Below are 57,671 nucleotides of genomic sequence, written 5' to 3'. Positions count from 1 at the left end.
AACGCACGGGCGCGCAAACGTTGTCGTCTGCTCAGCAGCGCTTGTGGTTTCTGGCGCAAATGGAGGGGGGCAACGCGGCGTATCACATGCCGCTGAACCTGCGTTTGCGCGGTTCGCTGGACGTGCCGGCACTCGAACGCAGCTTCAATCAACTGGTGGCGCGCCATGCTGCGCTGCGTACCACGTTCATTGCTGTTGAAGGGGAAGGGCGACAACGGGTTTCGCCGCCGGCGCACAGCATCCGGCTGACGGTGACTGACGTGCAGGGGCACGATGCGCAAGAGCGTCTGACCCGCTTGATCGACGAGGAGGGCGCCAGACCGTTCGACCTGAGCCGCGGCCCGTTGATGCGGGTCAGCCTGCTGCGACTGGCGGCGGATGACCATGTGTTGCTGCTGACCCAGCATCACATCATCTCTGACGGCTGGTCGATGGGCGTGCTCACCCGCGAGCTGGGGCAGCTGTACGCAGCGGCGTTGCTGGATCGCGACGATCCGCTGCCGCCCTTGCCGGTGCAGTACGTGGATTACGCCGTGTGGCAAAAGCAATGGCTGTCCGGCGACGTGCTGGAGCAGCAGAGCCGTTACTGGCGCGAAACCCTCAGCGGCGCGCCGGTGCTGCTGGAATTGCCGACCGACCACAAGCGTCCACCCGTGCAGGATTACCTCGGCGGCTTTGTTCCGTTGGTCTTAGACGCCGCTTTGACCGCACGCCTGAAAGCCCTGGGCATGCAGCAAGGCACCACGCTGTTCATGACTCTGCTGGCCGGTTTTTCACTGCTGCTGTCGCGCCTGTCGGGGCACAGCGATGTGGTGATCGGCGTGCCATCGGCCAACCGTCCACAGCAGGAACTGGAAGGGCTGATCGGTTTCTTCGTCAACACCCTCGCGCTGCGCATGACTCAGTCCGGGACGCCGTCAGTGGCGCAATGGCTGCAACAGGCGCGGCGAGTGGCGCTGGAGGCTCAGGAACATCAGGACCTGCCGTTCGAGCAAGTGGTGGAATTGCTCAACCCGCCGCGCAGCCTGGCCCACAGTCCGCTGTTTCAGGTGTTGTTTGCCTGGGAACAGGATCAGGATTCCGACCTGCTGCTGACCGGGCTGGACGTTACGACGGTCGAGAGCAGTCATCACGTGGCCAAGTTCGATCTGCAACTGGCGCTCAGTGAGCGCGACGGGCAGATCGTCGGTGGTCTGGAATATGCCTCGGGCCTGTTCGAGCGCGACACCGTCGAGCAGTTCGGCGAGTACCTGCGCCGGGTGCTGACGCAGATGGTCGAGGACAGCCAACAGTCGCTGGCGAGGATCAAGCTGCTGAGCGCCGAGCAACACCAGCAGATCGTTCATGACTGGAACCGCACCGCCCGGGATACCGCGTCGTTGCCCGGTTGCGTGGCGCGCTTCGAAGCCCACGCCCGGCAGACGCCCGACGCCGTGGCGCTGCTCGCTGACCGTGAGCAGCTGAGTTACGGCGAGCTGAATCGCGCCGCCAACCGCCTCGCGCATTACCTGATCGAACAAGGCGTCGGCCCCGAGCATCGCGTCGGCTTGTGCCTGGAACGCTCGCCGCAAATGGTCATCGGCCTGCTGGCGATCCTCAAGGCCGGCGCGGCGTACGTACCGTTCGACCCGGCTTATCCGAGCGAGCGGCTGGCGTTCATGTTCAGCGATGCCGCGCCGACCTTGCTGCTGACGCAATCGAGCCTGGTATCCGGGCTGCCGGCCAACGAGGCGAAGATCTGCTGCCTGGACACCGACGCAGCGCAATGGGCGCAACACCCGACGGATGATCCGCAAGTCAATGTGAGCCCGGAAAACCTCGGCTACGTGCTCTACACCTCCGGCTCCACCGGACGCCCGAAAGGCGTGGCCCACAACCGTCGTGCGCTGGACAACCTGATCGCCTGGCAGCTCGATCAAGCCATGGCACCGCAACGCGTGCTGCAATTCGCCTCGCTGAACTTCGACGTCTCGTTCCAGGAAATCTGCAGCACGCTCTGCCAGGGCGGCAGCCTGTTGCTGATGACCGAAGAAAGCCGCAAGGATCTCGCCGCGCTGCGCCCGACCCTGGTGGCCGAAGGCGTGCAGCGGGCGTTCCTGCCGTTCGCCGTGTTGCAGCAACTCGCCGGCCTGACCGAGGCCGGTGTGCCGATGCCGGCCGGCGGCTGCGAAATCATCACCGCCGGTGAAGCCCTGCAAATCAATGACGAGCTGCGCGGCTTTGTCCGTGGGCTCGGCGGCGCGCAACTGCACAACCAGTACGGGCCGACCGAAACCCATGTGGTCAGCCAGTTCAGCCTTGACTGCAACGAGGCCGAATCCTGGCCGGACGCGCCGCCCATTGGCCGTCCCATCGCCAATGCGCGGCTGTACGTGCTGGACGAGCATTTGAATCCGGTCCCGGTCGGCGTGGCGGGCGAGTTGTACATCGCCGGCGCCTGCCTGGCTCGTGGCTATCTGAACCGTCCGGACCTGACCGCTGAACGCTTCCTGCCGGACCCGTTCAGTGGCGAGCCGGGCGCGCGGATGTACCGCAGCGGCGACCTCGCGACATTCCTGGCCGACGGCAACGTGCAATACCTGGGACGCATCGACCAACAGGTGAAACTGCGCGGCTTCCGCATCGAACTCGGTGAGATCGACAGCCTGCTGCATCAACAACCCGGTGTGCAGGAAGCCGCCGTGTTGCTGCGTGAAGACGTGGCCGGGGACAAGCGTCTGGTGGCCTACGTGGTCGGCTCCGCGACCAGCGAATTCTTGCGCGCCGAACTGCAACGCCAGTTGCCCGAACACATGATCCCAAGTGCCTGGGTCCGGCTCTCGCAATTACCGCTGACCCGCAACGGCAAGCTCGACCGCCAGGCGCTGCCGGCACCGGAACGCAGCGCCGGCGCGACTTACGAAGCGCCGCGCAACGACATTGAACGGCAAATGGCCGAGATCTGGGCCGAAGTGCTCAAGTGCGAGCGGGTCGGCATCCACGACAACTTCTTCGACCTCGGCGGCCACTCGCTGCTGGCGACGCGGATGATCTACGCGATCAACCAGCGCATGGGCGCGCAACTGTCCCTGAGCAGCCTGTTCCAGACCCCGGTGTTGCTGGATCTGGCGGCGCAGGTGTCGCGTGAAGAGCAAAGCGTTGAACCGGCGTTCATTCAGATCGAACCGGATCGCGACAATCGACATGAACCGTTCCCTCTGACCGATATCCAGCAAGCCTACTGGTTCGGTCGCGAGGCCACGGTCAGCCTCGGTGGCGTCAGTGCCCACGGTTACGAAGAACTGCGCATTCCCGAGTTCGACGCCGAGCGTTTCGAACAAGCCTTGAACCGCATGATCCTGCGCCACGACATGCTGCGCGTGGTGTTCCTCAGCGACGGCACGCAACAGGTGCTGGCGCAGGTGCCGACCTATCGCATGCCGCGCAGCGATCTGCGCGGTTTGCCCGCCGATGTGGCGCAGCGCACGCTGGAAGCGACCCGCGAACGCCAGTCCCATCAGGTGCTGGACGCCAGTCGCTGGCCGCTGTTCGAGTTCAGCCTGTCGCTACTCGATGACGGCATCACCCATTTGCACATCAGCCTCGACGCGCTGATCGTCGACGCCGCGAGCACGCAGATTCTCGCCCGCGAACTGATGGCGTTCTACGTCGATCCGAACCTGGAACTGGCGGAACCGGGCCTGACTTTCCGCGACTATGTGCTGGCTGAACAGCAACTGCGTAATGGCCGCCGCTACGAGCTAGCGCTGGGCTATTGGCGTGAACGGGTGACCACACTGGCCCCTGCGCCGGACCTGCCGCTGGTACGCCAGCCCGAAAGCATCGCCAACCCGCACTTCACCCGCCGCGACCGCGACATGTCGGCGGCGCAGTGGACGCAGCTCAAAGCCGTGGCCAAACAGTTTGCGGTGACGCCGTCGGTGATGCTGCTGACCGCGTTCAGCGAAGTGCTGGCGCTGTGGAGCCGCACGCCGCGTTTCACCCTGAGCCTGCCGCTGTTCAACCGCATGCCGCTGCACCCCGATGTAGACGAAATCATCGGCGACTTCACCTCGCTGGTGCTGCTGGAAGTCGGCATCGACGGTTCGCAGAGTTTCACCGACAAGGCCCGCGCGGTGCAGGCGCAACTGTGGCGCGACATCGACCATTCGGTGGTCAGCGGCGTGCGGGTGCTGCGCGAATTGTCCCAGGCCCGGGGCGTGCAGCAGACGGCGATGCCGATCGTGTTCAACAGCACACTGTCGGAAGCGGCGCCGGAGTTGGCCGAGTTCAACCTCGCCGACGCGTTGAACGCCAGGCACATGCACAGCATCACCCAGACCCCGCAAGTGTGGCTCGACCACACGTTGCTGGAGCTGGAAGGACGCCTGTTGTTCAACTGGGACAGCATCGACGAACTGTTCCCGCAAGGCATGATCGAGCAGATGTTCGTCGCCTATAACACCCTGCTCGACAGCCTCTGCGAGCCGGCGGCCTGGGGCGCAAACACGCCACAACTGCTGCCGCAGGCGCGATTGCCGGCACCGGTCGACCATCAGCAAACGCTGCCGTTGATGCACGAACTGTTCGACCGTCGGGCCCTAGCCACACCGGACGCACTGGCGGTGATCGGCACGCGACAGCTGACGTACGCCCAGCTTCGCTTTGAGGCCCGACAACTCGGCGCCCGATTGCAAACACAGGGCGTGCTGCCGAACCGCTTGGTCGCGGTGGTGATGGAGCGCGGCTGGGAACAAGTGGTTGCAACGCTGGCGATTCTGTATGCCGGCGGCGCTTACCTGCCGATCGAGCCGACGCAACCGGCGGAACGGCTGCGGCATATTCTGGAGCGGGCCGAGGCGAGTCTGGCCCTGACCCAACCGGCGCTGCTCGACAGGATCGAATGGCCGGCGCAGGTCACGGCCATCGCGGTCACCGATGAAGTCTCGAACGATGAACTGCCACTGCAACCGGTGCAGGTGAACGAAAGCGACCTCGCTTACGTGATCTACACCTCCGGCTCCACCGGTCAGCCGAAAGGCGTGGTGATCGACCATCGCGGCGCGGTCAACACCTTGCTCGACATCAACCGGCGCTTTGCCGTCGGCCCCAACGACCGTGTATTGGCGATCTCGTCGCTGAGCTTCGACCTATCGGTCTATGACTTCTTCGGCACGTTGGCGGTGGGCGCGGCGGTGGTCATCCTCGACCCGCAACTGACCCTCGATCCGGCGCACTGGCTCGAATTGATCAAGCGTCATCACGTCAGCCTGTGGAACTCGGTGCCGGCGCTGCTCGGCATGCTGGTCGAGTACGTGGAGGGCGAGGGCGGCACGTTGCCCGCCAGCCTGCGGGTGGCGATGCTGTCCGGCGACTGGATTCCATTGACCCTGCCCGAGCGGGCCTGGGCCTTGCAGCCGGACTTGCAGTTGATCAGCCTGGGCGGCGCCACCGAGGCGTCGATCTGGTCGATCTATTATCCGGTGAAGCACGTCGACCCGGCCTGGCGGAGCATTCCCTACGGCAAGGCCCTCGATCATCAGCGTTTCTACGTGCTGGATGAAGCGCTGCAAGTGCGCCCGACCTGGGTTGCGGGGCAGTTGTACATCGGCGGCATCGGTCTGGCGAAAGGTTACTGGCGCGATGAAAAACTCAGCGCGGGCAGTTTCTTCAATCATCCACTGACCGGCGAACGGCTGTATCGCACCGGCGACCTGGGCCGTTTGCTGCCCGACGGCAACATCGAATTCCTCGGTCGCGAAGACAATCAGGTCAAGGTCCAGGGTTATCGCATCGAGCTGGGCGAGATCGAAGCCGCGCTCAATCGCCATCCCGGCGTGCAGAGCGCGGTGGTGCGGATTCTTGGCAGCACGCTGGGCGAGAAACGTCTGGCGGGCTACGTGCTCAAGGCCGATCCGGCGTTGCAGGCCAGCGATTTCAGCGCGTACCTGAGCGACAAGCTGCCGGCCTACATGATTCCGCCGTCGTTCACGTTCGTCGAGGCCTGGCCGTTGTCGTCCAACGGCAAGGTCGACAAGAAACGCCTGCCGGAGCCTGAGCAAGTCGAGGAGCAAGGGCCGGCGCTGGAAGTCGACGGCCCGCAGGAACAGCGGCTGGTGGAAATCGTGCAGGGCGTGCTCAAGCGCGAATCCATCGCCGCCAACGCCAACCTGCTGAATCTGGGCGCAACGTCGATCGATATCGTCAGGATCAGCAACGCCTTGTCCGGCGCCTTGCAGTTCCGCCCGCACGTGGCGCAACTGCTGGCCCAGCCGACGTTGCTGCATCTGCTTGGCATGTACCGCCAGAACCGGGCGCGTCAGGATCTGCTCGGCAACGTGCAGCAGGCACCGGAGCCCGTGCAGGACATCATCGAGGATCCACAGCAACGGGCGCAGTTCAAGGCCGAACAACGTGGACGCCGCGACTTCGCTCAAGCCTTGCCGGCAGTGGCACTGGATCTGCCGCAAGACCCGGCCTTCGCCCGGCGTTTGAGCGATTACCGCTCGGTGCGTCAATACGACCTGCAACCGATCGCCGCCCAGGCCTTTGCCCATGTACTGGCGGCGCTGGCTCAAGGACAACTCGACGGCGAAGTGAAATACCAGTTCCCGTCGGCGGGTGGCCTTTACCCGATTCAGGCGTACCTCTACGTCAAGCCGGATCGCGTGCTCGGCGTGCCCGGCGGCGCGTATTACTACGATCCCCGCCAGCATCGTCTGCTGGCGCTCCAGAGCGGAGCGCTCGACCCGGACACCTACGACTATTTCGTCAACCGACCGGTGTACGAGAACGCCGCGTTCTCGCTGTTCTTCATCGCCGACATGGCCGCGATTCGCCCGCTGTATGGCGAGCGCAGCCGCGATTTCTGCCACATCGAAAGCGGGGCGATGGCCCAGTTGCTGAGCATGACCGCCGTCGAGCACGGTCTGGGTCTGTGCGGCACTGGCTCGGTCGAGGAACAACAACTGACGACGCTGTTCGACCTCGGGCCGAGCCATGAATTGATCTATTCGATGATCGGCGGGCTGCGCACGGCCGATGAACAACACCGCGCGCCGGTCGAGGCGTTTGCCATCGAGCCTGTGACCGCAAGCCTGGACGACGAAGACATGGAGGAGTTCGAAGTATGAATGCCGATCAATTGCTGGCGTTGTTCGCTCGCCATGGCGTGGTGCTCGAAGTGGACGGTGACAGGCTGCGCTGCAAGGCGCCGCGCGGGTTTCTCACCGAAGAACTGACCCAGGCGCTCAAGCGTCACAAACAGGAACTGATCGCCTTGCTCGGCGGGCACGATGACGCGGCGATTCCCCGCCGTGCCGGCGCGCACGCGTCCTGGCCGTTGTCGTTCTCGCAGCGGCAACTGTGGTTTCTCGATCAACTGGAACCCGGCAACCCGTTCTACAACGTGCCCACGGCGGTGACGCTCAAGGGACGGCTGGACGTGGCTCAGCTGGAACGAGCGCTGAACGAATTGGTGGCCCGGCACGAAGTCCTGCGCACGACGTTTTGCAGCGTGGACAGTGAACCGCGTCAAGTTGTTCATGCATCGATGCCGCTGTCGTTGTCGGTAACGGATTTGCGCCATTTGTCTGCCGAAGACCGCGAGCAGCACGTGCGATCCGCCGTCGAGCAGGACGCCCGGGCGCCATTCGATCTGGCGAGCGGGCCGTTGCTGCGGGCGTCGTTACTGCGCGTGGCCGACGATGAATACCTGTGGCTGTACAGCGTGCATCACATCATCGCCGACGGCTGGTCGATGGGCGTGATCCTGCACGAAGTCGCCACGTTGTACGGCGATTATCTGCGTGGCGAAACCCCGACGCTTGCGCCGCTGCCGGTGCAATACGCCGACTACGCCTGCTGGCAGCAACAGCGCGTCGGCGGTGCGGTTCTGGACGCTCAGCTCGATTACTGGCGGCGCACCCTGGACGATGCGCCGTTGTTGTCGACCCTGCCCGCCGACCGGCCGCGACCGTTGGTGCAGCGCTATGTCGGGGCCACGTTCAGTTCCTCCGTCGATGGCGGCACCTTGCGTGAACTCACGGCGCTGGCCCGGCAGACCCAAGGCACGCTGTTCAACGTACTGCTCGGTGCTTTGGCTGTGTTGTTGTGGCGACACAGCGGTCAGCAGGATCTGTGCATCGGCACGCCGTTCGCCAACCGTAATCGTCCGGAAGTCGAGCCGCTGATCGGCCATTTCGTCAACACCTTGGTGCTGCGTCAGCGCCTGAATCCGCAGCAAACCTTCGCCGAGCTGCTGCGCGAGGTGCGCGGTCAGATGCTCGACGTCCACGCCCATCAGGACGTGCCGTTCGACCGCGTGGTCGAGGTCGTCAACCCGCAGCGCGATCCCGGCCATTCGCCGTTGTTCCAGGTGATGCTGGTGCTGCAGAACACACCGGGCAACGCGGTGCAGATGCCCGGTCTGGAACTGGCGCCGTACGGCACCAGCAGTGCCACGGCCAAGTTCGATCTGGCGTTCGAATGGGTCGAGCGGGAAGGGCGGCTGGACTTGCTGGTGGAATACAACACCGACCTCTACGACATCGCAACCATCCAACGCCTGAGCGGGCACTACCGTCATTTGCTCGAACAGATCGCTGCTGATGCCAAGCAACCGATCAATGCCTTGCCGTTGATGAACGAGGCTGAGCGTCAGCAGGTACTGGTCGACTTCAACCGCACCGCACCACTGACGCAAGCGGTGCCCTGCGTGCATCAACTGGTTGAAGCGCAGGCCGCGAGCAACCCTCAGGCCTGCGCGGTGGTATTCGAGGGCGAATCCTTGAGCTACGCCGAACTCAATGCCCGGGCCAACCGACTGGCGCGGCATCTGCGCACCTTGGGCGTCGGCCCGGATGTGCGCGTGGCGGTGTGTATCGAGCGTTCGCTGGAATTGCCGGTGGCGCTGCTGGCGGTGCTCAAGGCCGGTGGCGCCTATGTGCCGCTGGATCCGGATTATCCATTGGGACGCCTGAGCCATATGCTCGGCGACAGCACGCCGGCGGTGTTGCTGACCCTTGGCTCGGCGCACGCAATCTTGCGCCAAGCCGTGCAAGGCTCGACCTGGGAAGCGCCGATCCTCGACCTCGAACAAGATGCCGCGAGCTGGGCGTCGTTGCCGGCGGACAATCTCGACCCACGCAATGTCGGCGTCACTCCTGACCATCTCGCCTACGTAATCTACACCTCCGGCACCACCGGCTTGCCCAAGGGCGCAATGGTCGCGCATCGTGGCTTGAGCAATCTGCTGCTGTGGTGTTTGCAGGTCTGCGGCGAGGCGGGGGCGATGTTGCACAAGATCCCGTTCGGTTTCGATGCCTCGGCGTGGGAGACCTTCTGGCCGCTGGCAACCGGCGGACGGCTGGTGATCGCGCGGCCCGGCGGGCATTACGAACCGGCGTATCTGGCCCGCGAGGTGCGCGAGCAGCAGGTCACGGCGCTGGTGTTCGTGCCAGCGATGTTGCAGCTGTTTCTGGAGGTCGACGAGGTCAGCCAGTGTACGTCGCTGACCGATGTGTTCAGCGGCGGCGGTGAACTGCCGCCAGCCCTGGCGCGGCGCTTTCAGGAGCATCTGCCCCATGCACGGCTGCACAACGTTTACGGCCCGACCGAAACCACGGTGATCAATAGCATCTGGACCCTGGAGCCCGGCGCCGAGGTGCCGGCCCGGCAATTGCCGATCGGCCGGCCGATTTCCAACAACCGATTTTATGTTCTTGATGACCGCGATGAGCCGGTGCCGGTGGGCGTGACCGGGCATCTGCACATTGGCGGCGTTGGCGTCGCTCGGGGTTATCTGGGGCTGGCGCAACTGAGTGCCGAGCGCTTTATCGACAACCCGTTTGTGGCGGGAGACCGGCTCTATCGCAGCGGCGATCTGGCGCGTTATCGCCCGGACGGTCAGCTGGAGTTTCTCGGTCGCAACGATTTTCAGGTCAAGTTGCGCGGCGTGCGTCTGGAACTGGGCGAAATCGAAGCCCGGCTCGAAGCGTTTCCGGGTATCCGCAGCGCCGTGGTGCTGATGGTCGGCGAAGCGGCGCAGGATCAGCGGCTGGTGGCTTGTTGCGTGGTGGCAGAGCCCGTGGACGAAGCAGCGGTGCACGCCCATCTGGCGACGACACTGCCCAGGGCGGTGATCCCCGGCAGCTATCTGTGGCTCGACGCCTTGCCGCTGACTGCCAATGGCAAGGTTGATCGCGCCGCGCTGACCGCGTTGGCGGACGAAGAAATGGTCAACCGTCAGGTCAACCTGAGCAGCCCGCGCGACCACATCGAACTGGCGCTGTACCAGATCTGGAAAAGCCTGTTGCTGGCGCCGCAGATCGGCATTCGTGACAACTTCTTCAATGTCGGCGGCACTTCGATCGCCGCGATCAAAATGGCCCATGAAATCAGCCAGCAGTTTGCAGTCGAAGTGCCGGTGCGCGTGGTACTCAGCTACCCGACCATCGAAGCGCTGGGCGGCTGGCTGCGGGTTGGAGCCAATCCGGCGCTGGCCCAGAGCAACCTGATCGAATTCCGTCGCGGCAGCGGCCAGCACAACGTGGTGTGCATTCACCCGGCGGGCGGCACGGCGTTCTGTTACCTGTCGCTGGCCAAAGTCCTGCCGGATGAAACCGGCGTGTACGGGGTGCAATCGCCGGGGCTGAATCCGGGGGAAAGCACCGAACCGACGGTCGAAGCGATGGCCGAGGCTTACTTGTGCCAAATTGAACCGCTGACGCAGCAACCGCTGATTCTTACCGGGCTGTCGTTCGGTGGTCTGGTGGCCTATGAAATGGCGCGGCGATTGACGGCGACCGGGCATCGTCAGGTGACGGTGGTGCTGCTCGACACTCAGGGCAGCGACGATCCGGGTTTCCGCGAGCAGATCGGCACCGTGGACATGGCCGAGTTCCGCGACAAACTGGTGCGCTTCAACGGCATGTACCCCGGCATCGAAGACGCCCAGGTCGAACGCTACTTCAACATCTACAACCACAACCGGCTGGCCATGGCCGCCTATGAGTGCGCGCCGCGCGGCGGTCGCGTGGTGCTGATTCAGGCGCGGGAAGATTTCAGCCGCCATCAGTTGCATGAACTGCGCGCCTTCTGGCGTCGCCGCGCAGGCCGCGGTTATCTGGCGAAACTGGTCAGCGGCGGGCACTGGGACATGCTCGAAAGCGCGGAAATCCATCGGGTCTCGCAAATCATCCGTCGGGAGCTGCAACGCTTCGACGCGCAGGAGGCGAAATGATGAGTGCGTCCAAAGACTTGCCATTGCTTGCGCGTTTTGCCGAGCAAGTGGCGCGTAATCCGCAAGCCCCGGCGGTGATCGATCAGTCGGTTACGCTGACTTACGCCGAACTGGCCAGCGCCAGCGAACGCATTGCCCGAGGGTTGCTGGCGCGCGGTGTCGAACCCGGCCAGTCGCTGGCATTGTGCATGCCGCGTTGCTGGCAATGGTTGGCGGCGATTATCGGCACCCTGGAAGTCGGTGCGGTGGTGGTGCCGCTGGATCGCGCCAGCCCGCGCCAACGTCGGGAGCTAATGCTGGCGGATGCGGCGTGTGTCGGCCTGATTACCCTGGACGAAGAACCGCTGTGGTCGCCTTCACTGTGGCAAACCAGCGTCGAGGCCTTGCTCGATCAGCCGGACGCTCCGCCGCAAACACTGGCCGAAGACTTCGCCGAGGTGATGTTCCTGTTCTACACCTCGGGCACCACCGGCACGCCGAAAGCGGTCGAGGTGGGTGAACGCGGCTTGCTGCGGCTGGCGCACAGCGACGGCTATATCGAGATTCGCCCGACGGACCGGTTTGCCTGCCTGTCCAACCCGGCGTTCGATGCGTGCAGTTTCGAGCTGTGGGCGCCGCTGCTCAACGGCGGTTGCTGCGTGATGATCGCCGACGATGACGTGCTGGATGCGCGTCGACTGGCCGAGGTGCTGGAGCGGACGCAGGTCGACAACCTGTTCATGACGGTGTCGCTGTTCAACACGTTGATTGCAGAGTGGCCGTCGTGTTTTTCCAGCGTGCGTCAGGTGCTGATTGGCGGTGAGCAGATCAGTGCCGCCGCTGTTCGTGGTTGGTATCGGGACAATCCTGAGAGCCGCTGCCGGATTTTCAACGTCTACGGCCCCACCGAATGCACCACATTTGCCCTGTGCTGGCCGATCAGCCGCGACTTTGCCGGCGACTCGGCGCCGATTGGCCGACCGTTGCCGGATACCGGTGTGTTGGTGCTGGATGAGCAGCAACGGCCGGTGCCGCCGGGCGAGGTGGGCGAGCTGTATTTGAGTGGCAGCGGTGTCGCTCGGGGCTATCGCAACCGGCCCGAAGAAACTGCCCGCCAGTTCGTTCGTTTGCCCGACCTCGACGGTGGTGCGCAGGTGCATTACCGCACCGGTGATCTGGTGCGGTGCAATGCCGAAGGCTTGATCGAGTACCTGGGGCGGGTCGACCGGCAAGTGAAGATTCGCGGCTTCCGGATCGAGCCGGGGGAGGTGGAGCAACGGATGCTGGAGTATCCGGGTGTGGCGCAGGTGTACGTCTGCACACGGCGGCAGGCGGCTGAAGATCATCAGTTGCTGGCGTTCATCGTGCCTCGCAGGGATCTGGACTATCACAAATTCGAAAACCATCTGCGAGCGCAACTGGCGCCGTATATGCGGCCGCATCAGTTGTTTCTGCTGGAGCGCCTGCCGCTGACGGCCAATGGCAAAATCGACCGTGATGGCTTGCTGGCCCAAGGGCTGAGTCCGTGGCATCCAGTGATGGATGCCGTTGACGATGGCGCTGCTTCGCCTGCCTTGAACTGGATGCTGAAACAAGCCCGTTCGCTGCTCGGCCAACCGGCCCTGAGTGCGCAGGATGACTGGCTCGGCAGCGGCGGCGATTCGCTCAAGGCCATGCGCCTGCGCTCGGCGATTCGTGTTCGTTGGCAGCGCGAGATCGCTCTCGACACGTTGCTCAACGAGCCTTTCTCGTCACTGGCCGAACAACTGACCGGTGAAACGAACGGCGATTCGATCTACCCACCTGCGCCCCCGATCAGCAGCGCCAAACGCCTGCCGGCCACCGCAGAGCAGCGCCGTTTGTGGCTGTTGCAACAACGCTCGCCGACCTCAACGGCTTATAGCGTGCCGCTGATTCTACAACTGGCGGCGGGTGTCGAAGTCGCCGCACTTTCCGAAGCCGTCGGGCGACTGGTACAGCGTCATCCTGGATTGCGCACGGCTTTTGCACCCGGTAGCGACGGACTCGATCAAGTAATTGCCGAGCAGGGGCCGACCTGTCGAACCTTCGCGGTCGGGCATTTCACCGAGGACAACTGGCAGGCCTTCGCAGAACTGGTGTTCGCCGCGCCGTTCGACCTGACCACGCCCAACCTGTTTCAGGCCTGGCTGTTGCCGTTCGCCGATGGCAGCTGCCGGTTGTTGCTGAACTTGCATCACATCATCGTCGATGGCTGGTCGGTGAACCTGCTGTTCGACGACCTGGCGCAGCTTTACGCCGATGTCCTGCAAGGCCGCGACAGCCCGCAACCGGCCGCCCGGTTGACAACGCTGGAGTTTGGCCAGTGGCAGCGCCAGTGGAGCGTCGATCCGCATTATCGCGACCAGCGCCGCGCCCTCGCCGAATTGCACCGCCGTCAGGAAGAACCATCGTCTGCATTGATGCCAATGCGCGAAATCAGCCCGGACGCCCGGTTGCACCGCGAACCCTTGGGCACTCTCCGTAGCGCTGCCCTCGAACGCTTTTGCACCCAACAACGGCTGACCCGTTTCGAAGTGCTGTTCAGTGTTTTCGCCTGGAGCCTGTACGCCCTGACCGGGTGCGAGCGGCCACGGATCGCCAGCCCGGTGTCCAACCGGCCGCTGGCGGAGTTCGAAGACACCGTCGGCATGTTTGCCAACACCGTGCTGATCCCCACCGCCGTTGAAAACCCATTGCCCCTGAGTGAGCAGTTGCGCAAGCAGACCGCCACTGTGCGCGAAGTGCTGGCGTTGCAGGACGTGGCGCTGGCGGATCTGGTGGAAGACCTGCGGCTGTCGTCGAGCCCCTTGCTGTTCGATTTCATGTTCGTGCTGGAAAACACCGATTACGCCGCGTTGGCCGACTCGAACCTGCGCGCCACGCTGGCATTCAACCAGCAATTGCACGCCAAGTGCCCGCTGACGTTGTTGATGGTGGGCAGCGGTTCGCAACTGGAATGCTGGTGGGAATATCAGTGCAGCTATTTCGATGCCGAACAGATGCGGGCGGTGAACGCATTGTTCCGCCGTGGTCTGGATTTGTTGCTGGAAACTCCGGCGGCCAATCTCAACGATTTGCTCAGTCCGTATCGACGCAACCTGCCACCGGCCAGCGAAGGTCCGCAGATTGCGCTGCCGTTCAACACATTGGCGGATGGGTTCGAGCATCAAGTGCATTGCACGCCTGAGGCGGTTGCGCTTGTTCAGGGACAGCACCGCCTCACCTACAGCGAACTGAATACGCTGGCCGATGCTCTGGCGGCGACTCTGATCGAGCGACATCCATTTCCAGCCGGGAACCCGCCGCTGCATGTCGTGCTGTTCCTCGATGCCTCGGTGGAACATATCGTCGCCTTGCTGGCGCTGGCCAAACTCAACCTGACCGCCGTGCCGCTGGATCCTGCTTATCCGGTGGCGATCCAGCGTCAGGTGCTGGAGCAGGCGCAACCGCACTGTGTGCTGTTCAGCGACACGACGGCGGCCGCACTCGACGACCTGAACGCCGGGCGATTCGCCACGCATCGGATCGATCTTCACGCCGATGCCGAAGCGTTCGAGCGTCCGCGCCACGCCGGCGAGCGGCCGCTGTACACGCTGTTCACCTCCGGATCCACCGGCACGCCCAAAGGTGTGCAAGTGTCCGAGCGCACCCTGTGCAACCTGCTGCAATGGCAGCGCACCGAAGGGCAGTTGCCGGCGAAAGCGGTGACCCTGCAGTTCTCGATGCTGTCGTTCGATGTGTCGTTCCAGGAGATTTTCAGCACCCTGTGCGGCGGCGGTTGTTATCACCTGATCACTCCGCGCTGGCGTCAGGATGCCGAGGCGTTGCTGGATTACATGGTCGAGGCGCGGATCGAGCGCCTGTTCCTGCCATACGTGGCCTTGCAGCATCTGGCGCAAACCGCCTTGAACCGGGGCATTTACCCGTCGGCGTTGCGTGAAGTGATCACGGCCGGCGAGCAACTGCTCTGCACCGACGCGCTGCGCAACTGGTTCGGCGGCATGCCGCAAGCTTCATTGTTCAACCACTATGGCCCGACTGAAACCCACGTGGTCAGCGCCTTGCGCCTCCCGCCCGTGGCGCGGGACTGGCCATTGCGCGCACCGATCGGCCATGCCGTCGGCAATGCGCGGTTGCTGCTGGTGGATGAGCACGACCGCCCGGTGCCGATCGGCAGTCGTGGTTATCTGTTGGTAGCCGGGCCGATGGTTGCCCGCTGCTATCTGGCAGATTCTGCGCTGAACGCCGCGCGGTTTGTCGAGCTGGCAGACGGCTGTTTGTACTATCGCACCGGCGATCTGGCGTGGGCCGATGCCCAAGGCTGCCTGCATTACCTGGGACGTGACGATCAGCAGATCAAACTCAGCGGCCATCGTCTGGAACTGGGGCAGATCGAGGCGGCGCTGATGCAGGTGCCGGAAGTGGTCAACGCGGTGGTAGCGGTTCAGGCCGATCCGCCCCGGCTGATCGCCTGGCTGCAACTCGATGGCCAACCTGCGACGTCGCAAGCGCTGGATCGTCAGGTCGCGCGGTGGCTGCCGGCCCATGTGCGAATCGATGAATACCGACGGATCGACCGCTGGCCACGCACCCCCAGCGGCAAGATCGATCGCAAGGCCTTGCCGAATGTGGGCGAGGCGTTGGAACGGCGCAGCACGCCAGCACCGGTTGTTCAATTGACCGCACTGGAACGGCAACTCAGCGAGTTGTTCCAGGCCGTCATCGGTCGTGACATCGAGCCGGAGCAGACCTTCTTCGAGGCCGGCGCCACCAGCCTCGGCTTGATGCGTTTGCATGGCCGTTATGCCGAAGAGCTGCCGCACAAGGTGACGATGGCCGATCTGTTCGAACACGTCACGGTGCGGCGGCTGGCGGCGCATCTGTCGACCGCGCCTGTGGACGTGGCGGAGCGTGTACGGCAGACCGATGATGGTCATCAGCCGATGGCGATCATCGGCATGTCGGTCAATGTGGCCGGGGCGCAGAACCTGTCCGAGTTCTGGGCGATGGTGCAAGGCAATGGGCTGGGCATCGAGCACTTTGCTGCCGATGACGGGCTGGTCGGCGCCCGCAGTCAGCTGGCGGGCATGCTCGATTTCGATCCCGAGTACTTCGGCATCAGCCGCCAGGAAGCTCGGCTGATGGACCCGCAACAGCGGCATCTGCTGATGGCGTGCGTGCAGGCCCTGCAACACGCGGCCATCGTTCCTTCGACCGGCGGCCCGCGCATCGGCCTGATCGCCAGTTGCGGCGAAACCACCTACTTCCAGCAGATGCTGCGCGAAACCGCCGAAGACGATCTGCCGGACGGTTTTCAACTGGCGCTGCATCACGACAAGGATTTTCTGGCGACCAAAGCCGCGTATCACCTGGACCTCAACGGCCCGGCCCTCAGCGTGCAGGCCGCTTGCGGCAGTTCGCTGATCGCCGTGCACCTGGCCAGTTCGATGCTGCGTCAGGGCGACAGTGACGTGATGCTCGCGGCCGGGGTGCTGATCGACCCGACCCTGACCGAGGGCTACCGGCATCGCTCGCAGCACATCTTTTCCGCCGACGGTCTGTGCCGTCCGTTCAGCGACGATGCCAGCGGCACCCTCGGCGCCAGTGGTTACGGCGTGGTGGTGCTCAAACCGTTGGCCAAGGCGCGGGCCGATGGTGACCGGATCTATGCGTTGGTCGAGGACTCGGCGTTGAACAACGATGGCCGGGCCAAGATGAGTTACACCGCACCGTCGGTGGCCGGGCAGAGCGCGGTCATCCGCGATGCCCTGAGTCGGGCCGGGTTGACCGGTGCCGACATCGGCTACATCGAGGCCCATGGCACCGGCACCTTGCTGGGCGATCCGATCGAGGTTGCGGCGTTGACCAAGGCTTTCGGCGATGCGCCGGTCGGTCATTGCGCGCTGGCTTCGGTGAAAAGCCAGATCGGTCATTTGGGCGCGGCGGCGGGGGTGGTCGGGCTGATTCGCGCCAGCCTTGCGGTGTTCCATGGCGTGCTGCCGCCGAACCTCGGTTTTGGCCGGATCAACCCGCAGATCGATCTGGAACATTCGCCGTTCTACGTGCCGACCACGTCCCGGCCATGGCCGCAAGGGCGGCGGCGACTGGCCGGTGTCAGCAGTTTCGGGATTGGCGGGACCAATGCGCATGTCATCGTCGGTGCTGCGCCCACGGCGCAGGAAAGTGTCGAGGAAACGTTGCCGCTGCTGATGATTTCGGCTCACAGCCGGGCGGAGTTGCTGCGCGATATCGCGGTGATTCGCGAATATCTGCATGCGAACCCGGAACAGCAGACTGCGTTGCTGCGGCACTTGCAGTCAGGTCGCCGGCAGTTGCGCTGGCGCTTCGCAATGGTTTGTGGGACGGGTGAGGCCATTCCATTGCAGCCGACAGCGATCAAGGAAGTCACGGTCTCAAGCGCGCAGGTGATCGCCCGAGATCAATCGCCGCAGGAACTGCTGGGCGCTTGGTACGAAGGCGCGAATATCCAGTGGTCGCAGCGCTCGGCACCGCCGCCCTGGGATTTGCCGCCGTCGTCGTTCGATCTTCAGCCGTATCGTTTCCAAACCGCTGTAGCTGCCGAACCTGATGCGCCAGCCCTTGAGCGACAACCGCTAGCGGACTGGTTTCACCAGCGGCAGTGGGTGCGCACCCGACGTCTGAGCGCGACAGCGACGGCCGGATCCCGTGAGGTGCTGATTCTGTGCAGCCATGAGGCGCCGGAATCGACCTTGCTGGCGAGCCTGAACGCTGTATACCGACGCGTGATTCATGTGCGCGCCGGCAACGGCTTCAAACGCTTGAGCCCGGACCGTTTCGAGCTTGATCCGCTGGACACCGAAGCCCTGAACCGGTTGCTCGCCGAGATCGCAGAACCTGACCTTGGCGAACTCGAATGGCTGCATGCCTTACCGCTGGCGGTGTCGGGCGCGGTCAACGAGCAATCGCTGGATCTGGCGCAGTGGGCCTGTCTGGACACGGTCAGTGCGCTGATGCAGGCCTGGGGGCAAACCCCGCGCACGACACGTCTGCGCTTGTGGTTGATGTCATGGCAGGCGTGTCCGGTGGACGGCGAGGTTCAGCGTCCCGAATTGGCAGCGCTGGCCGGCATCACCGAAGTGGTGCCGCAGGAATACCCGGTGCGTTGCCACTGGCTGGACTGGCCGTCGCCACGTCTCGAAGCGCAGGCCGGCGAGTTGGCAGCGTTGCTTGCCGATCCTTCGTCGTTGCCTCGGCGAATGGCGGTGCGCGACGGTTACCTCTGGCAGCCACGCTTGCTACCTCAGCCGTTGACCGGCCCGGCAACGACGTCACTTTTACCGGAAGATGGAACATTCCTCGTGCTGGGCGGCAGCGGTGGCATCGGCCGGACCTTGTGTGAACACCTGCTACGGGCACCCGCGCGCCGTGTGGTGCTGATCTCGCGCCAAGGGCAATTGCCTGAGTCATTGGCGGCGTACGCGTCGCGGATCGACTGCATCAAAGCAGACATTGCCTACCTGCCACGCTGGCCGCAGATCCTCGATCAACTGGCCGTTCGTTACGGTCGCCTGAGCGGGGTGATTCATGCGGCAGGCGTCGGTGCGGGTAGCCTGATTCGCCACCGTGATGCCCGGCAAATGGCCGAGGCCATGGCCGCTAAGACTCGCGGCATGCTGGCGGTCGAGGGGTTGATCGAGCACCTGAAGCCGGGTTTTGTCCTGTACTGCTCGTCGATGTCGGCGCTGTTCGGCGGCGCGGGGCATCTGGATTACGCGTCGGCCAGCGGGGTGCTCGACGGCTTCACTCACTATCGCCCGAACCCGGCCGACGCTTGCCTGCGTCTGGGGATCAACTGGGACATCTGGCGCGACATCGGCATGGCCACCACCAGCAACGGTGGAGACGCCGCGCATCTGGAGCATCTGACGGTCGGTTTGTCGGCCGAAGAAGGCTGTCGGGTGTTCGATCTGGCGATGGCGACGCAGTTGCCGCAGCTGCTGATCTCCACCACCGGCATCGACACGGCACGGCGGTTTTATCCGGTTCGTCACGGTGCTGTGGCCACCCCGGTTGAGGCGCCGAAGGGCGTGGATCTTTCGACGCGCTTGCGTGAGTGCCTGTGCAAGTGGCTCGGTGTGGCCGAGCTGGAAGATGACGATTCGCTGTACGACCTGGGCGCGGATTCGCTGACGCTGCTCGACCTGATCGACGAACTGCAAGCAGCCACCGGCGAGGTTTTCCAGCTGTCGCAATTCAGCCACAAGGTCAGCCTGAGCGAGGTGCTGGGGCTGGTCTCGACCGCTACGGTTGAAGAGGCTCCCGGCGTAACACTGCAGGGCTGGCACGACGCAGTGCGGATCGATCAATGGCATGCCGGTGACGGCCGTGATTGGCTGTACCTGATCCACCCGGTGGGCGGCGATGTTCAGGCCTATCGGGAACTGGTCTCGGCGCTGCCGGCGGAACTGGGCGTGTGCGTGATCGGCGATCCGGCGCTGCGTCTGCCGCAGTTGCCGAACGTCAGCGTGGAGGAACGTGCACGCTGGTATCTGGAGGCGATCAAGGAGCATCTTCCGCACGGCAGCACTTGGCGTCTGGCCGGCTGGTCATTCGGTGCATGGGTGGCGCAGGCGCTGTGTCATCAGGCCCAAGTCGACGGTTTCCGGCAACCGTTGCTGTACCTGATCGACCCGCCCGCGCCGGATGCCGGTAGCGAACTGGCCGACATCGACGAGCAGACCATCGAGCAGGTGTTCCAGCGCGAGTTTGCCCAACGCTGGCCGGAGGTCGAAGGGCAGGGCATGGCCGAAGAACGCCAGGCGTATCTGCAACGGCTGACGGTGTGCTGCCGCAACAACATGACCAGCATGATCGACTTCCAGCCGCCAGCATTGGCGACCACAGTGGTGCGGCTGTTCAGCGCCGGGCACGCCAATCCTTACGGGCTGGGCAACGACTGGAACCCGGACGACCTGCAACGCAACTGGCAGGCCTTGCTGCGGCAGTTGCGCAGCTGGCAAACCCTGGACACCGATCACTACGGCATCGTGGCGGGCCGCTGGGCGCGGTTGCTGGCCGAAGTCATCGGTACGGATGAGCCATCGCCATGAGTGAACCGATCTCGATGCCGCGATGGCTACTGAATTTAGTGCAAGTACTGTGCGAGACCGGACAGGCCGACGACCTGCGCAAGCGGATAGACAATGGCGAGGGTGCCGTGCCGTTGCGGCTGTTTCATCTCTGGCAGGCCGACGTGGTCATGCCGATGCTCGGCGAAGCCGTGCCGGAACATCAGCAGGCGCTGCTCGCGTTGCAAAGCCTGCATCAGCGGGCGGCGCTCGGCGTGATCGGGCGTCAGGGCGAATGGCGAGCCACGCTCAAACCGGTGTTGCTGGCGCTGTATCGCAAGGCCTACGCCTACGACGCTGCTTACGCCAAGGCCCACGCCAGTGCGCTGACCTACGGCCTCGCGCCGGCCAACAGCGCCATGATTGCCGAGCACTTCGGCGATGCCGAGGCGTTCGCCGAGTACTACGCGCAACTGAATACCGAGGCCGCCGCCACCGCGTTTGCCCACGCGCATGCCAGCGCCAACGCCGAAGTGTCGGCCCGGGCCTTCGCGGACGACGACGCAGACACCTGCGCGCAGATTTGCGCGGCATCCGTACGGGTTTACGTCGGGGCCTGCACGCAGAACGACGAACAGCGACATGCCGTATTCAACCATCTCGCCACCGGGCTCGAGCGAAGTCTGGCCACACTGCAATCCCGTTCAACAGGAGAACGACATGAATGACGCACACCTGCAATTCGATGTGGTGATCAACGCTCAGGGCCAGTATTCCCTGTGGCCGGCGGGCAAGCCGATGGCCAGCGGCTGGAGCGAGGCGGGGATGCGCGGCGAGCGCCAGGTCTGTCTGGATTACATCAACGAACACTGGATCGACATGCGCCCGCGTTCGCTGCGCGAGCAATCATCGGTGTCGTTCCAATAAAAAAGGTGAGGGAACATGGATCAGTTGGCACTCAAGGCAATCGAGCGCATCGCCGCCGAACGGCGCGCGCCGTATCAGCACATCACGGTCGAGCGAATCACGCCGATCATCGGGGCCGAGATCGGCGGCGTCGATCTGTCGCAACCGTTGAGCGACGAGCAGCTCGCGGAAATCCGCCGGGCCTTTCTGGAGAACCACGTGGTGGTGTTCCGCGATCAACATCTGACGGTGGACGAGCACAAGGCGTTTGGCCGGTTGTTCGGTGAGTTGCGGGCGCTACCGGTGGAAGACATCGACGGCGATGACCCGGAGCTGGTGGTGATCCGCGCCAATGCGCAATCGCGCTACGTGGCCGGCGAAACCTGGCACACCGACGGCACCGCCGATCTGGCGCCGTCCATGGGCTCGATGCTGTACGTCAAGGAAACCCCGGCCATCGGCACCGGCGGCGATACGCTGTTCGCCAACATGCACCTGGCGCTGGAAATGCTGTCGCCGACGATGCAGCAGTTTCTCGGAGAACTGACAGCGATCCACGACGGCGCGATTCCGTGGAAGGGCTATGAGGCGCCGGCCAACCTGCCGAAAACCGAACACCCGGTGGTGGTTCGCCACCCGGAAACCGGTCGCAAAACGCTGTTCGTCAATTCCGGGTTTACGTCGCACATCGTCCAGTTATCCGGCGGGGAAAGCCAGGTGCTGTTGAACATGCTGTTCGATCTGGTGGCTCGCGAACCGGTCCTCAGCTGCCGTGTGCGCTGGGCGCCGAATACGCTGGTGTTCTGGGACAACCGTTGCACCCAGCACCATGCGGTCTGGGATTATTTCCCGCACTCGCGGTATGGCGAGCGGGTAACGATTCTGGGGACGCAGCCCAAGGCTTAATGAACCTGAAAATCCCACGGTGGGAGCGAGCAAGCTCGCTCCCACAGGTTCGGGTCTAAATTCCTCGATTGAGCAGTTGCTCGACGATCAACTGGCCGAACGCCAGATTCCCGTGCAGCGGGTCATCCACTTCGCAGTACGCCGAACGCTGAAAGCCCTGCTCATCATTCGCCGCCGTGCGCACGTCGATCAGCTCGATGCCAAGTCCTTGCAGACGCTCGATCAGCAGCGCCTGCGCGGCCATGAACACTCGCGAGTCGGACAACTCCGGAACCCGCTGCGGCGGCAATACGGCGAACACCTTGAGGTTCATCGCCCGGGCCTGTTCATAGAACGCCAGTGCAGGCCGGGACAAGGTGTCGACAATGGATTCGAACAGCGGCCCGGCGAAAAAACCTTCGTCGAATTCGCCGTCCAGGGTCTGGTAGCACGTCCAGTTCGGCGCGGTCGCGAGGTAGTGCAGGCTCAGGCCAATGGTACTCACCAGCGGCACGCCGACCTTCGCCAGTTGCGGCACTTCGAACGGCTCAAGGGCCTGGCGATACAGGCGCTCCATCTCGGCTTCCCGAAACACCACGTCATGGCGGGTCAGGCTGAAAAAGTCGACCGCGAAATCCCGGCCGGTGCCCAGCGGGCCGCCGCTGAAAGGCAGCTCGCGGGCCTGCGCCGCCTTGCCGATGACCCCGGCATGGGAGTCGCCCAGCAGCAGAAACCTAGGCGTAGTAATCGAGCACGGCGTCTTCACAGACAAGCTCCTCGCTGGACACGCAGGTGGAGGGCACGCTGGCCGGCGTGTGCACCGGTTGAACCGCATCGAGCCCGGCGAAAAACTGCTGCATGACGAACGCCACGCCTTCGGGCGTGACTTCCCGCTGGTTGGGCTGATAGAACGCGCCCTTGAACGGTGTGCCGGTGATGATTTCGTAGGAAGGGAAATAGTCGACGTCGTGCAGGTCTTCACACAGCTGCCCGGCGACGGCGCGCAGGACCGATTTGGAATAGGTGGTGGCGCTCAGCACATGCTCGCCCGTGGCGGTCGCCGTCAGGGGCACCGGTGACACGGTGAGCAGCAGGCGCAGTTGCGGGTTGATCGAACGCATCAACTCCAGCGCCCGGACCATATCGCCATAGGTGTCCATGAATCCGAAGTTGCAGAACTTGTGAAGCAGCGGATCGAAGGTGCCGCGCACGGTGCCAGGGCACACGGGGTACACCAGTCCGGTCTGGCGGTTTTGCCAGGCTTCGGTCAGGCCGAGGGTAAACACGAACACTTTGGCCTGGCGCAGGGCGGTGCGGATGGCGTCGAGGGTGGCTTCGCGCGATGCGAACAGCGCGTCCTCGCTGGCAAAACCTTCGGGCTCCACGGCGGGGCGGAACGGGTCGAAGAAACGCCCGTCATGGGCCCAGGTTTCGTCGGGGGGCAGGCTCACGCCCAGCGCCCATTCCAGCCATTGGCACAGCATCGCCGGGGTGTACAGATTGCCGGTGCGGAACGAGAACACCCCGTAGTTATGGGCCTTCCAGTCGTCTTTGGGCAGTTCGGTGGGGGCCGGTTCCGCGTCCAGCCAGTTCATGCCGCGTTCCACCAGCGCGCGGCCGATGTGCTGGGCGAAACAGGAGCCAGCGGTGACGATGGCGTCCTTGTTGCCGATCTCGAACTGCGGCGTCCACAGTTGATCGATGTGCAGCGCGGGCTTGTCAGCCACGGCGGTGCGCCAGAAAGCGCGGGGTGGCAGGCATTGATAAGGATTCACGACGAGGGCCTCCTTGGCGGTCGCTGATAAAACGGGGTCAGCTGATTTGATAGCGGTAGATCAGGTCGTCAAACCACCGATCTCCAATCTGATAGGCCTGTGGCACGCGGCGCTCGAATACAAAACCGCATTTCTCCAACACCTTGCAGGAGGCGATATTACCGTCGGTCACGGTCGACTCCAACGAGTCCAGGCCGATGACGGCGGCATAGTCGATGATCGCCTGCCGCGACTCGGTGCCAAAGCCTTTGCCCTGATGCTCGGGCAACAGCAGGCAACCCACCTCGGCATGCCCCGGCGACAGGATACGAAATCCGGTCACGCCCAGTTCCTGCCCGCTGGCCCTGTCGGTCACCACCAGACACAACCAGTGATCCGACTGCGGCCCCCAGGCCGGAAGCCGATGCTCGAAGCCTTTGCGCACCTGGTCCTCGGCGATTTCACCGAACACGTACTGCATGGTTTGCGGCTCGGAGTGCAGCCTGAGGAACAGCGGCCAGTCGGATTCGACCATCGTGCGCAGGTCAAGGCGTTGCGTGGCGAGTTCGAGCATCCGCTGCTCCTTGCAAGGGCGGAAAGGGAAGACGGTTTTTTACTGGGTGTGGGGCGAAAGATCAATGCTTTGATCGGGCATGTTTTGCAACGCCGACCTTGATCGCGCCCCGTAGCGGTACTCTCCGGCAGCCACGCTGCCGGAGGTGGATTGGCGTAAGGATCGGTTACGGCTTGACCGGTTTGACCAGGTCGGTCTCGCTGCTGTCGAGCACGAACACCGCCAGCAGACGGGACGGCTCAGTGGTGCTGGCATTGGCGCTCACCGCGTGGAAGTCACCCGGTTGCTCGACGAAGTTTTCCCCGGCCTTGTAGACCTTCTCCGGCGCGTCACCGACCTTGCTGCGCACGGCGCCCTCAAGCACCGTGGCGTAGATGAACGCGGACTTCGGATGGAAGTGCGCCGGCGAAGATCCACCGGGCGCGTATTCCACCAGCACGCCCCGCATGGATTTGCCCGGAACGTTGGGCAGGGCGCGGTCGAACACCACGGTGACCTTGCCCGCCTGCGGTTCGGCGGCCGAGGCAGATGATATCGACAGGGCCGCAAACGTGGCGGCCAGCAGGATTCGGCTGAACATGGCGATACTCCTTCAATTGAGTGGGGTGTTTCAGCGCTGGGTCGATTTCGCCAGCCAGTCTTCAAAGCGGGTTGGGCCCAGGCGCGGGTTGCTGCTGCCGGGGGTGAGCGACTGGTCGTCGAGCTCGCCGCCAAAGTAGCGGGCGTGGACGTCCGGGATCACTTTGCGGGTGTCGTGGGTGGCGCGGAAAAAACGCCGGACCAGCTCGTCGAGGGGCATGGCTTCGGGGCCGGCGATTTCCTGCGTGCCGTTGATCGGCGCTGCCAAGGCAACGTCGGTGAGGGCAGCGGCGACATCGTCGGAGGCCATGGGCTGGATCAGTGCCGGCGACAGGCGCACTTCCTCGCCGACGGTGGCGGATTGGGCGATGCCGCCGACAAATTCGAAGAATTGCGTGGCCCGCACTAGGGTGTACGGAATGCTCGACGCCTTGATCAGGTTCTCCTGCGCGACCTTGGCGCGGAAGTAGCCGTTGGCAGGCGAGCGCTCACTGGCGACGATCGACAGCGCCACGTGATGGCGAACCCCAGCGGCGGCTTCGGCGGCGAGGAGGTTGCGAGTGGAGGTCTCGAAGAAGTCGAGTACAGCCTGGTCTTCCCACGAAGGGGCGTTGGAAACGTCGACCACCACCTGGGCGCCGTCCATCGCTTCGGCCAGGCCTTCGCGGGTGATGCTGTTGACGCCGGTGTTAGGGGAGGCGGCGAGTGCATCGTGGCCGCGTTCGCGCAGATTGTTCACAAGTTTCGATCCGATGAGGCCGGTGCCTCCGATAACGACGATCTTCATGGCAACTCTCCACTTGCCGACGGCAACCATTGCTGTCGATGTGGGTTGAGCATGCTTGCGGCGCTCGGGCAAATCCTTGTGGTGACCTTGGATTTGTCTTGGTTTTTTGTCCAGACAGGCCAATCCGTCGGCAGATGCGTAGACCAGTGTGCAGACCGGTGCGGCGGCCCGAGGTCTGCCGTATGATCGAGCGCAAAACAATCGCCTGCCCGGACACGGCGTCGCGGGCGCCAGACCAGAGAACAGCCACCGTGCAATTTGTGTTTGAAGACTACCTGCTCGACCAGCAGCGCCGGGAACTGACCTGTCACGGGCAAGTCGTGACGGTCGGGCCGCAGGTCTTCGATCTGCTGTTGCTGCTGGTCAGCAACCGCGAGCGGGTGGTGAGCAAGGACGAACTGTTGAGCGCCGTATGGAGCGGCCGGATCGTTTCCGAATCGACCATCACCAGCCACATCAACGCCGTGCGCAAGGCCATCGGCGACACTGGCGAGCAGCAGCGCCTGGTGCGCACGGTGCCGCGCAAGGGCTATCGCTTTGTCGGTGAAATCATCCCGTGCGATAGCCCCGTCAATACGCCTGAAGCGCCTGCGAAACCCGAGGTGGCCGCGACACTTGTCCTGCCGGAAAAACCTTCGATCACCGTCCTGCCATTCCAGAACCTCAGCGGCGACCCCGAGCAGGACTACTTCGCCGACGGCATCGTCGAAGACATCATCACCGCGTTGTCGCGCCTGCGCTGGCTGTTCGTCATCGCTCGCAACTCCAGTTTCACCTACAAGGGCAGGGCGGTGGATGCGCGAGGCGTCGGTCAGGAACTGGGTGTGCGTTACGTGCTGGAAGGCAGCGTGCGCAAGAGCGGCAACAAGATCCGCATCACCGGCCAGTTGATTGATGCGTGCAGCGGCACGCACCTGTGGGCCGAGCGCTTCGAAGGCCTGCTCGACGATATTTTCGAACTCCAGGATCAAGTGGCCGAGAGCGTAGTGGGCGCCATTGCGCCGCAGCTTGAACGCGCGGAAATCGAGCGGGCCAAACGCAAGCCCACCGACAGCCTCGATGCCTATGATTACTACCTGCGGGGCACGGCCAAACTGCACATCGGCACCCAAGAGGCGATCGAGCAGGCACTGGCGTTGTTCTCCCGGGCGATTGAACTGGATCCGGAATTCGCCTCGGCGTATGGCATGGCCGCGTGGTGCCACTTCTGGCGCAAGCTCAACGGCTGGATGACCGACCGGCCCCGGGAAATCGCCGAAGGTGCGCGGCTGGCGCGAATGGGTGTGGAACTGGGGCGCGATGACGCCGTGGCGCTGACCCGCTGCGGTCATGCCCTGGCCCATCTGACCGGGGATGTCGATTGTGGCATTGCTTTGCTGGATCGGGCTCGAGTGCTCAACCCCAATCTGGCGCCGGCCTGGTATCTCGGCGGTATCCTGCGCGCCTTGGGTGGCGAAACCGAAGCCGCCATTGCCAACCTCGAGCATGCCGTGCGCCTGAGCCCGCTGGATCCGGAAATGTTCCGCATGCAGGTCGGGATGGCGCTGGCGCACTTCTTCGCCGGTCGCTTCGAATGTTCGGTTTCCTGGGCCGAGAAAGCGCAGGGAAACCTGCCCAGTCTGCTGGTAGCGGCGGCCCTGATCGCCGCCAGCCACGCGCTCAATGGGCGAGCCGACAAAGCCGGGCAGGCCATGGAACGGGTGCGTCAGCTGGACCCGACGTTGCGGGTGTCCAGCCTGAGCGCGTGGCTGCCCATTCAACGGCCTGAAGACGTCGCCCGGTTTGCCGAAGGTTTACGGTTGGCGGGTTTGCCGGAGTAAGGGCTCAGCCAGCCAATCAATCCATCGAAAAATGCATTCGCATGTTCATCGCGGCATCGTACTGATTGCTGGCAACACGGCGTTCGAGCAGGCGATCGGAGCCGCCTTCGGCCACGCGGCGTTCGATCAGTTGGTCCGATCCTCCCTCGGCAACACGACGCTCCATCAGCCGATCCGAACCCCCTTCGGCAATCTGGGTCGGCGCCTTTCTGGCCCGGTGCTGTTGCACCGATGAAGTTTCTGAATCCGGAGCACTGGTTTCCTGCCTGTTCGCCACTGGCATATCGGGCAGGCAACTTGCACCGAATGCATGTGTGGCAACTATCCAGGTGGCTGAAACAATGGCGACGGGTAATACCAATCCAATAGTTTTCATCGTGATCATCCTGAGTCGTGGTGGGATTTCGTTAATGAACTTCCGGGTTGCAACCAGACAGGTTTGAATCCAATCAAATACGTCTAATGGGAAATGCCGCGTTCCTGCGCGACCAAGCGAATGCGGTTGTGCGCAATCAGGCGCATCACATAACCCAACTTGATCGCCGTCGGCCCAAGGATCGTCATCCCGTGCGCACCGACCAGCGTGGGCAAGGTCAGGTGAGCGTCAAACACATAAGCCAGGAAAACCCCCACCATCAACATGCCCAGGCCGCCGATCAGCAATATGTGGGACAACTTCAGCACGCGATGCGAGTCTTCAAAAAAGTCATACATGTTGATCAGCCATCCCTGAATTCATGAGTGGGTGGGCAAATGTCGACGCGAACGGAAACCGCGAAGTCAATGACTTTGCCGGTCGTTGCATTTGATGGAGGAATTTTACTGTTGGCGGTAGGGATCAACCATGTTGCATAAGTCTGGTTTTATCCTGCCCGAGTATGGAGAAGTCATACCAACGTATATAAACAACTTTCAATGTGCGCTGAACAAGAGCGTTACATCTAATGGTTAATGCCCAGACTTTCGGCCATTCGAACCAGATCGGCGAACGACTGCGCGCGAATCTTGCGCATGGCCTGGCTGCGATGGATTTTCACGGTGATCTCGCTCAGGCCGATGGCACTGGCGATCTGCTTGTTCATTAAGCCCGAAACGGCCAATGCCATCACCGATTGCTCTCTGACCGTCAGTGTCCCGTGGCGTGTGCGCAATTCATGATGGCGGCGTTCGCACTCGCGGCGCGACCTGTCCCGCGTATGCGCGGCGACCACGGCGTCGATCATGGCCTGCTCGCGAAACGGTTTTTCCAGGAAATCGACGGCACCGGCTTTCATGGCGCGAACGGTCATGGCGATGTCGCCGTACCCGGTCATGAAAATGATCGGCAAATGGATGTTGGCGTCGGCGAGCGCCTGCTGAAAGACCAGCCCGCTGGTGCCTTGCAATCGCACATCCAGCACCAGGCAACTGGGCAGGTCAGGTCGCTGGTATTGCATGAAGTCGGCGACCGATCCGAACAGCTCGACGCGCAGGCCGATGGAGCGCAGCAGGCTGCCAAGCGACTCGCGCAGAGGGGCGTCATCATCGATGATGAAAACGATGGATTCGGGGTTTCGCTCGGGTGCAGGTTCTACGTCCATACGCTGGATGGCTCCGCGGCGATCGGGTTGCGCAGGATGCTGAACAATCCAATGGAAAGCTTTGCCCGAGCCTCCGGTTTTCATTGGATTTTGCTTGGGTAACCGTCCAGAGGCCATCGACCGGGAGCTTGATCAATCGATGGCCTCGGTGGGTCAGCTGCCTGTCCGGGCGACGATCGCGAAATTCCCCGGCGCCTTTTCCAGCAGCCCCAGGAATCTCACGAGATCGACCTTGCTGCCATCCACCTTCAGATCATCGGAGGTGAGCGTTTCCTTCAGCCCGGCGGTGCCGCTCAGCAGTTGGACGAACAGGTCCTTGGTGACGGTCAGCGTTGCGTTGGCGTTCGCCGCGGTCGGGCCTTTTCGATAGTGCAGCACGGCGTTCTCGATCCACAGCACGAACGATTCATTGGTATCGGTCAGCACCAGATTGAAGGTCCAGTTCTTGCCATCCGCCGCCGGCCCGTCAAGGCTTGCGGCCATGGCTTCGAGGAAGCGCTCAGTGGGCGTCTGCTTCATCAGTTCGATCAGATCGGAGCGTTTGACGCCCTTGGCTGGCGGGCCGTTGCGCAGCTCCATGGCCGCGGTCAGGTAGCTGTTGCGCCAGGTCGCCGATTCCGCCTGATAGCCCATCTGTTCGTACGCGCGGGCAAGCAGTTCTTTGGCGGCCGTGTCGTCGGGTTTGACGAGCACGGCCTGATCCAGCAGCTCGGCGACCCAGCGGTATTCGCCCTTGTCATAGGCTGCGCGAGCGGCTTCGAGCACCTTGGCATTGCCCCCCATCAATTCGACGTAGCGCTTTGCCGATTCCTTGGGCACCAGCGGATTCAAGTGCGCGGGGTTGCCATCGTAGGCGCCCAGGTACATCTGGTAGATCGCCTTGACGTTGTGGCGCAGATCGCCGTAATAGCCACGGGTGCCGAAGTACGAGGCCAGCGAATCCGGAAGTTGGATCTTGTCGGCGATCTCGTTGGGGGTGTAACCGGCGTTCATCAGGCGCACGGTCTGGTCGTGCAGGTATTTGTAGACGTCGCGGTGTTTGGTGATGAATTCGCGGATCCGCTCGTTGCCCCAGATCGGCCAGTTGTGCTGACCGAAATAGACCTCAGTGTCGCCCAACTCATCCAGGGCGATTTGCGTGTATTCGGACCAGCGCAGCGCATCGCGCACCTTGGCGCCACGGATCGGCAAGAGGTTGTGCATGGTCTGCGCCAGCAGCTCCGCACCGCCATACGCCTTGAGCGCGGGGATCGAAAAGGTCAGCTCGGCCGGGGCTTCCGCGCCGGGCATGTTGTGGAACACGAAGCTGACGCCGTCGAGCACCAGCGGCTGGATCGGCTGGTCGATGATCTGCGTCGGCGGCAGGATGCCCATGCTGCCGTAGGCGACGTTTTTGCCCAGACCGGTGTCGACGATGCCGGTGGCGCCCGGCGTCAGGTTCTTGCCGAACTGATACATCGAACGCCGCGCCATCGCCGGGCCCGCCAGGATGTTTTCGCTGGTGGCTTCCTCCATGAACCCGGCTGGCGCAACGATGGGAATGTTTCGCTGGGCCACTTCGCTGCTTGAGGTGATGCCCAGCACACCGCCGAAATGGTCGGCATGGTCGTGGGTGAAAATGATCGCGGTGACAGGCTTGTTGCCCAGATGCTCGCGCGCAAATGCCAACGCCGCTGCGGCAGATTCACGGGAGGTCAGCGGGTCGACCACGATCCAGCCGGTCTGCCCGTCGATCAGCGTCATGTTGGCGATGTCGAATCCGCGCAACTGGTAAATCCCATCGCGAACCTTGAACAGACCGATCTGCGCGTTGAGCATCGCGTGCCGCCACAGGCTAGGGTTGACGGTGGCTGGCGCCTGGCCTTCGACGAAGCGGTACGCATCGAAATCGATCAGCACATTGCCGTCGGAGCTGAGGATCTTGCCGGTGGGCCGGGCGATGAAACCGCGCTGGGCATCTTCCATGTCCCGGTTGTCGCTGAGGTCCAGGCCCTTGATCGACGCCTGGATCACCGCTGCCGTGGCGGGCGTGGCGTCGCCGGCTGCGACGCTGGGTTTGTTGTCACAGCCGCCGAGTGACACCAGCGTCAGGGCGAGGATCGTGTAGAGGGTCGGTTTCATTCTTGTTGTTCTCCGAGGGTCGAATGCGCTCCAGCCTAGGGGCAGGGCGGTGATGTATCCAATGCATTGTTTACATCCGGATAATGCGTCGCTAGCATCGGGCGAATGGACCTCAAACGACTGTCACACCTTCTCGCGCTGGCCGATGAACGCCATTTCGGTCGCGCGGCCGAGCGCGTTCACCTCAGCCAGCCGGCCCTGAGCCGCAGCATTCAGGCGCTGGAAAGCGAAACCGGGCAGCGCCTGTTCGACCGCGACAGCGGCGATGTCCGCCCGACGCCGGCGGGGGAGTTTCTGATCGAGCGGGCGCGGCGGCTGCTGTTCGATGCCCGGTCGCTGGAGCGGGACATGGCGCTCTACAGCGACCGCCAACTGGGCAGCCTCGCCTTCGGCGTCGGCCCGTTCCCGGCGGCGATGTTGATGCATCAGGTGGTGCCGCGACTGCGCCTGGATCACCCGGCAGTCACCCTGCGTGTCGAGGTGAACAACTGGCAGATTCTCGAAGCGCGGCTGCGCGCTGAAGCGATCGAATTCTTCGTTGCCGACATCCGCAACTTCACGGCGGAATCCGACCTGCTGATCCGCTCGCTTGGCCAGGTTTCGGCAGGCTTCTTCGTACGACCGGAGCACCCATTGGCCGGGCGTAAAGTGGTGATGGGCGAACTGGAAGGCTACGGCATCGCCACGACGCGCCTGCCGGAAGTGGTGAAACTCGAGACTGCCCGAACCCTCGGCATCTCCACCCGCCAGGCACTGCCCATCGTGCTGGAGTGTGATGATGTGGCGTTGCTCAAAACCGTCGCTGGTTCAACCGACACTATCCTCGGCGTCATCCATGGCGCCGTGGCTGGAGATATTCGGGTGGGCCGTTTGATTGAGCTTCACGTTGTCGACAGGCCGGGATTTCATTCCGAAATTGGTGTAGTGAGCTTGCACGGCAGGAGCCTGTCGCCGACGGCTTTGTGTGTGATCGAGGCGGTTGTTGCCGAGATGCAATCCGTTCACGTCGAACAATCCCCACGTCTTTAGAGATACGTCCTACAGCCACGATTTTCCTGCTTCGTTAACGTCGTGCAGCCCCTTGCGAGGGGTTGTCGATGCATGAACGAAAGGACAATCAGTGGCTGGTCAAAAGGACATTCCCCGGGTTCCCAACCTCAAATTTCGCTTGATTACAGTTAGTACCGACAGACAACCTGATTGAATTAGCCCGGCTCCCGCATTTTTGCCTGGGCGCGGCGTTCAACGGATTGTTTTCCATCGCCTGATCCGCTTCACTGTGGCTCTTTTGTCTGAGCGGAAATCAATCATGGAACGATGCGAAGCACTGGTCATCGGCCTCGGCGCCATGGGCGCGGCCACGGTGTATCAACTGGCGAAAGCCGGGGTCAACTTGGTCGGCATCGACCGCCATCATCCGCCGCACACATTCGGCTCCAGCCATGGCGACACCCGCATCACCCGACTGTCTGTGGGCGAGGGCGCACAATACGTGCCCATCGTGCGCAACTCCCACCGCATCTGGCGTGAACTGGAAGCGCTGTCGGGCGAGTCGCTGTTCGAACAGTCCGGCCTGCTGGTGCTGACCTCCAGCCCCGACTTCGATCCCACCGACGAAACCGACTTTACCCTGCGCACCATCGCCCTGGCGCAGACCTACGGCATCGAACACGAAGTCCTCGACGCTGCCCAGATCCGCCAGCGCTTTCCGCAGTTTGCCCAGGTGCGCGACGACGCCATTGGCTACTTCGAGCCCGAAGGCGGTTTTGTACGGCCCGAACGCTGCATCGACGTGCAACTGAGGTTGGCCGAACAACACGGCGCCACGCTGTACAAGGGCGAGACCGTGACCCACATCAGCTCGGACGAACAGGGCGTCACCGTCACCACCGACCAGCGCACTGTGCGCGCGGCCAAACTGGTGGTCACCGCCGGCAACTGGGCGGGCGGCTTGCTCGGCGCGCCGTTCGACAGACTGCTCAGCGTCTATCGGCAAAAACTGTTCTGGTTCGAAACCGAGCCCGACGCAGGACTGGTCGGCAACTCACCCACGTTCATCTTCACCCACGGCCCGGACGACGATTTCTATGGCTTTCCCGCGTTGCCGGGGGAGGGCAGTTTGAAGGTGGCTACGGCGCAATATCACAGCACGTCCACGCCTGAAACTCTAAATCGCACAGTCTCGGCCGAGGAAGAACGCGAGATGTACGAGCAGCAGGTGCAGGGGAGGATTGCCGGGCTGACGGATCGGGTAGTGAAGTCAGCGGTTTGCGCCTACACCGTTACGCCGGATCGGCATTTCATCATTGATGAGCATCCACGGTTGCAGCACACGTTGGTGGTGTCGGCGTGTTCCGGGCATGGGTTCAAACACTCGGCGGCGCTGGGGGAGGCGTTTGCGCAGTGGTGTTTGCGGGGGGAGAGTGAGCTGGATCTTTCGTTGTTTTCGGTGGGGCGGTTTGAGCAAGAGTGCCAATCTCTATGATTCATGAACTTTGGCAGAAATCCGATGGCTGTCAGACAAAGGTATCGAACCGCAAATGAGCAAATTGGATTGCAGATATGGGTATGTGATTGTCGATCAGACTGACAGCTTGCCCTATAAGGCGAGCCTGCTTCGCGATGAAGTAGAGGATGCATTCTGGGAAGAGGTAAACCACGAACTCAAGCCTCTGATGACTGCTGCCGAGTCGGGAGACAAGGCTGTGATCGCCGAGGCATTCAGTGAGTTTGCTCCTTGGGTCAACGCGACGAACGAATTGGAAAGTCGTATATCCAGCCTCCACATCCACCGGACGTCAGATGTTTATGAATGCACGAACTGTGGGCGTCTTTGGGTGCAAAAGGGCGCGAGTAATCAGTTCGTTTCCTATGTTCCTGAAGAGGGTGGATATCAGGCTATCTTGTCGGAGGCGTTGGGCGATTCCGAGAGCCTGGATTGAGCGGGTCGGTGCAGAACTGTTCGTCTCTACCCAACAGGTCTCCAAGGTTACGTGATGAAAAGGAAGGCATTGAAAAGAAAAGAATTAATGGCTGCATTTCTGGCCAGCGCAGCTGCCGAACCGCCTCGCGTGTTTGACCCTGATTGCATGATCCGGATACCCGATTGTCATTCGATCATCGAGGTACTTCGCCTTATCAAACATGGCGGACCAGAGTGGGCGAGTCGTTATGTTTCGATGTGGTTTGATGGCGCATCGAATGGCTGGGTGCTGGTGTATCCGCTACAGGAGACGAGTGAGCCGTACTTCGACTTCATGTACACGGGCGATATGGCGCCTCAGAAGGTTTTTTCCGAGCTGCTTGCGAAGTATCCGCAGTGCAGGGTCATGGATTGGTCTGTTGGGCGCATTGCTTGTGTCATTGTTGAGGGTGAGGAGGTTGAGAGGCTGGCGGAGATCATTCGGGCGTTTACTGAAGCAGCTTGGGGGGAGGGCGTGGCGGTTGTTGATGTTTCGTATGAGGAGATGGGAAGGGCGTGATCAGAGTCTCAAAGGTGGCGCGGGAAGGCTGTCTATTTTCTGAAGAACACGGTTCTTTCCTCGGATCGACATTTCCAGGTAGAGAATCACATGAGCACATTGTCGACATTGATCACGCAGGCGCGTGAAGGGTTATGCATCCAGCAGGGTATTCCTCAAGAAAAATGGGAGGCGATCGCCGCTCACTGCGGACCTGCAGAGATAGCAGAGATCGAAGACCGAATAGCCGCATTGAGGGCTGAGCTGAAAACCATCGAGGAGTGGGATGGTGAAACCATGGTCGATATCAACATCGCCATTTCCCGATTTACTCAGTTGTTGAAACTATCCAATGGCTCATCGTGAACATTTGACTTGTTCAATTATGGTCGAGAGCCGCCGTTCGTGAGCGGCTGCTCTCGGCCAAGAGCGGACGTCTGTTAAGGGTTGGGTCTATCTTGTTCTTTTGATACGTTGCTTCGGAAGGTATGGAACCCATGTCTGATTTTTTTGAAGAAACACCTGCCGCCATCCAATGGGCGGAAGAGGCTGAGCGTCGACACCAAGCGGGAAAATTTGGCGAAATTGTGCGCGCGGTGATCTGGACGGACGCGCGCGGCCCGGATGGCCAATTGTTGGTCGCTGTCGATCCAGGCAGATTAGTTACCAAGATAAACTGCAATCCGTTCACACTTCTTGAGAATCACGATCCCGGACGGCCAAAGGGGCAACTGCTGGAAAGTGCATCATTTGAAAGTCCTGAAGGTCGAAAGTTTGTCGCCGCAGTCTTGGGATATTACTCAGGAGGGGACGTTCTGAGTTTTCGTGGCTTGGGGATAGATATTGACTTTTCCATTTCGCCTCCTCAACAGCTTCCAAGTCTTTTGGAGGATGTGTGGATCGAGATAGCGACGGATGCAAGGGAGGTGGATGAACATTGGTTGGATCAGGTTACGAGTGACTCACCCGTTAGAGTCGAGCGTTCCGAGCTGTCGCACAATGCAGCAGATTCATTGCAAGAACTCATCAGGATTGGCCTTCCCTACGTACTCCTTGTTTGGAACCCATTCGTGACTGCGATAGCTACAGAGGCTGGTAAAGCTTCCTATGCAGGAATACATGCCTGGTTTCGGAAACTGCTTAGTCGAATGTCCGACAGACGTAACCCTATACTCGACTTTCATTCACATCAAGACGGCTGCCAGGTCTCATTTTTATTCAGAGGTAGAGATGAGAAAAAGCTCCATGAAGCCATGGATGCATTGGCCGGTGCGGCAGCTCAAGCAGCTCGGTTAATTTCCGGGCTGAAATCTCAAGGAAAGATAAGTCGGCAAATGGTCTATGAATTCGATAAAGAAACCCTTCTGTGGGCACCGTCGTTTGTTTTACTGAATGATGATCGGATCATCACCGATAACTTAGCACTTATTGCGATTGAAAATCTTCCGAAGGGGTTGAGTCTCGGTCTGACTCGAAGCAATTTACTCTGAAATAGAGTGAAAAAAGGGAGCAAAAAATGGGGGCGGATTTGTTTATTCGAATAATAAATCCGTCCCCATTTTTTCAGCTAAATTAAAGGTTCGAGTGCAATGTTCGAAAATGAAGAAACTTCTTCATTGGTCCGCAAAAAACTTAAAACCTTTTCACTTCCCATCTTGGAGGATATTAAGAGATCCGGAATGGAATGTTTGGTACCTGGAGCAGAAACCGAGGCGGCGCGGGAAAGGCACTCATAAATCGTCGAAAGGTAGTCAGTTAAATGCATAATCAGTTGAGGCTTAACATTTTTGAAGTGCCCCGTATGAGCAATTTTATTTCGATAGAAATAGATTCTTCGAAGCTGTAACGTGACATCTTCTTGAGTTTTATCAATGCGAGTCTTTATTGATTTTGTCGACTTTAATTCTTCGCGAAGAGTGGATATGCGAAATCTCAAGTGCTCCATTCCATCAGTACAGTCATATAGAGCTTTGGACGTTTCGTCGTCTTTGAGTAAACGGAAAAATTGATCAATCGAAACGTCGCGACCAAATTTTTCAGCTTCAATTCTGAAAAGAGCTTTGGCTTTTTCCGGAACGGAAATCTCATTGGCAATAAGCAAACTTGCAATATAGCTTATTCTCCGACTAACTCCCTGCACAGCATATAACTCGGGAAGAAATTCAAGAATACTCCCGATAATAGTTCCTTCAATTCCAGGGAACAAGGCTTCCAAACTGATCCACAGGTTAAGCATTTTCTGCTCAAGCGAAGAGGTTTCCCTTGCCAAACGTAAGTGCCGAAGAGAGCGACTAAGCTGGTCTTCGGCATGACTATCTAACTGAGACATCAAATTCGTTAATGAAAGAGCTTGGCCTTGTGAATCAAGACTGATCTGCACAGTCATAAACCCAGTCAGTAGACTGACATTAATACAATGCTGATAGCTATGCTGATTTAAACTATAGGTTATCAGCGCGTGGCCAGAAACTTTCAAGCTGGTATCGAATTCAAAAGGAGTAAACGTATCAAGAAATCCGTCCAGCTCCTCCTTAACCTTGATAGCTGCACTTATATAGTCGGTCGCATTTATTGTCGCCCTGCACCACATTCTAGTTTCAAAATCTTTGTGCATTTTTTCCAGATTTTCTGGCTTTATACGTTGAGGCAACTGACTGATGAACTCTAGACAAGATGCTTTCGGAGCTACATGTAGGGCAGCATTTTTATTAGTAGATATTCCGTAGTAAACCTGAAACTCAACACTTGCACCACTCAACCTATCACCAACGAATCTAAGTTGATCTTGAAAACTTTTATCACCATAGCTGTTTAAGTGCCTGAAGGCATCTGATCGGTGATACAAGTAAGTCGGCGAATACCCCTGATTTAACAAATCAGTTATATACAACCCTGTTAATTTTTCAATTTGCTGAATGACTCTCAACGCCGCAGTAGCCGATGCCTCCTGGGTTACTTCTGCCATTAATGCTGCGCGTAAGTTTTCTCGATATACACCCACTCTCCCTAAAATTGATCTGCAGATCACACCAATTTTTTTTAACTGGTATCCATTAGCATGAGAAGATACGAGTTCCTTTACAAAAACTTTGTGCTCAATAAAAAGATCCGAAGCTACTGGATCTGCAGCCAAACAATTATTAAGTTCTTTTAGTGCCGACTCCACATAGGAGCCATTTTTCTCATTCAAAGCAACTTCATCCAAATACACCAACATCTCTTCGCAAGCGCTAAACACATTCATAAGTCGCGCTTGGTGAAAAGGAGGCGTATACATGCGCAACTTCTCGATATAAATTTCTACAAAGAATCTAGCCCTATAGTCCTCACCATAAATTTTTGCCCACACATCGAGCGAGACATACTTCAAAAATCTCATACCACCACTCCTTGGTAAACACTTAGTTTTTAGCGGCCTTAAAAATCGAAGCTAGAAACTGAGGTGGCAGCCTACGAGGAGCATAGCCATCTCCGGGAGCATCATAGAAGACATCGAACATTTTTGAGTAATCGTCTGCTGCAGGAAAGTGAGAGTTTAAATCCCTGCCCATAAAGCGGCTGAACCTCCCCATTCTATTGATTAACATGGATGTAATCGACAAGAATTTAGACTCGCTATTTCCGTCAAATCCTGGAAATTTCAAATTTGTAGTTTTCGATTCCATTTCCGCCCAAAATATATTCAACTCATGTTGATCATAATTTGAGAACGATTCTTCTATGGCGTCCCACATATCTAAGTAGCATATAACGTCGGAAACTTCCTGAGGCATATCCTCACGATTCTCCCCAATTACACCGCCAAACTCCCAATCCAGAGCCCAATCATTGTCGGTGCGAATGGCCTCTTTGATGACCCCTGTATTGTACTCATTAATATTTAGTTTGTCGCAAACATCACTTAGCATTAACAATATTATTTTTTCTGGATTACTAAGCTTCATAAACTACTCCTATACATCACAAGAACCAGACAAGCTTTTAAGAGCTACCATGCTACCAGTGGACTTTTCCAAGGAAAATAACAATGAACGGCTGGTGCCTGAAATTTGCTGTCCGCCACTCGCTTCGACGGTTGTCGTAACGACTTAAGGCCAAGGCGTCAGCGCTTTTGCACACATTACGTCCACACTCTCCAACAAACCAACCGTTCATATTCAATATAACCAATATTTTACAAATCATATACCTTCATGACTGCGGCTATTTTTGGAATAAATATCCATTCCACCAACGCTCCCTCGTGAGTTCCAGTAAATTCTAGGGCGTTACTGATGCTGTCAGGAGACAGCACTTGAGCAGCGCCGCCTCGGCAATCGATGAATGTAAACGCTACCGCTTGTCGTATCTGCTCATGATTTCTCGGAAGACGGCAAAACGACGACGACGACGATAATTTTCCTCGGCACCGTAACCGGCTGACACCAATATCCTGTAGTTCCAAGGATACAGCCGTGTCCAAAGGCAATGAGATCCGTTGGACACTAGTCGCAGTCAGGGGAACACGACAATGAGTCAGCCGAACCAGGAGCTGCCGGTCGGGGGTAGACCGCTTTTGGCCGAAAGCTGCCGTTTACGTGGCAGCTTCAGCCCTAAGAGTTAATTACGACAGAGGTTTAGCTTTCAGGTCTTCACCTCAACATGATCCAACGCCTGATTCACCGCCAACTCACTCAACATCACCAGTTGCGCAATTCCTATTGCAGTCTTGCGATGAGCAGGCTCCAGCATGGCCGCGAAATTGTTGAGCATTTCGCTGGCCGAACCCAGTGATTCGCTGGCGTTGGCCAAGAGGGATTCAGTGTTGTAGGCCGGGTTGGCCATGTACATGGGGTCGTGCTTGTGATGGCTGCCCATGATCCGTTGCTGCGGGGTGAGGTAGTGATCGAGCGCGCGTTCTGCCGCCTCGTTGAGAGTTCGAGAATCGGGGAATTTGTAGGGAGATACCGGATCGGTTTCCGGTGGGTTCGGTGTTGGCTTGAACATAGATGTAACTCCAGGGTGAGAAAGTGGAGCCATCAGCCTCGCTACCAAACGAGGGTGGTGGCCATACGGAGGTTGGTAGACCGGTCACCTGGATACCCGGCGCGTCCGAAGACGCCCTACGCATGGCCACCATAAAACAGAGGACGAAAGAGTCCCTGCAATCTGGTGTTGCGATGCGACAGGTAATCCGGGCTACCAAACCCGATCACTGTTTTTCAGTGACCCGGAAACGATAAAACCCGCACCCCAGACGCACAAGCCGGCGGATTCTGGCGTAGTCGTAGGCAATGACGCAAGACGCTGTAGCCGTGGGGAAGTAATGCCGGGCGTTTCTAAACACCATTCGAAAAACGCTTAAACACGCTGCCTCGCAATGTCGAAATCAGACGTCCATCCGCTGCAGAATAAAAGCGGACTCCAGCCTGCGGGATCACGCGATCCCATCGATTTCAATTTTCCTGTCCGTACCCATTCTTTCTCGGCACCTACCAGCGCACATCACTTTTTAAGCTTGATGAAACGTTTCAGCAGGTTTATAAAAACGGCACAACTCCAAGAAAAGGCTGCTCCCATGACCCCGCTCAAACTCGTTGTTGCCCTCAGCGCACTGTCCGCTGCCTCCCACGCCATGGCCTGGGATTACGTTCTGCTCGACACCGACAAAGCCGCGCAGAACTGGCAGATCACCAGCCAGCAACTCGGCGTGAAGACCGACAAACCCTTCAGCGTCAGCCTGCGCACCTTGCATGGCGGACGGCAGGAGGGCGTCAGTATTGTCGACATCGATAACGGCACGATGAAGCTCTCGGTGGTGCCGACACGGGGAATGAACGTCTTGCAGGCCTCGGTCGGCAATGTGCGCATGGGCTGGGATTCGCCGGTCAAGGAAGTGGTCAATCCGTCCTTCATCGAACTCAATGGCCGCGGTGGTCTGGGCTGGCTGGAAGGTTTCAACGAGCTGGTGACCCGCTGCGGATACGAATGGGTCGGCCACCCCGGCGTCGACAACGGCGAACTGCTGACCCTGCACGGCCGGGCCGCCAACATTCCTGCGAACAAAGTCACCCTGCACATCGATGAAACGCCACCGTACGCCATCACCCTGCGCGGTGAGCTGAAAGAGCAGGCGTTCAAGAAAGTCGACTTCTCCGTCGCCACCGAACTGGTCACCGAACCCGGCAGCGTAGTGTTCGCCCTCAACGACACCCTGACCAACAACGGTGACTATCCGAAGGAATACCAGGCGCTGTACCACAGCAACTTCAGCACCCCGTTCCTGGAGCAGGGCGCTCGTTTCGCCGCGCCGGTGAAACAGGTGTCGCCGTTCAACGACAAAGCCAAGGGCGATTTGGCTGAATGGCAAACCTACCGCGCACCGACCAAGGACTACGACGAAACGGTTTACAACGTGGTGCCGTATGCCGATGCCAAGGGCGATACGTTAACCGTATTGCATAACAAGGCTGGCAGCCTGGGCGTTTCGGTTGGCTTCAATACGCAGACATTGCCGGTGTTTTCCCTGTGGAAGAATACCGATACCCAAGGTCAGGGTTATGTCACCGGGCTGGAGCCGGGGACGAGTTTTTCCTACAACCGCCGTTATCAGCGGCCACTGAACCTGGTACCCACCATCGGGCCGAAGGAACACAAACAGTTCCGCATCAGCTACAGCTTGCTGGCGGATAAGGCGGCGGTGGATAAGGCCTTGAAGCAGGTGAGCGACATTCAGGGCGGGCGGGAGACCGAGGTGCGGCAGACACCGTTGGTTGATCTGACCAAGGGCTGACACCGGCCAGAAAAAGGGGGACTGATTTATTTTTCCTGAATAAATCAGCGCCCCTTTTTTATTCTGTGATGGCGCTCTCGAACGGGCCCGAATGCCATTCACCATGTCGAAATCAGACACCGTCGTGCCGCTCCCAGGCTATTTGCGATCAACGCCAGGCACGTAAGGTGACGCATCATTTCATCGCCCTGCGTCGTCGTCCGACCGATTTGTAACGCTGAAGCGCTTGAGGTGCGCCGCTCTGGAGCAGGGCAACAGGAAGAAATGATGATCGCCTGACACGTCGTCAGTACGCCCAAACGTCGATCACCAGAGAACAACAAAAACAATGAATAGTCTGAACTCGAAGGACTCGAACGGTCAGTTGGCGCAGGGCTTCAAGCCGCGTCACGTCACCATGCTTTCCATTGCCGGCATCATCGGTGCGGGGCTGTTTGTCGGCTCCGGCCACGCCATTGCCGCCGCCGGCCCGGCAGTCTTGCTCGCTTATCTCTTCTCCGGTCTGCTGGTCGTGCTGGTCATGCGCATGCTCGGTGAAATGGCCGTGGCCCACCCGGACACGGGATCGTTTTCCACCTATGCCGATCAGGCCATCGGGCGCTGGGCGGGGTTCACCATTGGTTGGTTGTATTGGTGGTTCTGGGTGCTGGTCATTCCGATCGAAGCGCTGGCCGCCGGGCATGTCTTGAACCAGTGGTTTCCCCAGGTCGATGCGTGGTTGTTCGCGTTGCTGTCGATCATTTTGCTGGTGGTGACCAACCTGTTCAGCGTGTCCAAGTACGGCGAGTTCGAGTTCTGGTTTGCGATGGCCAAAGTGGTGGCGATCATCGGGTTCATCGGGTTGGGTTTTGCGGTGTTGATGGGCTGGATTCCGGAACGTGAGGCCAGCGGTTTGAGCCGTTTGATGGAAGAGCACGGCGGGTTCGCCCCGAATGGTTTGTCAGCGGTGGTCGGGGCTTTCATCACCATCATGTTCAGTTTTATCGGGACGGAAGCGGTGACCATCGCGGCCGCCGAATCGAGCAACCCGGCGCAGAACATCGCCAAGGCCACGCGCTCGGTGATCTGGCGCATCGGCGTGTTTTATCTGCTGTCGATTTTCGTGGTGATTTCCGTGGTGCCCTGGAACGATCCGTTGCTGGCGTCGGTCGGCTCTTACCAGCGCGCGCTGGAGCTGATGAACGTTCCCAACGCCAAATTCCTGGTCGATGTGGTCGTGCTGATCGCGGTGGCCAGTTGCATGAATTCCTCGATCTACATTTCCTCGCGGATGCTGTTCTCGCTGGGTCGTCGCGGCGATGCTCCGCAACCGTTAAAGGTTACCTCTGCAGCGGGCGTGCCGAGGGCAGCGGTGATTGCCAGCACCGTGATCGGCGCCGGGGTGACGCTGTTCAGCTATTTCATGCCGGCGGGGCTGTTCCAGTTTCTGCTCGCCAGCTCCGGCGCGATTGCGTTGCTGGTGTATCTGGTGATCGCGGTTTCGCAATTGCGCATGCGCCGGATGTTGCGTCGGCAAAACGTCGAGCTGACGTTTCGCATGTGGCTGTTTCCATGGCTGACGTGGCTGGTGATCGCGTTCATCTGCGCTGCGCTGGCGGTGATGATGGTGACGCCCGAGCATCGTCTGGAAGTGACGTCGACCATTGGGCTGGCGCTGGCGATTTCGTTTATCGGGCTGGTGACCACGCGGCAACATGGGCAGGCGAGGGCGGCGGTTTCGGCGGGCGAGGCCTAGGGTTTTTCTGGTGCTTGAACGGTGGGGCTGGCCCCGGCATGGACGCAGGGGATGTCCGATCATCGGGCTTCGGCTCGCAGCCAACGTCTGACCTCGCCCTGTATCGCATACGCCGGTGCCTCGACCGCATTGAAATCCTGCGTATACCGCTGAGCAAACCCTTCGACTCCCCATTCCTGAAACTGCTGCACATGCTTCAGTTCGTGCGCCCAGAGAGTGACGTTGTGTTCTGCGGTTTCAGCGTCGCGGAACAGGATGATGTCGATCAGCGTCACTGCACCGACATCCGGATTTTGCAGGATGGCCGTGGCGGCGTTGTATTGGCCGTCGTTGGTGACTTTGTAGTGCACGGCATCGAGGACGCCGGGTTCATACCAGCGCAGCAGTTGCTCCCGGATGTGCGGGGGAATCGGTTTGATGTCGGTACTGGCGGCTTCGGCGCGGGCCTGAGTCAAGCCCTGCGCCAGGACCGGTGCCGCCATCCGGAAAAGGTCTTCAGACAGACGTTCCGGGTCCGGCAGGCAAATGCAGCTGTCGAGGCATACTTGTTTTTCGCCGGCAGGGCAGGTGTCAGCCTGGGCTGGTGCTGCAAGCGTCAAGCAAAGGACCAAGGACAAAAAGGAGGACGCGCCAAAGGCCCCTCGGTGTACGACCCTTTCATTTTGCGTTGCCCCATACATAGTCATTCCATCTACGGGTTGTCAGCGCGAGTGGCTCGGGGAGGGACATGGTGGTTTTCTCCCGCGTGGTTTCACTTAAGGCTAGATCAAGCCCGGCAGTTTCACCGACCTGTTTCGCCCCAAGGCCTTGGCACTGTACAGCGCCCGATCGGCGGCTTCGATCAAACCTTGCACGGGGGTGAGTCGGGAACCGGCGGCAGTGGCAATCCCGATGCTGACACTCACTCGTCCCAACGGGCTGGATTCGTGGGAAATGTTCGCTTGCTGCAACCGGTCGAGGATCAGTTGCGCCACGATCTGCGCACCTTCGCTGTCGGTATTGGGCATGATGACGCCCATCTCTTCACCGCCATACCGCGCCACAAGATCCGAGGGACGGCGCACGCACGTCTCCACGAGGTTGCCAACGCGTTGCAGGCAATCGTCGCCGGCAACATGCCCGTAGGAATCGTTGAACAGTTTGAAGTAGTCGATATCAATCATCAGCAGTGCCAAGGACGTGCCGTCGCGCTGCGCTCGTCGCGCCTCCAGGTCCAGCGTCACATCGAAGCAGCGTCGATTGGCCAGACCGGTCAGGGCGTCCTTCATCGCCAACAGCTCGAGTTGCCTGTTTGACGAAAGCAACTGCTGTTGAGTGCCCATCAACTCCGCTTCTACTTGGGTTCTGCGTCGGATATCCAGTATCAAAAACCAGCCGATGAGACCGGTAAGCGCCAGCAGGCCCGTCACCACCACGGCCGATAGCAGCGCCTCCGTTCGCCACGCGGCGAGGGCTTCGCGTTTCCCGAGTGCGACGGTCGTGATCAGCGGCAGCCGGTCACTTTTGCGAAAGGCGTAGAGCCTTTCCACACCGTCCAGGCTGGAGGTGAACGAGGCGGTGCCGACAGAGCGATCCACCAGGTACTTGGCGTAGATCGGCGACTTTGAAAAATTGCGCCCCATGTCCTGCTCGCGGAAGGGGTAGCGAACCAGCAACGTACCATCGGTATAGGACAGCCCGATGGCTCCCTCCTGGCCGACATCGATCTTTCCAAACAGCCGCAGAAAGTTTTCGATGCCCAAGGTCACCGCGACCACACCGGCAAACTCACCGCGAGCATCATTGAAGCGTCGACTGACGGTGATGACCCATTCCTGATTGGAGCGGCTCTGAATGGGCGGACCGATAAAGGTTTCGGGGGAGGGATCATCGCGGTGATGAATGAAATAGGCCCGATCACTGCTATTTGCCCCGGCCGGAATCGGCCGGTTGGACGACATCAGCCAGCGTCCCTGACTGTCGTAGATGGTGATGCCGCTGAGCTGTGGCATCAGCGGCTCCTGCCGGTCGATCAGCGAACTGATCCGCTGGATCTGAACGGGGCCACTGCCTTCGGTTTCCAGGCGTTCGACAAGCCCGAGCAAAAGCGCCGAACTTTGGCGGACAATGCCTTCGGAATAGGTGACAAGCGCCTGGGTCAGGTTCAACCCGTGAACGTCCACTTCCTCCAGCGCTCGCTCTCGAGAGGCCAGCACCTTCCAGACAGTCAGTGAGGCCAGGGAACAGCCGATAACCAACAGCAAAAGCACAACCAGGTGCGTATCTCGCTTCACGTCACTACCTTATGGAAAGTCCGTTTTTCCGTTCCAGAGGCTATTGGATCAAGGCAATAACGGCAGCCGTTCGTCCTCATCGCGCGCAAGGATACAAGCAGTCAGGTGTCGCTGCAGCAATAGATGTACGGGTTACTGCACCGACACCCTCTAGACCTCAACCGCGTTTCGGCAGCTTCCAGTTCGGGCGAATGAAGTGGCAGGTGTAGCCATTCGGAATGCGCTCGAGGTAGTCCTGATGCTCTGGCTCCGCTTCCCAGAACGGTCCCGCCGGTTCGATTTCAGTGACCACCCGGCCTGGCCACAGGCCCGATGCATCGACATCAGCCGCAGTGTCTTCAGCGATATCGCGTTGCTGCTCGTTCAGGTAATAGATCGCCGAACGATAGCTCGGACCGAGGTCGTTGCCCTGACGGTTGGGTGTGCTCGGGTCGTGGATCTGAAAGAAAAACTCAAGGATCTGCCGATAGCTGATCACGGCGGGGTCGAAGACGATTTCGATGGCTTCGGCATGATTGCCATGGTTGCGGTAGGTGGCGTTCGGCACGTCACCGCCGGAATAACCGACCCGCGTCTGCAGCACGCCGGGGTAGCGGCGCAACAGATCCTGCATGCCCCAGAAGCAGCCGCCGGCAAGAATGGCAGTTTCGGTTTGAGTGGTCATGGCATGTCCTTCCTCTCGAATGGGTCGCAGATGTTCCTTGATATGAGGGAGTGTGGGCCGATTCCAAGGTTGAACCGGTAAATAAACCATGAAGTGCGGGCTTTCGGAATTCTCCTGCTTTTGCTTCACGTCACTGTCTTTGGAGCGCCCGGCGCGGGGCACGCCAATATTGAAGCGAAAAAAAACCGCCAATCAGGCGGTTTTTTCAAAGCGGGATTCAGGTTCTGCCACCGGCGAGCCAACCATCAGGCTCCATTTCTTTGCCACAGGCTGCGGCTACTTTCAAAAAATGCCGCTGACTGGCGGAGACCCTGTTGGGCAAACAGGGTTCTTCGGCACGAAGTCTGGAAGCAGGCGCTGATTGGGCTTTTGGCTTCTTGTGTTTCATGGACACCTCTCGTGCCGGGTTGCTTGAGTCGATCTTATGGGTGGACCAGTGGAAAGACAAGGCGGTCAGTCGTGTCAAAATAAAATCCAAGCGTTTGGTAGTAGGAGATAGCACCTGAGTCAGGTTCTTGTACTTCAATTTCGGTACATCCCAGCTTTCGGGCATAGAACTCTGTTGTCAGTAGTGCCATTGGTGCGATCCAGCCTCGCAGGGTATGGGCCTTGTAGGTGTGACCCTGCAAAAGAACGATTTTTATGCAGATTGTGCTTTTTCGTGGCGTTGCATAGCACAAACCGCACAGCTCATCTTCGTACCAGAAAGCCAAGTCCAGACCTTTTGCATCTTTTGTTTTCCACTCAAGTACATCATCCCATGGGTATCCAATGGGCCCGCTCCACTGATGGTATGCGTTGATTGCCAAGGGCGTGATCGGGTCGATCCTGAGCAACTGAGCATCAATCCCGGCTGCCAGAGCTCCTGGATCCATGGAAAGCGTTTCGTGCGCAAGTTTGCGGGCTTCTGATTTGAGCGTTTGGTTTCGGAGTTCGGTACCTTTGCCTTTTCTTCGCATCGTCTGTGTTCTGTCCGGTTCAGGCAGAAGACGGTATCGAAGGCGAGGGTGCCCACGTAATCAGGCGTGAGGGACGGCTGCTGTAGGACGCTGCTTATGTGCGTGAAGGACGCAGGAATTGGCTGGTTTTAGTCACATTCAGCGATCCGTGCGCGGCATCGCCGCAATCGGCTGGATTTGCCGGGATGCCTGCGCCGAACACCAGCGATTCCGGCCTTGCTGTTTGGCCTGATAGAGGCAAGTGTCGGCAGACTTGAACAAAGTGGCCGGAGTCACCGCGTCGTCCACCGGATATCGCGTGGTAATCCCCGCACTCGCAGTGACATACCCCAGCGGATGCCCGGCATGTTCAAGCTCCAGCGAACGAATGGTCTGCAGAATATCTTCGGCGACCTGAATCGCCCCGGCGCTGTCGGTGTTGGGCAATAGCACGGTGAATTCCTCGCCACCGTAGCGCACGGCCAGGTCCGAAGGCCGCTTGACTGCTTTGCGGATGCCGTCGCCGACCGCGATCAGGCAGTCATCGCCGGCGGCGTGGCCGTACTGGTCGTTGTAGCGCTTGAAGTAGTCGACATCGAGCATGATCAATGACAGCGGAGAACCCTGACGTCGGGCCAGGCGAATCTCATCCGTCAGCGCCGCGTCCAGGCGCCGACGGTTGCCGAGGCCGGTGAGGCTGTCAGTCAGCGCCATGTCGCGCATCGTTTTGTGCGCCGAGCGAATCTCCCGTTCCATCGCCATCCGCTGGCGCAACTGGCTCAGGACGATGAGCCCGAAACAGGCCAGCACCAGAATCAGGAACACCAGCACGAAGCCGTTTTTCAGCAGGTCCTGACGCCACGGCGCAACGATGGAATCCCGGGACAAACCAGCCTCGACCACCAGTGGGTAGGTGGTCAGGGCGCGATAGCCATAAAGGCGTTCGGTGTCGTCGACCACCGCCCGGATCTGGACAATGCCCTGATTGGCGTTGGGCAGGTAGGTCTTGAAGATCTCGCTGTTCGCCAGGCTTTTGCCGACCACCGAGGCAATGAACGGCCGGCGCACGAGAATCGTGCCGTCGCGCATCGCCAGCACCAGCGCGCCTTTGTCATCGATGCGGAAGTCACCGTAATAATCGACGAAATAACTGACCTTGACCGTCCCCAGCAGCACGCCGGCGAACGATCCGTCGGGGTTATTCAAACGCCGCGAGATCGGAATGATCAGGTCATGGGTGGAACGGCTTTCCACCACCTGGCCGATACGCACGCGCCGGTCTTCATGGGTGCGGTGATACTGGAAATAATCGCGGTCGGCATTGTTGGCCGTCTCGGGCGTGACATCCTTGTCAGTCACGATCCAATGGCCGTCCGGGCCGTAAATGAACAAGCCATGCAGCTGCGGCATGATTTTCGATTGCTGGATGAGCAGCTTGTGAATCCGTGCCACATCGAGGTTCTGCAGACCGTCGCCTTCGACCCGCTCGGCCAGTCCCGCAGTCAGCACATCGACCTGGCGGATGGTGTCCTCGGCGTGTTGCGCCGTGGCGCGGGCGAGGTTGGTCACCGAATCGCGTGCGGAAGAAAACACCGAACGGTAATCGCGCCACGTCCTCCAGCTCTCGACGGTCAGAAAAGCCACGACCACCATCAGCATGAAACTGACGGTCAGACGAAAGGTCGAGCCGGCCTTCACGCCTTGGCGGGGTGCGCGCGGTGCTTTATCTGAGTTGGGCGCTTGCGTGTTGCGTCCGGGCATCAACATTTCCCTGGAGGTCGTTCTGAGCGGGTCAGCATTATGACAAGGATAGGCGCGAAGGTCGGGCCGGCTGTGTGAACTGCCTGGCAGTTTGAGTTGATTGTCCTCTTTGGGTTGACGGTGAAACGCTTTTCAGACGATTTATCGCTTTCAGGCGAGTCAGTAATCTGTGCCCATCTTGAACGCAAACGCACTTCCACAACTAAAAAGGGATTCACACATGAGCACTCCAACCTACAACCGCCTGAACAAAGACGACGCCGTGGTTCTGCTGGTCGACCACCAGACCGGCCTGATTTCTCTGGTTCAGGACTTCTCGCCAAACGAGTTCAAGAACAACGTGCTGGCGCTGGCCGATCTGGCCAAATTCTTCGAGTTGCCGACCATCCTCACCACCAGCTTCGAACAAGGCCCGAACGGCCCGCTGGTGCCGGAACTCAAGGAAATGTTCCCGGACGCGCCGTACATCGCTCGCCCAGGCCAGATCAACGCCTGGGACAACGAAGACTTCGTCAAGGCGATCAAGGCCACCGGCCGCAAGCAGATCATCATTGCCGGGGTCGTGACCGATGTGTGCGTAGCGTTCCCGACCCTGTCGGCGCTGGCGGAAGGGTTTGACGTATTCGTGGTGACCGACGCTTCCGGCACCTTCAACACCACCGTGCAGCAAGCCGCGTGGAACCGCATGACCCAGGCCGGCGCGCAGATGATGAACTGGTTCTCGGTAGCCTGCGAACTGCACCGCGACTGGCGCAACGACATCGAAGGCCTGGGCAACCTGCTGTCCCAGCGCATCCCGAACTACCGCAACTTGATGAACGGCTATGCCGCGCTGACGGCGCATCAGAAATAACCGGATGCCGGATAGACGAAAGCCTGCTTTGAAAAAAGCAGGCTTTCGTCGTTTCTACCGCAAACAGCAGTGCAGGGGACTCGTCACCTCAAACCGTGACGACAATTTTCCCGACCTGCTGGTTGGCCTCAAGAAAGCGATGCGCTTCCTGAATGTCATCCAGGGCAAATGTCCTGGCAATGATCGGTTGCAGCGCACCCGATGCCAGCCCGTCGCCGATGAAAGCCTTGGCGCGTGCCAGGATGGCCGGGTCGGAGACGATCTCCGTGTAGAGGTAACCCTTGAGCGTCAAGCATTTGCCCAGCACGGTGAACAGCGGGAACGGCGTCGGTTCCGGGCTCAGGGCACCGTACTCCAGCAGGATGCCGCCGCGCGCCATGCTTTGGGTCAGCGGTTCGAACGACGGGCCGCCCACCGGATCGAACACCACCCGCGCGCCTTTGCCGTCGGTCAGCGCCATGACGGCTGCAACCATGTCTTCTTCGTCGCTGACGATCACGTGTGCGGCGCCAGCGTCGAGCAAAGCTTGTTTCTTGGCGCGGGTCCGGGTGACGGCAATCGAGGTGGCGCCGACCATTTTCGCGATCTGGAAGGCTGCCAGGCCGACGCTGCTGGAGGCGGCGGTGACGATCACGAAATCGTCCTTTTGCAGTTTGGCCTGTTCGACCAGCGCACCCCACGCGGTGACGTATTGCATCCAGGACGCCGCCGCTTGTTCAAACGACAGGTTCTGCGGGTGTTTGACGGTGAGGTGGGCGGGTACGTTGGCCAGTTCGCCGTAAGTGCCCCAGCGCGCGATGTCCAGCGGCGGAATCAGGCTGACGGCATCACCGATCTTGAACTCGCTGACGTTGGCGCCGACCGCCACCACCACACCGGCCGCTTCGTAGCCGAGACGGCTGGGAAACTCCGCTTCCTGCAGATAGGCGTGATTACGGAACATCACTTCGGCGCGATTCAGGCCAAAGGCTTTGACCTCGATCTGCACTTCGTCCGCAGCGGGCGCCGTGACGTCGACGTTTTCCAGTTTCAGGACGCTCGCGTCACCGTATTCATGAATCCTGACAATGCGTGCCATTTGTACTTCCTCGGTTATCGATGAAATTGCACCGGCGTTATCCGGTGCCATGGACGCCAATTTAGGCTTTGGCCTGCTCCGGATAAAGGCCTAGGATGACGCAACACTAGAAACAATGAGTTTCCAATGGATCGCCTTGCACTCATGGCCACCTTCGTCAAAGCGGTGGAGCTGGGCTCCTTCAGCGCGGTGGCGGACGAACTCAACCTGTCCCCGCAAATGGTCGGCAAGCAAGTGAAGATGCTCGAGCAACATCTGGGCGTTTCGCTGCTCAACCGCACCACCCGCAAGCAAAGCCTGACTGATTTCGGCCGCACCTTCTATCAGCGAGCGAAGCTGATTCTGGCCGACATGGACGCCGCCGAAGAAATGGCCGCCGTGACCCGGGGCGTGCCCAGCGGCCGGTTGCGGATCAATGCGCCCGTCACGTTCGGCGTCAGCACGCTGTCGCCGAAGCTGCTGGAGTACATGGTTCGTTATCCGCAAGTGTCGGTGGACCTGACGCTGTCGAACGAACTGGTCGACCTGGTGGACGGCGGATACGACGCTGTATTTCGCATCGGCGAACTCGCCGACAGCGGCCTGAAGGCACTGCCGCTGATGCCCTATCAAATGGTGCTGTGCGCGGCACCGTCCTACCTCGCACGCCGCCCAACCATCACCACGCCTTGGGACCTTCAGGAGCATGAATGTCTGGCGTTCGCCTATTCGGACGGCCGCTCACACCTGCGATTCGAAGGCCCGGAAGGCTGTATCGATGTACCGATTAAAAGCCGATTGACGATTAATCAGGGCGATCCGTTGCTGTCCGGAGCAGTGGCGGGGCTGGGGGTGGTGATGCTCCCGCTGGAGCTGGTCAAGGATTCGCTGAGAAGCGGGACACTGGTGAGTCTGCTGCCGCAGTACAAGGTGCCGGTTTCGCCGATGAATCTTCTGTATGCGCCGGATCCGAGGCTGACGCCGAAGTTGAGGAGTTTTATTGATTTTGTGCGCGTAGCGTTTGGATAAGCGCTGCATTGAGTGATGAAGGCTTAACGATCAGAGATTTGTCGCAACAAAATCCCTGAATCCGAGCTTCACATACTTTCGCCACTCATCGACAATGCGCGCTCTGTTCCGGGGTAGTTCAGCGGTAGAACACTCGGCTCTTAACCGGGTGGGCGCTGGTTCGAATCCAGCCCCCGGACCCACTACATAGTAGGTCACAAGGAAGTATGTCCAGGCCTGAGGGTGAATCGGGTGCGCTCGGCGAAATAAACGCCGGTTATGCGCACTTTCAACTGTCTCGCGCGCTTACTGCACGCGACAACGACGCCAGTCCGAAAGCACTTGCCAGGATCGAACGCTGGCAAAAGGTTCTCGAAAACCTGATGCATGGCCGTACACTGTATGGCACGCGGACGCCGTTTGCCGACCTGCCAGAATGGATCACGCTGGAAGTGGCCACTGGCGGCTTTGCAACGGGCAACCTTCTGGCCGGTGGCGAGTTGACCGCTCATGAGCGCCTGTTGGCGTCATCGATTCCTGGCATTCGAGCGGGATACGAACGGCTCGATTTGAATAGGTGGCATCTTTCAGACGAAGGCGTCAGAACGCTGCAAGAGCGATTGACGAACGAAGACTATCGGATCGATGTACCGGAAGAGGCCGCTTTGCTGACAGTGGCCTGGTTTCTGGGGCAACAACGCGTCGAAGAAGCCAGGACGTTGATCGAGCAGATCGCGCCTTTCTTCGAACGAGTGCGTTTCTTTCCCGCGGCAGCCAACGAGCGCCCACTCTCGATGGCTGAAGTTGAAGTTTTCAATGCTGGTCAAATCAGCCTGCGGCTGTCCGACCTCTTACCCCAGCCTCGTCTTACCGTCCAAAAGCATGTTGTTGAACGCAGGTTGCCCCTCTACGACACGGCGGTCTCGCTGTTCCTGCTGACGTACAACGATGGTTGGCCTTGCAGGCATTACCCTGAAGGCTGGTTCGAGCGCGCTTCGGTGCTCGGTAAAGAATTTGATATCGCCACTGAGGCTGATCCCCGCCGCGCGGGTAACTCCAGTGATCGGGCGGCGGAGTTGCTGGCATTGCTCAAGCAATGCTCTATCGATCCTGCATCGCTAACGGGGCGCCAGGTTGGGCGCATTCGCAGAATCGTCGACGACTTTGTAGCCAAGCATGGACACCCTGAGTCCGAAGAACATTCCAGCAAGCGCGCACAGCAGCGCCATCACGTATCAGCCTCGGCACACCATCTGATTGCCAAGGCTGCTTCCGCGCGACTGGCGAGATATCCAGTCTCGGAAGGCATCTCTGATTTCGCGCCGTTACTGACGCCCATCACCAACGAAGAGGCGAAGGCTTATTCATTGAAGGAGGGGGAGACCATTCCTCCTTCGATTCGTCGACGCTTCGAACGCTGCCGAAAGGGAACGGTTGCAGAGTTGATTGAACATGGGGTCATTACATCCGCAGATACCGTGGCGAAAGTGCTGCCAGCGATGACGGCGCAAATCTGTAGCGCCGGATATCGAGACGTAGCGCTGCGGGCACTGTCTGTCGCAACTTATTGTGCGTTCAGGCGTCGACGCTCTCTATTACTGCTGAACATGCAGCGTCAGGTGAGAGTCGATGATTTACCTTGGGTGAAAGCCCTGGAGACCGAGTACGAGGCGGGAGCTCTGGCGATTGAAGGTGCCAGACAGGCTTTGGTCGAGGCGTCCGCATTGACCCTTGTTGCATTTCCTCAGGCCATTCTGCCAAACAAGTTGCTTCAGGAATTTTCCTCGCTTGCCGAATCGGCCAAGCTGGATCTTCCCTTCGTAGAGGAGATCGCGGCTGACATTTTCATGGGCGCTTTCTCCGGCAAGTTCGTGAAGGCTGCCAAGCGTTCAGTCCGGCTGATGGCCGGATCTCTTTACGCACGCTATTACGATATCGATATGGATCAGTTGGCTGCACTACCCAAGCAGCGGAATTCACGAAGCAACAGTGGTGTGCTGGCTGGTTTGTGCGCGCGGCGGGCGAATGCCGATATCGGTAGATGGAGCCCGGCGAACAACGGCACGATCATCGAACAGCAACAGATATTGACCACGCAAAATCTGGCAATCCTGTTTGATGATCTGGACCTGAAGACGCTGTTACATGATCGCTTGGGTTCAATGGCCGAGGCATGTTTCAAATGGATATGCAGTCGGCAGCAGATGCAGATCAAGTTCTACCATGCACGTCTGGTCATGTTGAAAAACACCGCGTATGCGTGGCGCCAGATGATGTTTTATCTGTCGATGCTGGATCAGTCTCGATTGGAGAGCGTGCTTGGAAACATTGAAGTGCACTTCGCCGCTCAATCCGGCGCATTTCAGGGACGATTTCTTCCCGCCATGATCGGGTTGCGCATGGCGGTATCTGGGTGTCGGTTGACTTCGGCTCACCAAGAGCGCGAGGGAAGTAAGGTTTTTCTTGGGTGGACCACTGAACGGCACTGGCTGATGCCTTCCTAGATATCGGAAAGCTCCAGGCGTAACGAAAAGCCTGCCTTCAAAAGCAGGCTTTTCGCATTTTCAGAGATGCCTTCATTTCAACGCCGCCCGGTCCGCGTACTCACATCCACCCAAACCGCCAACACCAGAATGCTGCCCTTGACGATCATCTGCCAGTAACTGTCGACGTCGAGCATGGACATGCCGTTGTCCAGGCTGGTGATGACCAACGCGCCGAGGAGGGCGCCGTAGACCGTGCCGGAACCGCCGCGCATCGAGGTGCCACCGATGAAGCAGGCGGCGATGGCGTCGAGTTCGCCCATGCTGCCGGCCGAGGGGGAGCCGGCGGCCAGGCGCGCAGTGTTGACCACGCCGGCGAGGGCGCACATCACGCCCATGATCCCGAAAATCCAGAGTTTCACGGCCTGCACATTGATACCGGACAGGCGCGTCGCTTCCATGTTGCTGCCCACGGAATAGACACGTCGGCCGAACACGGTCTGGCTGGTCACGTAGCTGAATCCGCCCAATAGAATCAACAGAAGCAGGACCGGCACGGGAATGCCGTCATAGCTGTTGAGGGTCTGGACAAACCCGGCCAGCACCGCGCCGATCAACAACACGCGTGCCACGTCACGCACCAGTGAGTGTGCCGCGAGGCCGTGAAGGGCGCGATTGCGCCGTTGTTGCCAGGTCAGGAACAACGTCAGTGCGAACAGCAGGACGCCCAGGCCGGCGCCGATCGCATGTGGCAAATAACCTTGGCCAATGTAAACAAGCTCCGGAGACACCGGCGCAATGGTCGTGCCTCCGGTGATTCCCAGCAAAATCCCCCGGAACGCCAGCATCCCGCCCAGCCCCACGATAAATGACGGAATGCGCAGGTACGCCGCCATGTAACCGTTGGCGAGGCCGATCAGCAATCCGCACACCACCACAAGGCTCAGGTTCGCCAGCAGCGGTACGTGATAGACAACGTCGAGAATGGCTGCCACGCCACCGAGCAGGCCCAGCAATGAGCCGACCGACAGATCGATCTCGCCGCTGATGATGACCAGCACCATGCCGCAGGCGAGGATCCCGGTGATGGACATCTGGCGCAGCAGGTTGGAGAGGTTGCGCGGTGTCAGGAATCCGCCCTCGGTCTGCCAGCTGAAGAACAGCCAGATCAGCGCCACGGCGAACACCAGTGCGAGCATCTTGTAGCGGGTGAAAAGTTGTTTGACCTGATTCATTTACGCGGATTTCCGATCTTTATTGTTATGGCTGTCAGGCTGGCTGAGTGCGGCGGCGAGCACCTGTTCCTGAGTGAGTTCATGGTTGAGGAAATCGCCCTGCAACCGGCCTTCGCCGATCACCAGTACGCGGTCGGAAACGCCGAGCACCTCGGCCAGTTCCGAAGACACCATGATGATCGACACGCCTTCGGCGGCCAGCATCCCCATCAACTTGTAGATCTCGTACTTCGCGCCGACATCCACCCCTCGGGTCGGCTCGTCGAGGATCAGCACCCGGGGCCTGGTCAGCAGCATCTTCGCCAACACGGCTTTTTGTTGATTGCCTCCGGACAGGCTGGTGATCGGCAGGAACGGGCTCGCGGTCTTCAGGTGCAGGCGCGAAATTTCCCGATCGATGCTGCCCAGTTCGGCTTCGGCGTCGATGCGGGTCAGTTTGGAGAAACTGTCCAGCACGGCCAGGGTGATGTTCTGGCCGACACCCAGGTCGGGAATGATCCCCTGACGCTTGCGGTCTTCGGGCGCCAGGCACACGCCGGCGCGAATTGATTTGAGCGGCGTACGGGTGTCGATGGGGTGGCCGTCCAGCCAGACTTCGCCTTCGTGGCGACCGGGGTAGGCGCCAAACAGCGCGGTCACAAGCTCCGTGCGGCCGGCACCGACCAGCCCGGCGATGCCGAGGATTTCCCCGCGTTTGAGGCTGAACGAAACGTCGTCGACCCGTTTGCGTTTGGGGTTGTCGACGTCGTAGCAGGTGATGTGGCGCGCCTCGAAAATCACCTCGCCGATGTCGTGGGGTTCGGTGGGGTAGAGGTTGCTCATTTCCCGGCCGACCATCTGGGTGATGATCTGGGGAATATCCATGTTTTCCATGGCGGTCGTGGCGATGTGTTTACCGTCCCGGATCACCGAAATGGTGTCACACACGGCGGCCACTTCATCGAGTTTGTGCGAGATATAAACGCAGGCGACGCCCTTGGCCTTGAGGTCGCGGATGATGTCCAGCAACACCTCTATTTCCGAACGGGTCAGGGCGGAAGAAGGTTCGTCGAGGATCAGCAGGCGTGCCTGTTTGTTCAGGGCCTTGGCGATTTCCACCAGTTGCTGATAACCGCCGCCGTACTGCGAAACCGGCAGCGATACATTCATGTCCGGCACTTTCAGTTCGCGCATCAGGGCTTCGGCGCGGTGGATCATCGCCGGGTAATTCATCCGCCCACCCGGCAGCGTCAGCTCATGGCCCATGAAAATGTTTTCGGCCACCGAGAGGTCGGGAACCAGCGTCAGTTCCTGGTGAATGATGACGATGCCGGCGGCTTCCGTTTCGCTGATCGATTGCGCCTTGAGCGGTTGACCGTCCCAGAGGATTTCACCGTCCCAGGTGCCATGGGGATAGACCGCAGACAGGATTTTCATCAGCGTGGACTTGCCGGCGCCATTCTCGCCGCACAGCCCGACGCACTCGCCCGGCCGGACCTTGAGGTCGATGCCGTTGAGCGCTTTGACACCGCCGAAGGTTTTGACGATGCCGTTCATTTTCAGCAGAAAGTCGGACATGGCAGAGACTCATAAGCGACAGATACTGGACTGATCCCGCAGGCGCAAAACGCCTGCGGGGGCATCACTCACTGAGTGTCACTTTCCGGCGAGCTGCGCCTTGGTATAGAAGCCGTCCTGTTCCAGCAGGTCGATGTTGTCCTTGGTCAACGGAGTCGGGGTGAGCAGGATGGTGTCGACTTTTTTGCTGCCGTTGTCGTACTGCGAGCTGTAGGCGGGCTTCTCGTTGCGCGCCAGTTGCACCGAGAGTCTGGCGGCTTCGGAGGCAATCAGTTTCAGCGGTTTGTAAACGGTCATGGTTTGAGTGCCGGAGATCACCCGCTTGACCGCTGCCAGGTCCGCGTCCTGTCCGGAGATCGGCACCTTGCCGGCCAGTTGCTGAGCGGCCAGGGCCTGAATGGCGCCACCGGCCGTGGCGTCGTTGGAGGCGACGATGCCGTCGATTTTGTTGTCGTTGCGGGTCAATGCGTTTTCAACAATGCTCAGCGCCTCGGTCGGGTTCCATTCCTTCACCCATTGCTGGCCGACGATCTTGATATCGCCCTTGTCGATGGCCGGTTGCAGCACTTTCATCTGACCTTCGCGCAGGACTTTCGC

Annotated in this window: 39 protein-coding genes and 1 tRNA gene (2 of these 40 only partly in view); 19 read left to right on the top strand and 21 right to left on the bottom strand. The window is 60.2% G+C overall.

Annotated elements, in window-relative coordinates; translation table 11 throughout:
- The 6 genes in view from L6D82_RS20220 to L6D82_RS20195 are tightly spaced (at most 15 nt apart) and all read left to right on the top strand, a layout consistent with a single transcriptional unit that may run on beyond the window.
- A protein-coding gene (locus L6D82_RS20220; RefSeq protein ID WP_236191291.1) for a non-ribosomal peptide synthetase crosses the window boundary here: on the top strand, positions 1-7,112 show its 3' portion. It extends 1,897 nt beyond the left edge of the window; the window shows 7,112 of its 9,009 coding nt (coding positions 1,898-9,009); the start codon falls outside the window, past its left edge; its stop codon occupies positions 7,110-7,112.
- Positions 7,109-11,221, top strand: coding sequence for a non-ribosomal peptide synthetase (locus tag L6D82_RS20215; protein ID WP_236191289.1), 4,113 nt, complete (start codon positions 7,109-7,111; stop codon positions 11,219-11,221). Before L6D82_RS20220 ends, L6D82_RS20215 begins: the two co-directional genes overlap by 4 nt.
- A complete protein-coding gene (locus L6D82_RS20210; RefSeq protein ID WP_445009172.1) occupies positions 11,221-20,313 on the top strand; it encodes an amino acid adenylation domain-containing protein in 9,093 nt (3,030 codons plus the stop codon). The genes L6D82_RS20215 and L6D82_RS20210 overlap by 1 nt, the downstream gene beginning before the upstream one ends.
- Positions 20,310-20,999, top strand: coding sequence for a hypothetical protein (locus L6D82_RS20205; protein WP_236191285.1), 690 nt, complete (start codon positions 20,310-20,312; stop codon positions 20,997-20,999). The genes L6D82_RS20210 and L6D82_RS20205 overlap by 4 nt, the downstream gene beginning before the upstream one ends.
- Entirely contained in the window at positions 20,992-21,198 is a 207-nt protein-coding gene (locus tag L6D82_RS20200) for an MbtH family protein (protein ID WP_064595662.1), read from the top strand. Before L6D82_RS20205 ends, L6D82_RS20200 begins: the two co-directional genes overlap by 8 nt.
- Positions 21,199-21,213: 15 nt before the next feature.
- Positions 21,214-22,083, top strand: coding sequence for a TauD/TfdA dioxygenase family protein (locus tag L6D82_RS20195; protein ID WP_102686671.1), 870 nt, complete (start codon positions 21,214-21,216; stop codon positions 22,081-22,083).
- 55 nt (positions 22,084-22,138) lie between these two features.
- Here L6D82_RS20195 and L6D82_RS20190 read toward each other — a convergent pair whose 3' ends face one another.
- The 5 genes from L6D82_RS20190 to L6D82_RS20170 all read right to left on the bottom strand — a co-directional run bounded on the left by L6D82_RS20190 (position 22,139) and on the right by L6D82_RS20170 (position 25,756).
- Entirely contained in the window at positions 22,139-22,828 is a 690-nt protein-coding gene (locus tag L6D82_RS20190) for a hypothetical protein (protein ID WP_236191283.1), read from the bottom strand.
- Positions 22,797-23,837, bottom strand: coding sequence for a GSCFA domain-containing protein (locus L6D82_RS20185; RefSeq protein ID WP_236191281.1), 1,041 nt, complete (start codon positions 23,835-23,837; stop codon positions 22,797-22,799). Before L6D82_RS20185 ends, L6D82_RS20190 begins: the two co-directional genes overlap by 32 nt.
- A gap of 37 nt (positions 23,838-23,874) precedes the next feature.
- On the bottom strand, positions 23,875-24,390 hold the full coding sequence (locus L6D82_RS20180; protein WP_129972663.1) for a GNAT family N-acetyltransferase: 516 nt from the start codon (positions 24,388-24,390) through the stop codon (positions 23,875-23,877).
- A gap of 166 nt (positions 24,391-24,556) precedes the next feature.
- Positions 24,557-24,970 carry a cupin domain-containing protein gene (locus L6D82_RS20175; protein ID WP_102686674.1) on the bottom strand — a complete coding sequence of 138 codons (414 nt, stop codon included), beginning with the start codon at positions 24,968-24,970 and terminating at the stop codon, positions 24,557-24,559.
- 30 nt (positions 24,971-25,000) lie between these two features.
- Entirely contained in the window at positions 25,001-25,756 is a 756-nt protein-coding gene (locus L6D82_RS20170; RefSeq protein WP_102686675.1) for an SDR family oxidoreductase, read from the bottom strand.
- 251 nt (positions 25,757-26,007) lie between these two features.
- Between L6D82_RS20170 and L6D82_RS20165 the strand changes: the two genes are divergently transcribed.
- Positions 26,008-27,576: a winged helix-turn-helix domain-containing tetratricopeptide repeat protein gene (locus L6D82_RS20165; protein ID WP_236191279.1), complete on the top strand. Its 1,569-nt coding sequence runs from the start codon at positions 26,008-26,010 to the stop codon at positions 27,574-27,576.
- Positions 27,577-27,592: 16 nt separating this feature from the next.
- Here L6D82_RS20165 and L6D82_RS20160 read toward each other — a convergent pair whose 3' ends face one another.
- The 4 genes from L6D82_RS20160 to L6D82_RS20145 all read right to left on the bottom strand — a co-directional run bounded on the left by L6D82_RS20160 (position 27,593) and on the right by L6D82_RS20145 (position 31,277).
- On the bottom strand, positions 27,593-27,952 hold the full coding sequence (locus L6D82_RS20160) for a hypothetical protein (protein ID WP_236191277.1): 360 nt from the start codon (positions 27,950-27,952) through the stop codon (positions 27,593-27,595).
- An 83-nt stretch (positions 27,953-28,035) separates the two neighbouring features.
- The gene (locus L6D82_RS20155; RefSeq protein WP_236191275.1) at positions 28,036-28,290 is read right to left on the bottom strand and encodes a transmembrane sensor/regulator PpyR; all 255 of its coding nucleotides are present in this window, start codon (positions 28,288-28,290) and stop codon (positions 28,036-28,038) included.
- A gap of 227 nt (positions 28,291-28,517) precedes the next feature.
- Positions 28,518-29,156, bottom strand: a complete 639-nt coding sequence (locus L6D82_RS20150; protein WP_236191335.1) for a response regulator transcription factor — start codon at positions 29,154-29,156, stop codon at positions 28,518-28,520.
- 153 nt (positions 29,157-29,309) lie between these two features.
- The gene (locus L6D82_RS20145) at positions 29,310-31,277 is read right to left on the bottom strand and encodes an alkyl/aryl-sulfatase (protein WP_236191274.1); all 1,968 of its coding nucleotides are present in this window, start codon (positions 31,275-31,277) and stop codon (positions 29,310-29,312) included.
- 105 nt (positions 31,278-31,382) lie between these two features.
- Between L6D82_RS20145 and L6D82_RS20140 the strand changes: the two genes are divergently transcribed.
- From L6D82_RS20140 to L6D82_RS20115, 6 genes are all read left to right on the top strand, one after another.
- Positions 31,383-32,306, top strand: coding sequence for a LysR family transcriptional regulator (locus tag L6D82_RS20140; protein WP_236191271.1), 924 nt, complete (start codon positions 31,383-31,385; stop codon positions 32,304-32,306).
- A gap of 280 nt (positions 32,307-32,586) precedes the next feature.
- Complete coding sequence (solA, locus tag L6D82_RS20135) at positions 32,587-33,762, top strand: N-methyl-L-tryptophan oxidase (RefSeq protein ID WP_236191269.1); 1,176 nt, start codon at positions 32,587-32,589, stop codon at positions 33,760-33,762.
- Between the two features lie 55 nt (positions 33,763-33,817).
- The gene (locus L6D82_RS20130; protein WP_236191267.1) at positions 33,818-34,219 is read left to right on the top strand and encodes a hypothetical protein; all 402 of its coding nucleotides are present in this window, start codon (positions 33,818-33,820) and stop codon (positions 34,217-34,219) included.
- Positions 34,220-34,306: 87 nt separating this feature from the next.
- Positions 34,307-34,759 carry a hypothetical protein gene (locus tag L6D82_RS20125; RefSeq protein WP_236191265.1) on the top strand — a complete coding sequence of 151 codons (453 nt, stop codon included), beginning with the start codon at positions 34,307-34,309 and terminating at the stop codon, positions 34,757-34,759.
- Positions 34,760-34,849: 90 nt separating this feature from the next.
- Complete coding sequence (locus tag L6D82_RS20120) at positions 34,850-35,104, top strand: hypothetical protein (protein ID WP_236191263.1); 255 nt, start codon at positions 34,850-34,852, stop codon at positions 35,102-35,104.
- Between the two features lie 131 nt (positions 35,105-35,235).
- Positions 35,236-36,228 (top strand): hypothetical protein, encoded by a 993-nt coding sequence (locus L6D82_RS20115; RefSeq protein ID WP_236191261.1) that lies wholly within the window; start codon positions 35,236-35,238, stop codon positions 36,226-36,228.
- Between the two features lie 77 nt (positions 36,229-36,305).
- On the opposite strand, the gene L6D82_RS20110 is transcribed toward L6D82_RS20115, so the two are convergent.
- The 3 genes from L6D82_RS20110 to L6D82_RS20100 form a co-directional block, all read right to left on the bottom strand.
- On the bottom strand, positions 36,306-38,117 hold the full coding sequence (locus tag L6D82_RS20110) for a hypothetical protein (RefSeq protein WP_236191259.1): 1,812 nt from the start codon (positions 38,115-38,117) through the stop codon (positions 36,306-36,308).
- A gap of 22 nt (positions 38,118-38,139) precedes the next feature.
- On the bottom strand, positions 38,140-38,682 hold the full coding sequence (locus L6D82_RS20105) for a YfbU family protein (protein ID WP_236191257.1): 543 nt from the start codon (positions 38,680-38,682) through the stop codon (positions 38,140-38,142).
- Positions 38,683-39,361: 679 nt separating this feature from the next.
- Positions 39,362-39,724 (bottom strand): DUF6124 family protein, encoded by a 363-nt coding sequence (locus L6D82_RS20100; RefSeq protein WP_236191255.1) that lies wholly within the window; start codon positions 39,722-39,724, stop codon positions 39,362-39,364.
- A gap of 571 nt (positions 39,725-40,295) precedes the next feature.
- Between L6D82_RS20100 and L6D82_RS20095 the strand changes: the two genes are divergently transcribed.
- Together L6D82_RS20095 and gabP are read left to right on the top strand one after the other, a co-directional pair.
- Complete coding sequence (locus L6D82_RS20095) at positions 40,296-41,510, top strand: aldose 1-epimerase family protein (RefSeq protein WP_007958156.1); 1,215 nt, start codon at positions 40,296-40,298, stop codon at positions 41,508-41,510.
- A gap of 328 nt (positions 41,511-41,838) precedes the next feature.
- Positions 41,839-43,245: a GABA permease gene (gene gabP / locus L6D82_RS20090; protein WP_007958149.1), complete on the top strand. Its 1,407-nt coding sequence runs from the start codon at positions 41,839-41,841 to the stop codon at positions 43,243-43,245.
- Positions 43,246-43,304: 59 nt separating this feature from the next.
- Here gabP and L6D82_RS20085 read toward each other — a convergent pair whose 3' ends face one another.
- The 5 genes from L6D82_RS20085 to L6D82_RS20065 all read right to left on the bottom strand — a co-directional run bounded on the left by L6D82_RS20085 (position 43,305) and on the right by L6D82_RS20065 (position 48,881).
- Positions 43,305-43,931, bottom strand: coding sequence for an eCIS core domain-containing protein (locus L6D82_RS20085; RefSeq protein ID WP_236191252.1), 627 nt, complete (start codon positions 43,929-43,931; stop codon positions 43,305-43,307).
- A 75-nt stretch (positions 43,932-44,006) separates the two neighbouring features.
- Positions 44,007-45,518, bottom strand: a complete 1,512-nt coding sequence (locus L6D82_RS20080; RefSeq protein ID WP_236191249.1) for a GGDEF domain-containing protein — start codon at positions 45,516-45,518, stop codon at positions 44,007-44,009.
- A gap of 157 nt (positions 45,519-45,675) precedes the next feature.
- Positions 45,676-46,182 carry a peptide-methionine (S)-S-oxide reductase MsrA gene (gene msrA, locus L6D82_RS20075; protein WP_221399463.1) on the bottom strand — a complete coding sequence of 169 codons (507 nt, stop codon included), beginning with the start codon at positions 46,180-46,182 and terminating at the stop codon, positions 45,676-45,678.
- Between the two features lie 422 nt (positions 46,183-46,604).
- A complete protein-coding gene (locus L6D82_RS20070) occupies positions 46,605-47,141 on the bottom strand; it encodes an N-acetyltransferase (protein ID WP_085747516.1) in 537 nt (178 codons plus the stop codon).
- A 138-nt stretch (positions 47,142-47,279) separates the two neighbouring features.
- Positions 47,280-48,881, bottom strand: a complete 1,602-nt coding sequence (locus L6D82_RS20065; protein WP_236191248.1) for a sensor domain-containing diguanylate cyclase — start codon at positions 48,879-48,881, stop codon at positions 47,280-47,282.
- A gap of 220 nt (positions 48,882-49,101) precedes the next feature.
- On the opposite strand from L6D82_RS20065, the gene ycaC reads away from it, so the two are divergent.
- Positions 49,102-49,734 carry an isochorismate family cysteine hydrolase YcaC gene (gene ycaC, locus L6D82_RS20060; protein WP_007958138.1) on the top strand — a complete coding sequence of 211 codons (633 nt, stop codon included), beginning with the start codon at positions 49,102-49,104 and terminating at the stop codon, positions 49,732-49,734.
- 88 nt (positions 49,735-49,822) lie between these two features.
- On the opposite strand, the gene L6D82_RS20055 is transcribed toward ycaC, so the two are convergent.
- Positions 49,823-50,812, bottom strand: coding sequence for a zinc-dependent alcohol dehydrogenase family protein (locus tag L6D82_RS20055; RefSeq protein WP_236191246.1), 990 nt, complete (start codon positions 50,810-50,812; stop codon positions 49,823-49,825).
- A gap of 126 nt (positions 50,813-50,938) precedes the next feature.
- Here L6D82_RS20055 and L6D82_RS20050 point away from each other — a divergent pair, with 126 nt between their 5' ends.
- From L6D82_RS20050 to L6D82_RS20040, 3 genes are all read left to right on the top strand, one after another.
- A complete protein-coding gene (locus L6D82_RS20050) occupies positions 50,939-51,820 on the top strand; it encodes a LysR family transcriptional regulator (protein WP_236191244.1) in 882 nt (293 codons plus the stop codon).
- A 107-nt stretch (positions 51,821-51,927) separates the two neighbouring features.
- Positions 51,928-52,002, top strand: a tRNA-Lys gene (locus L6D82_RS20045).
- Positions 52,003-52,026: 24 nt separating this feature from the next.
- Positions 52,027-54,303, top strand: a complete 2,277-nt coding sequence (locus L6D82_RS20040) for a hypothetical protein (RefSeq protein WP_236191241.1) — start codon at positions 52,027-52,029, stop codon at positions 54,301-54,303.
- A gap of 77 nt (positions 54,304-54,380) precedes the next feature.
- On the opposite strand, the gene L6D82_RS20035 is transcribed toward L6D82_RS20040, so the two are convergent.
- The 3 genes from L6D82_RS20035 to xylF all read right to left on the bottom strand — a co-directional run.
- Positions 54,381-55,517: a sugar ABC transporter permease gene (locus tag L6D82_RS20035; RefSeq protein ID WP_236191239.1), complete on the bottom strand. Its 1,137-nt coding sequence runs from the start codon at positions 55,515-55,517 to the stop codon at positions 54,381-54,383.
- Positions 55,518-57,074, bottom strand: coding sequence for a D-xylose ABC transporter ATP-binding protein (gene xylG / locus L6D82_RS20030; protein WP_236191237.1), 1,557 nt, complete (start codon positions 57,072-57,074; stop codon positions 55,518-55,520).
- 78 nt (positions 57,075-57,152) lie between these two features.
- A protein-coding gene (gene xylF, locus L6D82_RS20025; RefSeq protein WP_085747510.1) for a D-xylose ABC transporter substrate-binding protein crosses the window boundary here: on the bottom strand, positions 57,153-57,671 show its 3' portion. 483 nt of this gene lie beyond the right edge of the window; the window shows 519 of its 1,002 coding nt (coding positions 484-1,002); its start codon lies off the right edge, out of view; its stop codon occupies positions 57,153-57,155.

It is taken from the genome of Pseudomonas paraglycinae (genome assembly GCF_021601625.1).
In the GTDB taxonomy this organism is placed as follows: Bacteria; Pseudomonadota; Gammaproteobacteria; order Pseudomonadales; family Pseudomonadaceae; genus Aquipseudomonas; species Aquipseudomonas paraglycinae.
The sequence above is the reverse complement of the archived record's forward strand: the minus strand, read 5'-3'. Positions and strand labels throughout refer to the sequence as shown.

What these genes read in the sequence shown, in the direction of transcription:
- L6D82_RS20215 (WP_236191289.1), top strand. Translation starts at nt 7,109, where the DNA reads ATGAATGCCGATCAATTGCTGGCGTTGTTCGCTCGCCATGGCGTGGTG.
- L6D82_RS20210 (WP_445009172.1), top strand. Translation starts at nt 11,221, where the DNA reads ATGAGTGCGTCCAAAGACTTGCCATTGCTTGCGCGTTTTGCCGAGCAA.
- L6D82_RS20205 (WP_236191285.1), top strand. Translation starts at nt 20,310, where the DNA reads ATGAGTGAACCGATCTCGATGCCGCGATGGCTACTGAATTTAGTGCAA.
- L6D82_RS20200 (WP_064595662.1), top strand. Translation starts at nt 20,992, where the DNA reads ATGAATGACGCACACCTGCAATTCGATGTGGTGATCAACGCTCAGGGC.
- L6D82_RS20195 (WP_102686671.1), top strand. Translation starts at nt 21,214, where the DNA reads ATGGATCAGTTGGCACTCAAGGCAATCGAGCGCATCGCCGCCGAACGG.
- L6D82_RS20180 (WP_129972663.1), bottom strand. Translation starts at nt 24,390, where the DNA reads ATGCTCGAACTCGCCACGCAACGCCTTGACCTGCGCACGATGGTCGAA.
- L6D82_RS20175 (WP_102686674.1), bottom strand. Translation starts at nt 24,970, where the DNA reads ATGTTCAGCCGAATCCTGCTGGCCGCCACGTTTGCGGCCCTGTCGATA.
- L6D82_RS20170 (WP_102686675.1), bottom strand. Translation starts at nt 25,756, where the DNA reads ATGAAGATCGTCGTTATCGGAGGCACCGGCCTCATCGGATCGAAACTT.
- L6D82_RS20160 (WP_236191277.1), bottom strand. Translation starts at nt 27,952, where the DNA reads ATGAAAACTATTGGATTGGTATTACCCGTCGCCATTGTTTCAGCCACC.
- L6D82_RS20155 (WP_236191275.1), bottom strand. Translation starts at nt 28,290, where the DNA reads ATGTATGACTTTTTTGAAGACTCGCATCGCGTGCTGAAGTTGTCCCAC.
- L6D82_RS20150 (WP_236191335.1), bottom strand. Translation starts at nt 29,156, where the DNA reads ATGGACGTAGAACCTGCACCCGAGCGAAACCCCGAATCCATCGTTTTC.
- L6D82_RS20145 (WP_236191274.1), bottom strand. Translation starts at nt 31,277, where the DNA reads ATGAAACCGACCCTCTACACGATCCTCGCCCTGACGCTGGTGTCACTC.
- L6D82_RS20140 (WP_236191271.1), top strand. Translation starts at nt 31,383, where the DNA reads ATGGACCTCAAACGACTGTCACACCTTCTCGCGCTGGCCGATGAACGC.
- solA (WP_236191269.1), top strand. Translation starts at nt 32,587, where the DNA reads ATGGAACGATGCGAAGCACTGGTCATCGGCCTCGGCGCCATGGGCGCG.
- L6D82_RS20130 (WP_236191267.1), top strand. Translation starts at nt 33,818, where the DNA reads ATGAGCAAATTGGATTGCAGATATGGGTATGTGATTGTCGATCAGACT.
- L6D82_RS20125 (WP_236191265.1), top strand. Translation starts at nt 34,307, where the DNA reads ATGGCTGCATTTCTGGCCAGCGCAGCTGCCGAACCGCCTCGCGTGTTT.
- L6D82_RS20120 (WP_236191263.1), top strand. Translation starts at nt 34,850, where the DNA reads ATGAGCACATTGTCGACATTGATCACGCAGGCGCGTGAAGGGTTATGC.
- L6D82_RS20115 (WP_236191261.1), top strand. Translation starts at nt 35,236, where the DNA reads ATGTCTGATTTTTTTGAAGAAACACCTGCCGCCATCCAATGGGCGGAA.
- L6D82_RS20110 (WP_236191259.1), bottom strand. Translation starts at nt 38,117, where the DNA reads ATGAGATTTTTGAAGTATGTCTCGCTCGATGTGTGGGCAAAAATTTAT.
- L6D82_RS20105 (WP_236191257.1), bottom strand. Translation starts at nt 38,682, where the DNA reads ATGAAGCTTAGTAATCCAGAAAAAATAATATTGTTAATGCTAAGTGAT.
- L6D82_RS20100 (WP_236191255.1), bottom strand. Translation starts at nt 39,724, where the DNA reads ATGTTCAAGCCAACACCGAACCCACCGGAAACCGATCCGGTATCTCCC.
- L6D82_RS20095 (WP_007958156.1), top strand. Translation starts at nt 40,296, where the DNA reads ATGACCCCGCTCAAACTCGTTGTTGCCCTCAGCGCACTGTCCGCTGCC.
- gabP (WP_007958149.1), top strand. Translation starts at nt 41,839, where the DNA reads ATGAATAGTCTGAACTCGAAGGACTCGAACGGTCAGTTGGCGCAGGGC.
- L6D82_RS20085 (WP_236191252.1), bottom strand. Translation starts at nt 43,931, where the DNA reads ATGACTATGTATGGGGCAACGCAAAATGAAAGGGTCGTACACCGAGGG.
- msrA (WP_221399463.1), bottom strand. Translation starts at nt 46,182, where the DNA reads ATGACCACTCAAACCGAAACTGCCATTCTTGCCGGCGGCTGCTTCTGG.
- L6D82_RS20070 (WP_085747516.1), bottom strand. Translation starts at nt 47,141, where the DNA reads ATGCGAAGAAAAGGCAAAGGTACCGAACTCCGAAACCAAACGCTCAAA.
- L6D82_RS20065 (WP_236191248.1), bottom strand. Translation starts at nt 48,881, where the DNA reads ATGCCCGGACGCAACACGCAAGCGCCCAACTCAGATAAAGCACCGCGC.
- ycaC (WP_007958138.1), top strand. Translation starts at nt 49,102, where the DNA reads ATGAGCACTCCAACCTACAACCGCCTGAACAAAGACGACGCCGTGGTT.
- L6D82_RS20055 (WP_236191246.1), bottom strand. Translation starts at nt 50,812, where the DNA reads ATGGCACGCATTGTCAGGATTCATGAATACGGTGACGCGAGCGTCCTG.
- L6D82_RS20050 (WP_236191244.1), top strand. Translation starts at nt 50,939, where the DNA reads ATGGATCGCCTTGCACTCATGGCCACCTTCGTCAAAGCGGTGGAGCTG.
- L6D82_RS20040 (WP_236191241.1), top strand. Translation starts at nt 52,027, where the DNA reads ATGTCCAGGCCTGAGGGTGAATCGGGTGCGCTCGGCGAAATAAACGCC.
- L6D82_RS20035 (WP_236191239.1), bottom strand. Translation starts at nt 55,517, where the DNA reads ATGAATCAGGTCAAACAACTTTTCACCCGCTACAAGATGCTCGCACTG.
- xylG (WP_236191237.1), bottom strand. Translation starts at nt 57,074, where the DNA reads ATGTCCGACTTTCTGCTGAAAATGAACGGCATCGTCAAAACCTTCGGC.